This is a genomic window from Chroogloeocystis siderophila 5.2 s.c.1 (assembly GCF_001904655.1).
Taxonomy (GTDB): Bacteria; Cyanobacteriota; Cyanobacteriia; order Cyanobacteriales; family Chroococcidiopsidaceae; genus Chroogloeocystis; species Chroogloeocystis siderophila.
Window position 1 is genome coordinate 57672 of record NZ_MRCC01000016.1, and the last position, 57671, is coordinate 115342.

Consider the following 57671-nt stretch of genomic DNA (forward strand, 5'->3'; position numbering starts at 1 on the left):
ATTGAGTAAGCGTGCGATCGCTTGCGTCAGTTTATCAGCACCGCCTTGGTGTCCGCTGCACAAACTAATAACAAACTTACCAGTTTCATCGACAACAACAACTGCTGGATCGCAAGATTTATGTTGAAGTAAAGGTGCTATAAGCCGCACCACCGCGCCCGTTGCTAAACCAAAGATTAAACCTCGGTGTGTTTTCCAAAGTTCAGCGACATGAGTTTTGAGCGAATCCGTGTAAACCTTTGCTCCTCCAATATCACCAATTGATTCTGGAACCCAGAGAGTGATACCATTTTGATATATTTTTTGCAGCGTTTTGGCTGATATCGGGGTTGTGGCAATTGCTGCGATTGGTTGAACTTCTGATAAATTCATCAATTTCAATGAAAAAGCCTGACGAATTAAGTCAGGCTACTAATATGGAAGCAGCTATGAATACATTGCTGCTTATTGCTGAGTTTGAAGTGCAGAATTTTCTGCTGGCGCAGTAGCACCAAAGTGAGAACTAATAACAATGGGTTGTAGTGTGGTTGTCCGTGCAATTGAGGTGTTAGCCAAAGTGAATAACGGATTTGACAAAATTCCTGCTAAGGATGTAGCTACCAAGGTTAGCACTAAGCCGACTTGCAGCGGTCGCATTCCAGGTAAATTCCATTGTACTTCGGGATAGTTTTTCACCGCGTCAGACATTTCTTGCGGTTCTTTAACAACCATCATGCGTACGACACGAATATAGTAGTAAATTGAAACTACCGTGGTGACTAAACCGAGTAACACCAATCCATATTGTCCGGCTTGCCAACCTGCCCAGAATAAGTAAATCTTACCGAAGAATCCTGCCAGAGGTGGAATACCGCCTAAAGATAGCAAGCAGATACTTAAACACAGCGTTAGCAAAGGATCTTTTTGATAAAGTCCCGAATATTCGCTAATTTGGTCGGTTCCTGTCCGTAGTGTAAATAGAATCAAACAGGTAAACGCTCCCAAGTTCATAAATAGGTAAACCAATAGGTAAAATACCATACTGGCGTATCCTGCTTCGGTTCCCGCAATTAAACCAATCATCACGAATCCAGCTTGTCCAATCGAGGAATAAGCTAGCATCCGTTTCATACTAGTTTGTGCCAGCGCGACGACGTTACCTAGCACCATACTGAGGACAGCCAGCGCGGTAAAGACAAATTGCCACTCGTCAATCAGTAACGGGAAGGCGCTATTCATCAGACGAATTGCTAAAGCAAATCCTGCGGCTTTGGAACCTACGGATAAAAACGCTACAACAGGTGACGGTGAACCTTCGTAAACGTCGGGTGTCCACTGGTGAAAGGGCGCAGCCGAAATTTTAAAAGCAACACCTGCAATCACAAAGACTAAAGAAATCACCAAGCCGAGGGATTGGCTCAAGTTAGCATCTGCAATTGCGGAAGCGATCGCACTGAGTTGAGTTTCGCCTCCTGATAAACCATACAGTAAGGAGACTCCATACAGAAAAACACCTGTACTTGAAGCACCAATCAGCAAATATTTCAACGCGGCTTCGTTCGAGCGGGGATCGCGCTTGGTGTATCCTGTCATCAAGTACGAAGAGATACTGAGAGTCTCGAGAGAGATGAAAATTGTGACTAATTCAGAAGCCCCAGACAAGAACATCCCACCCAGCGTTGCTGTCAGCATAATTCCGATGAATTCTGCTAAAGCTGTGCCAGATTGTTCAATATAGCGAATCGACATCAAAATCGTTACCGCAGTCGATAGCGCGATGATACCGCGAAAGACGATACTGAGGTCATCGCTATTAAAAGCACCGAGAAATGAAATTGGGGCGGGGTTATCCCATTGAAGATATAACGCGACGATGGCGGCAAGTAAACCTGCGATCGCTGTATATGGAATCCAGCGCGATGCACTACGTCCGACAATCAAATCGCCTATGACAATCACCATCAGGGTAGTTAGCACTATCCCTTCGGGCAAAATTGTTCCAGCATTTAACTGGTCTACAAGATTAGCAAAATCCATGAGTGATATGAGTTTTAGCTATGAGACAATCGCTGTGTTAACTTTATTGTCTATCATATAGTTCCGCTGCGCGTGTGCTTTTTGATTTTTTCGGCAATTACGGCGGCGTAATACCATTTAACTTTGAAGTTACTACAAAAAAAATAGGCAGCAGAGGGGCAGAGAAGAATGATTTGTAGTTTTTATCTAGTGAAATAGTGTAACTTGTTAACTTTGCTGTGACTATGAGTGGTGGTTACTTAAGGCACAAGACGCTGTCTTTCTACAACCTTGAGCGCATTGAACGTATTGTGAACTTTCTAAAATTTAAGTTGTCGATGTTTGGCAGACAAACTACATTGGCGCAGCCTGCCCACAGGGGAGTACACAAATTACACGAAGAAAGAGTTAGCGAGGAATTGTGTATGGAGTAATATAGATGTTATTAATATTAATTTAAATTACCTTGTACCGGTGAAAGTAGAAGTGCTGGCAGTTGCTTTAATATCAGAGAATCAGCAATTGGTACACCAATAACACTCCCCTACATTTGATAGTCAACGAAGTAAACTCGACCTTCTTTCCATGCTCTTGAAGCGTGAAAAAGAGGATTTTTAACTTATTTTTGCTTGAGTTTTTCTAGGAGAACATTATAAGTATAATTGTCTTCCCATTGCTCAAGCCAAGTATGGACAATGATAATATCTGCATAGATTTGGGATAATGTTTCAATTGTGACTGTGGCTCGTAATCCTGATTTTGGTTCTACATTATTAAGTAATACAGGTTGAAATCCAACGGCTTTCAAGAGGCGAACTGTGTTTCCACTGTATCCAATCTCAATGTAGTCCATCGATTGACTACAAATGACATTCAACACTCGCGGATGGGTGGTTCCTAGAGGAGCTAATTGGGTGCGAACTTCAGCAAGCTATTGTTGATACGAATCAATGACTTGTTGTACATTGTCTTCTTGAGCGAGTGCTTTAGCGATAATTTGAATAATATCTTGCCATCCCTTTGTATCAGTTTTTATTAGCACCGTGGGAGCAATGGAAGACAATAACTTAGTAGATGGACACAACTAAACAAGGTTAAACTGAAGACCTAGAAGTTTGCTTTCGACTCTTCTTGGATTTGAATCCGAAGCGTTTCACTCGACATCCCGTTATCTCTCCTCTAGATTGCACGCTTGCAATCACTGCCATTGCTAAATCATATTCATCCTCAAACATCCGTCCTCGAATCTGATGCGCTTTAATCTGATGCCACTCCCCCTCAATCGGATTCAACTCTGAACTGTAGCGGGGCAGATAGAAGAGGTATAGCCCCTTTTGCTGCCAGACTGCAATCCGTTGCTGTACTGCCAGACTGGTGTGAATCCGAGCATTATCCTGGGCAATCACGGTGATTTTGCCCGTTCGCTGAAACAACCGTTGCGCTTGTTTGGCTTGCTCATCGATGAAGCGAATGTAGGTGGCACTCGTGATACTTCCCACACTTAAACCATAGGTGAACCGGCAATCCGGTTCCCACACGCCAATGATGTTGACCCGTCTGCCATGTCTTGCAGTCTGCTCCTGCCGCTTTTGCGTGCCCACCAAACACCAGCTATAGCTGACGGGACTCCAGCAATCGAAGCCGGATTCATCCAGGTATTTCAACTTCAAATGTCCTTCCCGTGCCGCTTGCTGCAACAATTCCAAGTCTGCTTGTTTGTGTTGTTTCTCTATTGGGTTGTGCAAGCCTCGATGGCTCTGTCGGGTGCGCTTCCAACGGTAGCCCTTTTTTTGAGAATCCGTCGCAGTTGCCGTGGACTCAAGGTGACTTGCCGCTCCTTTTGCAATTGATGCACTACCTGCTGGGCGTTGTGGGTTTGAGTGTCCTGCTGCAACCATTGCTCTACGTGCGCCATATCGGCTGCCTGCCACTGGGGACGACGCCCCGGACGCTGAGCATCCCACAATCCGCCTAAGCCTTGGTCTCGCCAGCGATAAATGGTTTCCCGCACCGTCTCCACCCGCCAGTCAAAATACTCAGCGATCTGTTCGGTCGTCCATCCTCGCTGACTCAGGCGTAGCACCTCAGCTCGGTCTTTCGTGCGTTGGGGCACGGTAGTGGCGGTTCTCAGTTCCAGCAACGTGCGGTCTTCTTCGGTGCTCAAAACCACTTGAAGTCGAGGACGAGTCATTGGCAAAGAGGGACTAAAATTAGGCTTCCTCCTTATCTTGACATAACAGCATTTACTTTTGTCTCTCTACTTTGTTTTCTTGAAAGCTTACACCCAAAATCAAAGCTTAAGTTTGCGATTATTTAACTGCACTCGTCGTGCTAATTCAATTAATGAAGGTGGTGTGTCAGTTTCCAAAAATGGTTTAAGCAAGCAAGGTAAATGTATTTCCTGACCTTTACTCAGTAATCGCAGCAAGTGCGGTTGTAGGCGAACTCTGACATTTATATCTTGTCCTGCAATGTGTGTCTCACTTTCTCGCGTACAGGATAGTAAAATAAATAGCTTTCGCCAGACTGTTCGCAAGCATCTTCATTTGGTGGTCACTCCTTACTCATATAAATTTTTGTCATTTTAGTTAAGTATATTCTCAAATTTATTGAGAAGTTATCTCATATTTTTTCTAGCTGAAAATGTGAAAAGACATTACGGTTGTAAAAAGCGATTCATAAATATTTAATCTGTCGGTAAATCGTTAGGATCAATACCCTGCGATCGCAAAAAAGTAATCAGTCGTTCTTTTTGCTGACGTTCAATTTCAGCGCGTTGGCTTTCTTGTTCAGCGCGTTGATGTTCACTGTCTATCAGTTCTACTGCCCACGGTAACAAATTCCCTATTTTGTCCCACCACCGCAACCAATATCCTGTGCGGGCTTCTTTTGTTCCTTGCCAAGTTCCGAGAAATAAATTCATGGCATCAATCCAATGACGACCATTTTGATCGGGTTGCTTGAGTTCATAGCGTCCGTTTTCGAGTTGATAAAACTCTAATAATCCATCATTGGGGTCAAAAATTACATAAATCGGAACTTGTAATATTTGCTCGTAAAAAAACCACTTTCCTGGTGGATAAGTGCGCTTGACTGAATATTTTTGTCCGTCAGTGTTGGATAAAAATTCCATCACAACTTGGGGAACATCGCCTTCGCGATTGGGGGTGTAGCTTTTGCGATCGCATAGCGCTTGATTGACACGCGGAACATATACCCAATCGGGTGCTTTGATCACGAATTGCCGATTCACAGTCGCGCACAGACCGAAATTCGACGCAATCAACATCTGCGGCTGAATGAAACCACTGATTTCTAAACTTTTACGCAACGCACCTGCAAGCAGGGGTTGACCTGCATTTTCCACTGGCTCGTCTTCGAGTTGAAAGTCATCGGGCAGCGCTGCCCACGATATCACCAGTTGTGGCGCTTTGGTTTGCTCTAGTTGGGTTGCCATAAAGTCTGCCTAGTATGGATTTGACTTTGTTTTATCTTGATTATTAGAAGTGAAGGAGTTGCTGTGTGTTCTTGGCATTTGCAGTGCGATCGCTAAAATACTTGGCAACACTGAAGCAAGCTGCAAACACACATCAAACTTGATGAGGAGCATGACACAAGCTGTTTATGTGATGTTACAAATGAGAATAATATGCTTTTTCAACTTCCTCGCATCATGTTCAGTCAAGCTGAAACACATTGCTTACGTATTACATTCAGCTTAGTTACTTGAGTAACTTTTGTCGGATGTAGATTTGTTAGTTATAACCTAGAGATCTAGGGGTATCACTATTGAAGAGTGCAATTTAGATGTAAACCTAAATTAAGAGTCGTCCAACTCCTGCTTTCGTTCTTCAATCATGCCTCTTGACAAATGAGGTAATTTCCTTAAAGTTGTCTGTTTAGCCTAGCTGCTATTTTTATCTCCAAGAACCCATGTCAACCCTGGTCATTGTCGAATCTCCCACAAAAGCCCGTACCATTCGTAACTACTTGCCAAACGGTTATCGCGTGGAAGCGTCTATGGGTCATATCCGTGACCTTCCGCAATCGGCTAGCGATATTCCGGCGGCGGTGAAAGGCGAAAAATGGGCGCAACTGGGTGTTAATGTGGATGCTGACTTTGAACCGTTGTATATCGTCCCGAAGGACAAAAAGAAGGTCGTTACTCAACTGAAAGAAGCACTGAAAAGTGCAGACGAATTGGTCCTCGCGACAGACGAAGACCGCGAGGGTGAAAGCATAAGTTGGCATTTATTGCAACTACTTAAGCCCAAAGTACCGATTAAGCGGATGGTATTTCATGAAATTACACAAGATGCGATCCGCAAGGCGTTAAAGAATTGTCGCGATGTTGACGAGCAACTTGTCCGCGCCCAAGAAACAAGAAGAATTTTAGATCGGCTTGTGGGTTATACGTTATCACCGCTGCTGTGGAAGAAAATTGCTTGGGGCTTATCAGCAGGGCGGGTACAATCGGTAGCAGTGCGGTTGTTGGTGGAAAAAGAGCGTCAGCGTCGGGCGTTTCGTCAAGCGACGTATTGGGATCTAAAAGCAGAATTAGAGGCAGAAAGTGACGGGATCGCATCAAAAAACGCTTTTGAGTCGCGCTTGGTCACATTGGGAGGAACCAAAGTCGCCAATGGTAGCGATTTTGACGAAGAAACTGGCAAACTAATTGCTGGGCGCAAAGTTGTTTTGCTCAATGAAGCCGAAGCAAAAGCTTTAAAAGACCGCCTTAAAGGAAAACCTTGGCAAGTTACCGATTTAGAAGAACGTCCGGTGACGCGCAAGCCTGCACCACCGTTTACAACTTCAACCTTGCAACAAGAAGCTAACCGAAAATTAAGGCTCTCAGCACGCGATACAATGCGCACAGCGCAAAGTTTGTACGAGCAAGGGTATATTACCTATATGCGTACCGACTCGGTGCATTTATCGGATCAGGCGATCGCATCTGCACGAACTTGTGTTGAACAACTCTACGGAAAGCAATACCTCAGTCCCTCACCCCGACAATACACGACTAAGAGTAAAGGTGCTCAAGAAGCCCACGAGGCAATTCGTCCGGCGGGAAGTACGTTTAGAACACCGCAAGAAACAGGTTTAAGTGGACGCGAACTGTCACTGTATGATTTGATTTGGAAGCGTACAGTTGCGAGCCAAATGGCAGATGCGAAGCAAACGCAAATTGTGATGCATTTGCAAGTCGAAGATGCGGGATTTCGGTCGAGTGGTAAGCGAATTGATTTTCCAGGATACTTACGCGCGTATGTCGAAGGTTCTGACGATCCTGAAGCGGCGTTAGAAGATCAGGAAGTGATTTTGCCTAATTTGAAAGTAGGCGATCGCCCAAATTGTAAGAAACTTGAAGCAATCAAACACGAAACGCAGCCACCTGCACGCTATACCGAAGCCTCTTTAGTCAAAACGCTAGAAAGTGAGGGAATCGGTCGTCCGAGTACCTATGCAAGTATTATTGGCACAATTATTGACCGTGGTTATGCTCAACTTGTCAGCAATGCACTCGTTCCTACTTTTACTGCTTTCGCCGTCACAGGATTACTAGAAAAATATTTCCCTGATTTGGTCAACACTAGCTTTACATCCAAAATGGAGCAAACCTTAGATGATATTGCCACAGGTGAAGCGGAGTGGCTGCCTTACTTGCGAGAGTTTTATTTGGGTGATTCAGGTTTAGAAACGCTTGTTAAGGAACGTGAAAATCAAATCGATCCAACCACTGCGCGCACTGTCGAACTCAAAGACTTAGCCGCTAAAGTTCGCATCGGTAAATTTGGTCCCTACATTGAAGTAGAAAACGGCTATGGAGTTGTCACAGCTTCAATTCCCAATAACATTAACCCCGCAGATTTAGATCCCGAACAAGTCGAGGTATTACTTCGGCAAAAAACCGAAGGTCCCGATCAATTAGGTCGCCATCCTGAAACCGGAGAACCGATTTATGTACTCATTGGTAGTCGCGGTCCTTATATTCAACTTGGAGAAGCTACCGAAGAAAATCCTAAACCGAAAAGAGCATCTTTACCAAAGGGAGTAACAATCGAAAACCTCACCCTCGATCAGGCTGTCGGGCTTTTATCTTTACCTCGGTTATTGGGAACTCATCCCGCAACGGGTGGTAAGATCCAAGCTTCAATTGGTCCTTTTGGTCCATACGTCGCGCATGACCAAGGAAAAGAAGGAAAAGATTATCGTTCGCTCAAAGCTGGGGATGATGTGTTTACGGTGACTTTAGAGCGCGCTTTAGAGTTGCTATCGGAACCGAAAAAAGGACGCAGTGGCGGTCGTAGCAAAACCAAAGCACCATTAAAAGAACTTGGTACGCACCCTGACGATGGAGAACCCGTGAATATCTATGACGGTCCTTATGGTTCGTATATTAAACATGGTAAAACTAATGTTGGTCTACCCGAAGGCAAATCGGTAGACGATATGACGCTCGCTACCGCACTCGAATTATTAGCAACGAAGACCAAAAATTCTAAATCAACTCGTCGCAAGTCTTCCACAAGCACTAATGGTAAAGCAACTACAAAGTCAACCACTGCGAAGAAAACAACTCGCAGTAGTTCGAGTAGCCGCACAAGAGCAACATCTAGCTCAAAGACGAAGTAGACACAGCGATCACGTACCTTTAATCATCACACTTGTCCGCTACCAATCACGATCACATCTGCGGTTTCCATCTATATTCCCCAGAGTCACGAGTATTAGCTTGTTGTTTGGTGGTGGGTAAGTGTTAAGGTGTTTACAACACCTGTTCCGTTGGCATTATCAGAATTTCGCTCACGTTTACCCGTGCAGGTTGCGTTACAGCGTAAACAATGGCATTCGCAATATCTTCACTTTCTAAGGGCGTTACCGATTGATACATTCCTTCAACTTGCTGCTTAGATTCTTGGTCTGTAATGTGATCGGTTAATTCGGTAGCAACAGCGCCAGGTTCAATGACAGTTACGCGAATTTTATTTTGGTACACTTCTTTACGCAGTGCCTCGCTAAACGCAACAACACCGAACTTGACTGCGTTGTAAACTGCAAAATTGGCAAAAGTCTGCCGACCTGCTACTGAGGCAATATTAATAATATGTCCGCAGCCTTGTGCTTTCATAATTGGCAAAGCTGCATGAGTAGCATACATTAGACCTAAAAGATCGATATCGACCATCCGCCGCCAGTCAGAGGTATCTGCACCATCAACTAGTCCTGTCAGCATGACACCTGCGTTATTAATTAAGATGTCTACACTACCAAAATTAGCATTGGCTTTTTGCACCATCTCGGTTATTTGGGCTTGGTCGGTGATATCAGTTTGAATTGCGATCGCTTCTTTTCCACTATCTTTAATTTGACTGACTAATTTCTCTAAGCGGTCGAGACGACGTGCGGCTAAAACGACTTTCGCACCCTCAGCAGCTAATGCTAATGCAGACGCTTCACCAATACCAGAAGACGCACCTGTAATTAACGCAACTTTTCCATCTAATTTATTTGCCATTGTTTTTCCATGAATATATGTGCTGGGCAATCAAAAACTAGAAAATCGTTGTCAGATAACTTGACAAAATTGAAAAAATCTAGTGTCAGAGGCGAATTATTTTTTTATAGGTGCAAGCCATGCAGCAATATTGCGAACATAAGTTTTGATATCTGCCAAGGCGCGTGGTTCTGTTTTCATTCCTTCTCCTGGTGGTTCTTCAACAAAGCTGGGACAGCCCATATCTACATCCCAGTTGTAATCACAAAAGTGGTGAAAAGTTGACTCGGTGATAGCGCGTCCAAGACTACCATTATCGTCCTGGATAGGCTCAAATACTACCGCAAGGTTGAAAGTGCGACCTGTGACTTTACTTCTACCTGTAGCAATGACTCTGGCATTTTCTGCATCAGAAGCGAGTCCAACACCACCTTCATGAGGATGTGCAGGGAAAAACTCAACAACCCCAGATGGTGAGTTGGGGTTGTGTAGCAGTTCGTGAGTTGGTTCAATTGGTGTAATTTTTTGATAATCGCCGTTGCTACCAGAATGATAGTTTGGCCATGAAATATATGTGGTGTAAGGATCGTCGTTACAGCGTCGCGATTCATCTGGATCTTGGTTTTGCGTATGAAAATAGTTTGCAGTGCCAACACCATCAAGATTGCAAATTGACGAACCTAAATCTTGGTGATCTCGTGCGATTAAAAGCCCTTTACCTTGTCTGCGAAATTCTGCGATCGCCTGACATTCTGTTTCAGTAAGTCCACCCCCGATATCAACTGCAAACAACCACAGTTCATCAAAATTGGAGTTATCGATATTACTCAGAATCGGATCGTCAGAATTTGATTCGCGGTTACGTACAGTGACTTCATAAAGTGGATTTCCAGTTTCATCTGTTAATGATGCCAGGTAGTCGCGCAATAACGAAAAGCGATCAATTGTCCAGTCATCCTCACTAGGAGGAATCGTGGTCTGCATTAAAATGCGAATTGGTGTCATAAGCCATTACTGAAAGTTATTACAGAATGTAAGTCTTCTAGGTTAAAAAAAAGTGATCGCTTCGGGCGCTGGGCTATGCGCAATTGCATACTTTACTTTTTGCTTGAGGTTACACCAGCAACATTGTTGAGTGAAATTTGGTAAAGACTCGTATAAGTTGTGATGTACAGTGTTTTGTAATCTCTACCTCCCCAAGCAATATTTGTCGTACCTTCGGGGACAGAAATCTTATCTAGTAGTTTACCTTGCGGTGAAAAAATCCAAATACCTTCGGGTCCTGTCGAATAAACATTCCCTTGCGAGTCTACTTTCATTCCATCAGCTAATCGTTCTTTCCCTGGAACGTTTAAATCTGCAAATATGCGACCATTAGTTAGAGTACCGTCTGTTTTGACATCAAATACGCGAATATTCCCTTCTTGAGAATCATTGATGTACAAACGTTTCTCATCAGGTGAGAAAGCAAGTCCGTTTGGTAGCTTTACATCCTTGACAAGAAGCATTAATTGACCATCTTCTGTCAAACGATAAACACCGGAAAAACCGAGTTCTTCGGGTTGTTCTTTGACTGCATAAGGTTTCCGAATACCAAAGGGCGGATCGGTAAAATAAATGCTGTTATCGGATTTGACAACAATATCATTAGGACTATTTAGCTTTCTCTGTGTGTAGTGAGTTGCTAAAGTAACAACTTTGCCATCTTCTTCGGTACGTGTCACACTGCGATCGTGTTGTGCCGTAACAAGTCTACCCTCACGGTCTAAAGTATTACCATTGGGATATCCTGCAGGTCGGCGGAAAACTTCTACTTTGCCATCAGAAGACAGTTTGTAAATTGTATTAGCTGGGGTATCACTAAATAACAGAAAACCATCTGGATGCCAAAGTGGTCCCTCAAGAAACTTGTAGCCGCCAGCGAGTTTTTCTACTTGAGCATTACCACTTTTAATCGCACCTAATTCATTTTCATTGCCACTACTAGGTTTGACGTTGAATAAAAGTAACAAGCCACAGACAACGAGCAAAGATTGAAATTTCATATTGACTCTCTGGTAAGTGAAAATTTAACCAAGAGATGTCACCCGATGTAGAAATTGAATTAGAGGCGATCACACCTCTATGTTACTGGTAATTGAGTACAGTGATCGCACCTTAGAAAAACTTAGGGAAGCACTAGCCACTAGTCACTAATTACCTGTACTCCTAATTCCTAGTTGGCGATTCTTCAGGAACAATATCCACAACTAGTTTTTGAGAATGGCGAAGAATTGTCAGTTGCGATCGCACTCCAACTTGATCGTGAGTTAATAGTTTATGCAAGTCATCGATATTTGCAATTGGTTGCTGATTGATGCCCACGATGACATCACCTTCTTGTAAACCTGCTTTTTGGGCTGGGCTATTTTCTTCGGTGGAAATTACCAAAACACCGCTTTCTAAGGATAATTCATGAAATAGCACGACCCGACGCGGTAGCGGTACATTTTGCCCACCGATACCAATGTAACCGCGCCGGACTTTACCATCGCGAATGAGAGATCCGATAATCATCTTGGCAGTATTAATTGGTACAGCAAAGCAAATACCTTGTGCGGATATAATCACAGCAGTGTTGATGCCAATAACTTCACCGTGCGATGTTACAAGTGGTCCGCCAGAGTTACCAGGGTTCAAAGCGGCATCAGTTTGAATGATATTATCTATCAAGCGACCAGAACGCGAACGAAACGAACGCCCTAAAGCACTGACGACACCTGTTGTCACCGTAGTTTGGAAACCGTAGGGATTGCCAATTGCGATCGCCAATTGTCCTGCACGTAACGATTGCGAATCTCCTAATTTGGCAGCTACAAGATTAGGTGCATCAATTCTAATCACTGCTAAATCGGTATCAGGATCGTCACCAATCAACTCGGCGATAAAATTGCGACCATCTGCGAGTGTCACCTCGATTTTGGTTGCATTGTGGACAACATGGCTATTCGTGAGAATATAACCATCCCGCGTAAAAACGAAGCCCGAACCGTTACCACGTACTTCTTGCATGAAGGTTTGGTTATTCCTGCGCCGCGATTGCAATTGTCGATGCACATCAATATTGACAACTGCGGGGCTAACTTTTTCAACTACACTAATGACAGCTTGCGAATAGGCATCAAGTAACTGTTCATCTGCACCGGACACTTTCTTCAAGTCGGCGTAGCCGCCCAACAAAGTGTCCTCTGTAGGATTTGTTGTTGGCGAGGTTTGCATCCCCTCATTCTCGAAATCGTTGGCGACCAGTTGCAGATTTTTCATAGCGGCTGCTCCTGTACATTTGTAGAGGGGGTATTGTTGTCATTTTATAGATTGTGTCAATTGCTCACTCTTTTTGACAAGAAGGCACTCAAAAGTGCTATACATACTTTATGGTAAGTCATCAGGAAAACAGCGTTTGTGATGCTAATTGTCCCTCACGGCAAGTTTTAGATCTTATTGCCGATAAGTGGACTGCAATTATTATTTACCGTCTTGCTAAAGGAACGAAGCGATACAGCGAGTTACAAAGAGAAATCGGTGGCATTTCGCAAAAAATGCTAACGCAGACATTACGCAATTTAGAACGCGATGGGATTGTCAGTCGCAAAGTCTATCCTGTTGTCCCACCAATGGTGGAATATTCTTTAACTGCTTTAGGGACAACGCTAACTGAACCCTTATCTACGCTGTGTCGTTGGGCAGAAAATTACCTTCCTGAAGTCGAAGCAGCACGAAGTCGATATGATGGTGGTGATCGCTAGTATTTCATTAAAACAAGATTTGAGAATGAGCGATCGCTTCGAGCTTCTATAAGCGTCATAAAGAGGTCAAGCATCCTATCGAATTTTTGTGAATTCACTCACTCAACTTACCTAAATCTATTAATTGCTCAACTTGCTCCTGCGTTAATGGAGACGGAAGAATTTGCCCGCTGATAATTTAATTACAGATATCTACTTGTATCTACTTGCTGCTAGCACAACAAAAGCCGACTTGTAGATGTCGAGATCAAGTTAGCGTAACTTTGCTTAGGGATAATATTTTGGATTTGGTGGGTACGATCGCATTTTCTATTACAAAGTTAAAATAGAACTTCTCATTTGTTTGAGCGCAAGATGAGATTGCTAGCGCAACCTATCAGCATTATTGACTATTGCCAAGTTATCCATTCTCTCTAGCAGCGGTTGGAGCGATATTGACTTCACTATGAGATAATTTATGAAAAGTGAGTTGAATTTGTACCAGACCACAGTCACACACTTAGTGGATGGGAAAGATGAAATTTAATGTAACGCTTGATCGTGATGAAGATGGTGCATGGATCGTAGAGTGCCCCAGTATTCCAGGTTGTGTTAGTCAAGGACAGACTAAGGAAGAAGCACTAGAGAACATTAAAGATGCAATAGCTGCCTGCTTACAAGTTCGTGCAGAGCGAGGCTTACCTCTTACCATAGAGACTCATCAAGTAGAGGTTGTGGCTTAGTTATGGCATCCACTCTTCCTGTACTTAGCGGACGTGAAGTTGTTCGTGTGTTTGAGTCGTTTAGTTGCACGTCAAAGTGGAAGCCATATTATCTTGGTCAAGGAAGGAGAGTTAGCCACATTATCTGTTCCCGATCATCGTGAAGTAGCAAAAGGGACGCTGCGGAGTTTGATTCCTACTGCAGGGCTTACAATCAGCGAGTTTGTTTCTGCAATTTGATACATGGACTGCGACCTAACTTCACCGTTAGACCGCCAATTCGGTGGAGACACAACCAAGAGCCTACTTGTAGATGTCAAAATTGAGTTAGCATGACTTGACTTGCAGGATAATATAGCAAACCTAATTTATTTGCGAACACCTCCCTTGATTCTTCTCTCTGGGTTCTCTGCGTCTCTGTGGTTCGTTAAAATAAATAATTTTCACAAATCAGACAGGATTGCTATATTTGGAACGTGATGGATGCGATCGCGTTTTTACTATCGCCAAGTCAAAAGAGAACTTCCCATTAGTTTGAGCGCAAGATGGAATTGCCACAACCCATCAGTACTATTGACTATCGCCAAGTCAATGCAGCAAATGCACTGCTACCCCAACCATCGATTCTCTCAAGCGGCGGTTGGAGCGATATTCACTTAGAAGTTTATCAGCAGCCAAAATTTGAGATTGCGGAGCATCAACACACGATGCACGTTATTGCTTGCGGACTTTACTCTCCATCTATAGAAGACTCATCAGGAGAGCGATGGTTGGATGGAAAGCGAAGCAAAGAAACACGAAATACTGGAGACATTGCGATTATTCCTGCTAATATTTCCCACCGCTGTAATTGGAACACATCAGTTGAGTTTATGGTTTTAGCTCTTGAGCCTGTACTTCTCCAACGCATCGGTCAAGATTGGGTAAACCCTGACGGTATTGAATTGATACCGCAGTTTATGAGTAAGCAAGACGCACTGCTGCAAAGCATCTTCTTAACTTTAAAAGATGAATTAGAATCTGGCAGAATTGGCGGACAGTTGCTAGTTGATAGTTTGAAAACAGTGTTGGCAATTCACCTTTTACGAAACTATTGCGCGACATCTCCTAAACTTTCTAGATACTCAGATGGATTATCGCCAGCAAAGCTAGTTCTCATAAAAGACTACATCAACGAACATCTACATCAGGATTTAACACTAACAGAAATTGCGGCGATCGCGCAAATCAGTCCATATCACTTTTTGCGATTGTTTAAGCAAAGTATGGGTGTTACACCTCATCAATACATCTTGCAGCGCCGAATCGATCGAGCAAAATATCTGTTGCAACACAGCAAGTTGAGTATTGCAGAGATTGCTTTTTGCGTTGGCTTTTGCGATCAAAGTCATCTGACTCGGTGTTTTAAGCGTATGCTTGGCACGACACCAAAACAATTTTTACAAGTCTAATCGCAAGAATATCCCAAAACTCCGCAGCATTTTTCTAGAGTCTCGACTTGCTAGTTTTTTAAGCTGTCAGTAGTAGGGTTTTCTGGAAAAAATGATGCAAATTGAACAATCAGAGGTGATGATTCAGACACCCGATGGACAGATGTCTGCTTTCTTATGTACACCTGTTGAGCTTGAGCGCGTACCCGCTGTTCTGCTGTTGATGGAAGCTTTTGGCTTAACTGCGCATATCCACGATGTTGCAACCCGTATTGCAAAAGAAGGATACATAGTTCTTGTGCCAGATTTATACTATCGCGAACTCAACAACAAGTTTGGTTACGATGAGGTAGAGCAGGCTATGGCGATGATGTGGCGGCTTGATTTTGGTAAGCCTATGGAAGCGGATCTTCAAGCAGCATTAGGTTACTTAAAAACGCGATCGCACGCGAACCCAGATAGAATTGGTGTCACTGGTTTTTGTTTGGGTGGTGGGTTGACTTTTTTAACGGCTTGCAAGTTTTCGGCTGAAATTGCCGCAGCAGCGCCTTTTTACGGTATGGTTTTAGATGAGTGGATTATGGCAGTAGAAAACGTTACAGTGCCTGTTTATTTGTTTTTCGGGGGTAGAGATCCTTTTATTTCGCGCGATCGCATTCACCAAATCGAAACACGATTTCAAGAACTTGGTAAAGAGTACACGTTGAAAGTTTATCCTGATGCCGAGCATGGGTTTTTCTGCAACGAACGTTCTTCGTACAATCGCTTAGCAGCGGAAGACGCTTGGCGCGAACTGATGCAGTTCTTTCGCAAACATTTGTGGCGAGCATAAATCATAGATGCCCTGAAGTCGCGGCTATTTAAGCAAAGTATACTCGCGCACACTATGAGTAAGTTTACAAAGGTGGACAGGGTTTATCTAGTAGCAAATATATTCGCGCTTGTATTTATCCAGAGGTTTTAGGTATTTTAAAATGTGTAGGTGGGTAATTACCCACCCTAAATTTATCTATGACAATGTACCTGCGGGAATTCCTAAAATGTCTTCAATTTTAGGCATTTCTTCTAAAGGAATTACGCGCCCTTCATCTTCAAAACCAGTGATTTGATCGAAGTTGAGATAGCGATACAAATCATCAGCAAACGGATGAATTTTATGCGCAACAATATCCATGTATTCCTCAACTGTAGGAATGCGTCCTAACAAGGCACAAACTGCGGCTAATTCCGCAGAACCGAGATAGACACGCGCATCTTTTCCCATACGGTTATTGAAGTTGCGTGTAGAGGTAGAAAAGACTGTTGTTTTATCTGCAACTCGTGCTTGGTTCCCCATGCACAAACTACAACCAGGCATTTCAGTTCGCGCCCCAGCTGCCCCAAAGATACCGTAAACGCCTTCTTCTTTAAGTTGATTTTCGTCCATGCGCGTTGGCGGACAAATCCACAAGCGAGTTTGTACCGAACCTGCGCCTTCTAAGACTTTAGCGGTAGCGCGGTAATGACCAATATTCGTCATACACGAACCGACAAAGACTTCTTGTACAGGATCGTTAGCGACTTCAGATAATAATTTGACATTATCAGGGTCGTTGGGCGCAGCGACAATTGGTTCTTTGATTTCGTTCAAATCAATTTCGATAATCTCTGCATATTCTGCATCGCCATCTGCTTCCATTAATACTGGATTTGCTAGCCATTGTTCCATCTTGGCAACGCGGCGCATGATCGTCCGCGCATCTTGATAACCCCGCGCCACCATATTTTTCATCAGCGCGACGTTGGAACGCAAATACTCGGAAATTGTCTCAACACTCAACTTAATTGTACAACCTGCACACGATCGCTCTGCTGTTGCATCGGTTAATTCAAAAGCTTGTTCGACTTTTAAATCGGGTAAGCCTTCGATTTCCATAATCCGCCCAGAAAAGACGTTTTTCTTGTTCTGTTTAGCAACGGTGAGTAAACCTTTTTGAATCGCAACGTAAGGAATCGCGTTGACAACATCGCGTAAGGTGACACCTGGTTGCAACTTGCCTTTAAACCGAACTAAAACCGATTCTGGCATATTTAACGGCATGACACCCAACGCCGCCGCAAATGCGACTAATCCTGAACCGGCGGGGAAGGAAATTCCTAAAGGAAAGCGCGTATGCGAATCGCCACCGGTTCCCACCGTGTCGGGTAACAGCATCCGATTTAACCATGAGTGAATAATGCCATCGCCAGGGCGTAAAGCAACGCCACCCCGCGAGGCGAAGAAATCAGGAAGTTCGTGATGCGTTTTAATATCGACAGGTTTCGGATAAGCGGCGGTATGACAGAAACTCTGCATCACTAAATCTGCGCTAAAGCCGAGACACGCAAGTTCTTTGAGTTCGTCGCGAGTCATCGGTCCTGTGGTATCTTGAGAACCAACTGTCGTCATAATCGGTTCGCATGATGTTCCAGGACGAACACCAGGTAAGCCACAAGCTTTGCCTACCATTTTTTGCGCGAGGGTGTAACCTTTGCCTGTATCTATCGGTTGCTGCGGACGAATGAAGATAGAACTCGGTTCTAATCCCATCGCGATGCGCGTTTTGTCGGTGAGGGTGCGCCCAATCAGTAAAGGAATGCGCCCGCCGGCGCGAACTTCATCGGTTATTGTATCAGGTTGTAATTTAAAGGTAGAAATGACGTCTCCGGCTTCGTTGGTAATTTCACCTTTGTAGGGATAGATGGTGACTACCATGCCCGTTTCCATCTTAGTCACATCGCACTGAATCGGTAACGCCCCTGCGTCTTCAGCAGTGTTGAAGAAAATCGGCGCGATCGCACTTCCTAAAACATATCCCCCTGCACGTTTGTTCGGCACGTACGGAATATCTTGTCCAATGTGCCACAATACTGAGTTAATCGCAGATTTACGCGAGGAACCTGTCCCCACAACATCACCAACATACGCTAAAGGATGTCCCTTGTGCTTTAATTCGGCAATTGTGTCTAATGCCCCAGGAACGCGTGACTCTAGCATTGCTAGCGCGTGTAGCGGAATATCGGGACGTGTCGTCGCGTGTGTTGCTGGAGAAAGATCGTCGGTGTTTGTTTCGCCTGGAACTTTAAAGACGGTAACGGTAATCGCTTCAGGTAAGGGTGATCGCGCTGTAAACCATTCCGCATCCGCCCACGATTGCATAACTTTTTGCGCGTAAGAATTCGTTTTTGCTAATTCTTCAACATCATGAAAGGCGTCGTAGACTAGTAAAGTTTTACTCAAAGCCGTTGTCGCTACTGTGGCTAATTCATCTTCTGCGGATAGTAATTCAACAAGCGATCGCACGTTGTATCCGCCCATCATTGTGCCTAACAGTTCGATTGCATAAGTGGGAGAAATTAACGGGCTTATTGTTTCGCCTTTGGCGATCGCCGTGAGAAATCCAGCTTTGACATAGGCGGCGGGATCAACACCAGGCGGAACGCGATCGCGTAATAGATGCAGTAAAGTTTCTTCTTCTCCTGCGGGTGGTGCTTTTAATAATTCACATACATCTGCTGTTTGCTGTGCGTCCAAAGGTAAGGGGGGAATTCCCATTGCTTGTCTTTGGGCGACGTGTTGCCGATATTCTTCCAGCATTCTCATCTCCATTAAATCAGCCATTTTATCTTTTTAGTGCAAGGTTAACGCCGCATGACTACAATTACAGTTGACAATGATACGGTCTGTGAGATTGTAGAGGTCAGATGGGCAAGGCATTGCCTTGCCCATAGGTGTCAAAGAAATAAAAGAAATATTGGTAGACAGCAGATGTGATAGATAAGCCTGATACATCGTTTGATACATAAGTTTTGCTGCTTCCCCTAGTCCCCGACCTCAGATCCCTGACTCCCCAAGATACAATTACTTGTTAGTGATTAATCACAATCCAAGACTGCATTTAACTCGGCAGTTTAGTAAAACGGTTTTTAGTTTATGCCTCAAACTTATACGGTTCAAATTCAGCATCAAGGTCAAACTCATACGATTGAAGTTCCCGAAGACAAAATTATTTTACGTGCTGCGAGTGCTGCTGGCTTAGATTTACCTAGTTCCTGCAATGCTGGTGTTTGTACAACTTGTGCAGCTTTGCTGCTTGAAGGTACTGTAGAACAGAGTGATGGCATGGGTCTTAGTCCTGAACTCCAGCAAAAAGGTTACGCCTTACTATGTGTTTCCTACCCGCGATCCAATTTGAAGATCGAAACCGAGAAGGAAGATGAAGTCTACGACTTACAGTTTGGTCAATTTCAACGTAGCTAAAGTTACCTTGTCGTCTTTGCATAAGAGTTAACAAGCGGTATGAAAACACACTTTATTACCACTGAAATTAAGTTTCAGGATTCTCCTGCAATGCTTCCCAAGGTTATTGAGGCTGAACTACAGCTATCTGGGAAACCACTACGCTGGGCAATTACAGCGCTAGATCTCCAACAACAAACAGCGACTGTTGAAGCTGTTGTTACACTTGGAGAGGTCAGGGATCAGAGGTCAGAGAAAAGAATTTAAACTCAATTTAAGGGTTTAGAGTGTATGAATTGAACTATCTTCGTGTCCCATTTCACATCCCTGACCCCTGACTTCAGACCTTTGATCTCTCTAAATTCAAGTGAACCAGCTTCCTTACACCGTTATCTTAATTGTACCAACTGGTATCGGAGCCGCAATTGGCGGATATGCCGGAGACGCAATGCCAGTTGCTAGGGCGATCGCATCTGTCGCGGATCGCCTGATTACTCACCCGAATGTTCTCAATGGCGCGCAGTTGTATTGGTCTTTACCTAATGTTTTCTACGTAGAAGGCTATGGACTCGATCAATTTGCTTCTGGAAGCTGGGGTTTACGTCCTGTTCATCAAAACCGAATCGGTCTCATTTTAGACCAGGGTATTGAACCAGACTTGCAATTACGGCAACTGCAAGCAGCTGATGCTACCCGCGCTACGTTAGGATTGAACTTGCGTGACTATGTTATCACTGATGCAGCTATAGGCGTACAATTACGTACATCGAATTCTGGTGTGAGTTGGGGAACGATTCAAAATCCTGGAACTTTACTACGAGCGGCAGAGACTTTAATTAATAAAGTGAGAGTAGATGCGATCGCGGTTGTTGCGCGTTTTCCCGATGATATGGATAGTCCTGCATTACAGCAATATCGTCACGGTCAAGGCGTTGACCCGCTTGCAGGTGCTGAAGCTGTCATCAGTCATTTAGTTGTCCGCGAATTTCAAGTTCCTTGCGCACACGCACCAGCTTTGTTACCGTTACCGCTCGATCCTGACATATCACCACGTTCTGCTGCGGAGGAAATTGGGTATACATTCTTACCTAGTGTCCTTGTGGGTTTAAGTCGCGCCCCGCAGTTTGTGACTAATCAGCAGCAATCATCACCACACGATATCTGGGCAAATCAAGTTGATGCTGTTGTCATTCCGGCAACGGCTTGCGGAGGCGCCACAGTTTTAAGTTTTAGTCAAGAAAGCGTACAAATTATTACAGTACAAGAAAATCACACGAAACTTTATGTTCCGCCAGAACCATTGGGTATTAAAGTAGTACAGGTAAACTCTTACTTAGAAGCAATTGGTGTATTAGCCACGCATAAGGCAGGAATTACACCCACGGCGCTTAACCCTCATATTTCATCCCTCAATCGCCTGAATCCTAACTGACAGTGACCGACCAAGATTTTGAACCCAACATTCAGCCGTTGTCGCGTACCCAGATTTTAATTGGCATGGGTGTTACTGCATTGTTGTTACTAGTTATTGCCAAGCTATGGTTGCAATTTGGTAATTTTGCCTTATTGCCTGTTCACCTGACATCAATGGCGATCGCTGGAGGATTAAGTGTCGCGTTGATCATTGCGATCGCCAGTTGGGTTGTCTACCGCATTTGGTCAGCATATCGTCGTAGTGCTGATTTTTACCTGGAATTGGTTCTCAAACCTTTGCACTGGGCAGATTTAATTTGGATCGGGCTACTTCCAGGACTTAGCGAAGAATTATTGTTTCGCGGTGTCATGTTGCCTGCATTCGGCTTCAATATCACCGCTGTGATTGTGTCGAGTATCTGTTTTGGCGTTCTCCACATGAGTTCTACTCAGCAATGGCCTTATGTCGTTTGGGCAACGGCTGTAGGATTCTTATTAGGTTGTAGTGCCTTATACACAGGCAATCTACTTGTGCCCATTGTGGCACACATCCTAACTAACTTAGTTTCTAGTTACTTTTGGAAGTGGGAACACTCGCGGTAGATGCGATTATACATCTAGTAATTGCTGGAGTTGCTCAACGAGCAACTCAGTTGCAATGGGTCCTGTAATGCGACTCCAGAGATGATAGTCCACAAAATACACTTGATTTGCTTGATAAACCGGAAGCGATCGCAATACAGGGGTTTGTTCCCAAAGCTTCTGGATCTGTGAAACTGTACTATCTGCACTTGCCATCACAATGATAATTTCTGCATCTAGCTGCGGTAAAATTTCTAGGGAAATGGGTATTGCACCGTAGCGCACAGGTAGTGTGGGAAGCACTAACTCAAATCCGAGATCTTCAAGGAGATTACCTGCAAAGGTCTGTTCGGTAAATACTTCAATACTGTCTAATCCAGAGATTGATAAGAGTAATATCTTTGTTGCTACAGTCTTCAATTTTACTCTGGCGTTGGCAATTCTTTGATTGTGGTCTTGAATAACCTGTTGTGCTTGTTGTTCGCGATTCATAACTTGACTAAGCGTTAATAAATCGTCTTGCCAGTGGCGATTGCTTTGTGCCAAAGGTAGTGTTGGGGCAATCTGGGAAAAATTGCGATACAGCGCTTGTTCGCCGCTGTAGCCGACAAGGATTAAATCGGGTTTCAGTCGTAGTACAGTTTCTTGTGAAGGTGATTGCTGAGTACCAACATGAATTGGATGACTGGTGATGCGATCGCCTAGATATTTAACATCAACCATTGTGCCAAATTGGGGAGTACCGATTAAAGCTCTGGCATCTTCAGCATAGCCTACGGGTTGAATGGCAAGCGAAAGTAATAAGTCCAGCGATCGCGGATCGAGGGCGATGATGCGCTGGGGAGTTTCGCAAATTTGGGTTTGACCAAATTCGTGCTGTATATCTTGACAAACGGATGTTTTAGTGGTGTGAACAAGAGGAGTAGAAGTGCGATCGCAGGCGGATGTAAAACAGCACAACAGTAGAATGCTTAGGAAAAACTTGTACATTTGTTGGAGATATTGAAGCTTTACCAAGTCACGCGATAGCCTACTCGCAGGGTGCGTCCTCTGGCGGCGATATTGTCTGGTTCGTAGAAGCCACAGGTAGATATTGTTCGTTTAAGAGGTTTTCAATGCCAATACTAAGGGTTCCTGGTCCAAGTTGAATGCTACCGATGTAATCTAACGTGACGTAGCCAGAGATGGGGACTTCTTCGGTTCCAGCGTTAAAGGCGCGGGTGCGATCGCCGATCAAGAGTAACTGTAATCGATTACTCCAACCTGGTAAAGTTTCGTGTTCAACGTATGCGGTGAGTTTTAACGGTGAGATACGTTCGCTGGTAATTGCTAAAAATTCGTCATCTTCTTCAAATTCACCTTCTTGCCAAGTTACTGTACTGCCAAGTTGCCAATTTCCTCCTGGTTGCCAATCTACTGTAGCTTCAACACCATAAATGCGTTCTGGTGCGCGGACAATTTCTGCAAGTACCGCACCAGGTATTAATCGCGTTCCCAATTCTGAATTGTTGTAGAAACCAGCTAGCGATACTTGTACATTCGTCCATTCGCCGCGAACTCCAATCTCGTAATTATTCACTTTCTGCGGTTGTGTCACATTGACATCATCTTCAATCGAAGTTAACTCATCCGGTAAACCTTGTAGCAAACGCCCGAAATCAGGTGCAGAAAAACCTTGTGCAAAATTAGCAAACAAACTTACTGTGTCGGTAACGCGATATAAACTACCAAGATTCAAAGCTAGATCGTCAAAACTGAGATCGCCGCCTGCGATATTGCGATAAGGGATAAAAGCAGTTTGAAAATTATCCACACTAAAGTTAAATTGCTCATACCTAGCACCACCACTGACTAACCAACGGTCATTCACGTCCCATTGCAGTTGTGCAAATAATCCTAAGTTACTAAAATTGTATGGAATTGATATTCTACCTACGCGACGAAACACCCGTCCTTGAGTAATATCAAACTCAGCCTCATCACCAAAACTATAATTAAGTTGGATATTTTCGTTCGCGTAGTCTGCACCCCACAGTATACTTGCCGTTTGTGATAGGGGTGTTTGCATCTGAAGTCGTACGCCCCACTGTTCTTTGTCAAACTGCTGTTGCTGAATCAAATCGCCAAAATCTCGAAAGTCAAATGCATCTGAGCTACGCAAGTTCGAGCGGTAGTATAATTGCCCTTGTAACTGGCTACCGAAAAAAGCATCATTGGTATAGTTGAAACTTGCTACTGTGTTACGATTACCGCGCCCAGGAACGCCAATAAATTCGACATCTGGAACGATAATGCCCCGTGCTTTTTGAATTCCTGGAATATCAAGAATGCTTTCATCAGGTCTAACTGTGCTATTCTCACTTTCGTTGTAGTGATTGAGTGAAACTTGCAAACGCTGTTGAGAATTTAAGTTGACTCCTACTTTACCAAATACATTAAAAATTTCTGTATCTGCGATGCTTTCAAAGGGAATGCGATCGCCTTCTGCATCAAAAAAGCCACCAACATCGTTACGCGAGATGTTGAACGCGAAGTCAACAATTCTTTCATTTCCTGAAAAGCCGTATTCTAAATAGTTACCGAAACTGTCTCCGGTTAAAAATGAGTTTCCTCCGTTCGCAGCCGCATCAATGCCGATTTCAGCAGTTGAAGTAAATTGCTCTACGCTAGCTTGACGAGTAATAATATTGATAACTCCACCTGTTACACCATCTCCATAAATCGCGGTTGGTCCTCGTAAAACCTCAATTCTTTCGATCGCATCGGGCGAAATACTGCGATAATCTCTTGCTTGTACCGTTGAAAGATTCGATTTAATTGGAACGCCATCAATTAATATTTGCACCCGCCGACCGCGTAATTGTTGCGAAAATGTATTACCATCAGGAGAAACATCGCCTAAACCTGGTACTGTTTGTGCCAAAATATCTTGTAAATCTCTGCGTAACGCGGTTTGTTGCTCAATTTGGTCGCGATTAATAATTGTTACTGACCGTGGTACATTTTGCACAGCTTCGGCGGTACGTGTTGCAGTAACAATGATCTCGATTGGTTCATCTGCGGTATCAATATTAGAAGTAACGCTGAGTGTAAGTGCTTGGGCTACGCTACTTACTTTTGCCACGGGTGCAGTTGTCTCGCCAGAAATCGTAACTCGAATCTGGTTATTTTCTAGATTTGTGACTGAAACTGATGTGATACCTGTCGTCGGGTTAGTCGCTTGAAATTGTTCGGCATCGGGAAGAACTAAAATAGCGTTAGGAATATCTGCAATTAAAGTATTATCAATAACTGAGATTGTGGGAAGTGATATTTCACCTGTTGGAGTTTGCAAAACTATCTCCAAGCCTTCAGAAGTCGCACTAACCTCAACGTTTGTAACTTGTGTAACCGCTGGTTGCAATTGTGCTAACCACTGAGTAGCTGTATTCGCAGTTTGCTGTACTGTTGGTAATTCTTGCGCACGAACCGACTGCGTGCCAATGACCGATACAATACTGACTATTGTTAAAAATAGAAAATGCGATCGCTCCATCACTCCCTTCCCACAAATTGACTGAACTTGATATAAGTTGAAAAACTTTCTTAATTAGTCCAAATCAAAATATTAAAGGGAATTGCGAAGTGATGCGACTCAAAGCCGGAATGATTAGATCCCAAAACGGAATTCTTTAAACTCGACGGTGTGATAAGTAATGACTCGGAGTGACGCCAAACTTTTTACGAAACGCCGCCGCGAAATGTCCGCGATTAGCGTAACCAACCATCGCTGCGACCCCTGTAATGGTCATTGCTTGTTCTTCTAAAAGTTTACGCGCGTATTCCATGCGGCGATCGTGTAAATAACCAAAAACACTTGTACCAAAAACTTGACGAAATCCACGTTTTAAGGTGCAGTCGTTTAAACCAACTTGCCGTGCTAACGAGAGTAATGAAGGTGGATTGCATAGATTTTGGCTAATAATGTCTTTTGCTTGCTGAATTTGGTCAATTTCGCTACGGCTTAAGCGCGGGTAAGTTTTACGGTTAACTTCACTCAGTTGCGCAATCTTCATTGCAATCAGTTCTAAACATTTTGCCCCAAGATACATTTGCTTTGTTGCACCTTGATAGGGACAGTTAAGAATCTGCTCAAGCACCAACTTCATCTCTGGCGTGATGCTACCGATATGGTTGTATGGCTGTTCATTACCCGTGATTAGCTGTTGTATGGCTAAAGGTAAGGATGATTCAGAGGTACAAAAGTATTGTAGGAGTTCAGGCGAATCGAGATGAATGTCAACTTGCAAAATTCTTCCTGCGGATTTTTGAGCGATCGCATTTTTTACAGTACCCCACTCGACAAAATTTTGTCTGCTACTGCGAGTGCGATCGCGACACTGGTGATTACCCAACATCTGAAACCCAAATTCGATACAGCCTGGATCTTCATGGAGTGTGATCGCAAGATCATCACGAAATTCGTAATCATGAATCAACAAATCAATTCCATTGAGAAAAATCCATCTTTGATGACCATTACCCAATTGCTGAGGGCATTTTTCTATGGTTTCAAAATCTGATTCTAGACCGTGACTGTTGCGCCACAATTCATCATACTCCCTGTTTGAAAGGGTAATTGTCACGCGTTGCTCCTTTTATATCCTCAACAAATAAACTTAGTTTCAGCTAAATGAAACTTATTCTTATTTATCAAGGAAAAAGAGTCAAGTTTTTGCTCAAGCGAATACAGTATCAAAGCCGCAAAGAAGCGATGTTAGTTTGCAGGTAAATTATTCGGCTCAATTAGTTGAAAGTTGTCGGGCAACGCTTCCCAAGATATCACCAGTTGTATCGCTTTGGTTTGCTCTAGTTGGGTTGCCATAATGACTAACTTTTATGGATCTTGTTTTATATTATCTTGATACAACCGATATTTTTTATGGTTAATGCTAGTGGCGATCGCCTAACTCAACCTACAGCTAGTTACTTCCACTCATCAATCAAATAGTTGTACAAGTCATCCAACACTCGATTAGCTGCTACCGTTGTCCACTGCGAAATCCAGGCTTCGCCATCAACTTCATAAACTCGGCGTTGCTGAACAACTTTGAGTTGCGACCACAAAGGATGATTGGTAAATTCAGTTAGTTTGGATGCTGAAGAATCTGCCATCAAAAACATCACATCACCGTCCATTTGCGGAATCAGTTCTAAAGATAAATTTTCATTGACTGTTTGCTTATTTTGTGCATCAGGACGTGATAAACCAACATCATTGATAATCTGTCCGCTGAAAGATTGCTTTAAGTAGATTCGAGCCGTATCCGCCCAAAAGCTAACTACTGATACTTGCGTTGTTGATAGGCGATTCCCCAATTGTTTCTGTAAATCAGCAATTCGCTGCTGATACGCAGCCATAATTTTATCAGCTTCCTGCGTTTTCCCTAACGCTTCAGCATAAACTTTAAACCACCGTTTCCAATCCAAAGTATCGCCACTTTCGACTAAAACCGTAGGCGCAATTTGTGATAGTTGCGTGTAAGAAACCTCATTCCAATCCAAGCCTAAAATCAGATCGGGTTTGAGGCGTAAGATACTCTCTAAGTTAGGCTGAGTGCGCGTACCGATATTCGCGATTTGGGTTGTTTGTGGGAGTAGCGAGTCAATACCCGTTTCGATAAATGTTGCCCCGATTGGCTTGATGCCCAATGCGATAACATTATCTACCAAGCTGAGGGCAATGACTCGTTGTGGATTGAGTGGAACGCAAGTTTCGCCCATTGCGTGCTGTATAATGCGGCAATCGCTTGGTGACTCATTGTTCAGGTTACTCTTACCTTGGCAAGCTACAATCCAAACAATCAATAGAATTGCTAGAAAAAATGATTGCAGTGATTTATTTATATTTTTAGAAATCTGCACAATGCGACAATACTGATTAAAAATTACCCATTACCAATTACCAGTTACCAATCATCCGAAAGCAACTTAATATTAGAAAGTGATCCGATAACTAGCACTGATTGTTCTGCCTTGTCCTTTATAGTTAAGGGGATCGTAGATAGGAGCAAAATATTGCGAAAACACCGGAAAATAGTCGGCATTGAATAAATTCTGAACACCAATCAATAATTCACCTCCGAATAGACTAATACTACTAAAGTAATCAACAGTGACATAACTCTCAATCGCTGCGCCTTCAACGTCATCTTCAAACGCACGACTTCGGTTTCCTGAATAAAGCAACTGTAAGCGATTGCGCCAGCCTGGTAGAGTTTCATGTTCTACATACGTGGTAAGCTTGAGGGGAGCAATCACGGTGCTGTTTAAGGCTAAAAACTCACCATTTTCATCTTCGTCGTTTTCTCCTTCTTGCCAAGACGCACTTCCACCCAAACGCCAGTTTTGATCAGCTTGCCAATCGATTGTTGCTTCTACACCATAAACTCGTTGCGGAGCGCGAACAATGCGGTATGCTCCTCCTTGTAAGCCTGGAAGTGGTACAAGGTCTAATCCTAGACTTGAGTAATTGTAGAATCCTGCCAGCGATACTTGTAGCGAATTCCACACGCCGCGAATTCCGAGTTCGTAGTTATCTACCTTCTGCGGTGAAGTGATATCGAGATCTGCTTCTAAACTTGTAAAACCTTCGGGTGGACGGCGGAGAATGCGACCAACATCTGGAAGAGAGAAACCTTGCGCAAAGCTAGCAAAAACGCTAAGTTCATCTGTAAAATTATATACTGCCCCCGCATTAAACACAACATCATCGGTGTTGAGGGTTCCACCTTCGACATCTCTACCGTCATCAAACGTGGTATAGTCTTCGGTATTGATCGTCAAATTTACATAACGTGCGCCGCTATTGAGCGTAAGGCGATCGCCAATTTGCCATTGTAATTGTGCAAAGATTCCCAAGTCATCGAGTGTATAAGGCGGCATAAATAATGCCTCGTCAACTTTGCGGTAAATCAATCCACCACTCGCATCAAGTTCTTCTGGGTCAAAAATTTCAAAGTTCTGCGAGATATCCTCACGGATGTAATCCACACCCCAAAGTAAACTTGCTGTCCGTTCAGAATTAAACGGCGTTTCAATTTGTACTCGCCCGCCCCACTGTTCGGTTTTTCCTCTAGAATTGCTAATGATGGTGCCACCAAAAGGTCGTTCATCATAGGGAATACCACCACCATTTTTAAACAGACGATAGAATAACTGACTTTGGACTCGACTACCTAGAAGATTTTCGTGTGAATAGCTGAGTGTTGTGTTTGTCGTAGTGAAGAAATATCCCGCATCTGAACCGATGACGGTTGTTCCTGGTGCCAGTCTGCGTAAACGTGCCGTTTGGATTCCTGGAATGTCTGCAATGCTCTCATCCGAGATGAAATCGGAATCTTGGCTTAAATTGTAGTGATTAAATGTGAGTTGTAGGCGTTGTTGTTCGTCTAAGTTGACTCCGAGTTTGACCAATCCATCAAAAGTATTGGTATCATCCAAGCCGAAATTATTACCGACGCGATCGCCTTGGGCATCAAAAAAGCCTCCTGTCCAAGTTGAGGAGAGGCTACCTAACCAGTCAACTGCACCTTCTGTACCCGAAATTGAGTATTGCAGATTATAACCAAAACTATCACCTACTAAAAACGAGTTTCCCCCACCAGCCGCTGCGGTTGTCCCTAGTTCTACTGTCGAAGTCAACCGATCTTCAGTTGGTCTACGAGTGATAATATTGATCAATCCTCCGGTTGCTTGTGCGCCATAAATTGCATTTGGACCACGAATGATTTCAATGCGTTCAATCGCTTCGGGGTCAATTGAGGCAAGCGGTGCAGTAAATGTCCGATTGTTGTTCGTATTTTGCGGAATACCGTCAATTACAATCGACGCATCACGCCCGCGTAAAGTGAAGTTACTCGGACGACCTGTTGGCTGCGTTGCACCAGGAACTAATCGCGTTAAAATATCTGCTAAATCTCGACTAAAACGCGCTTTTTCTTGAATTTGGTCGCGTTCAATTACTGTGACGCTACGCGGTACATTCTGTAATTCTTCTTCGGTTCGCGTCGCTGTGACAACAATCTCAATCGGTTCCTCGGCTATTGTGCCATCTAACTCAGATGCGGTTGTGCTGAGAATTAATGCTTGTTCTGCTGTGCTTATCTCAGCTATGGGCGGTGCTGCTAAGCCTGTAATTGTTACTTGAATGCGGTTTGGCGCGATGTTTCTCACCGTAACTTCTGTAATTCCCTCTATAGGATTGGTAGCTTGAAATTCATTAGCGTCTGGTAGTGTCAATAAAGCATTGGGAATTTCTGCAATTAGGGTATTGTCAACAGTTTGCGTTGTGGGAACCGATAACGAACCTGCGGGAGTTTCTAGAACAACTTCAACGCCTGTATTGGTGGAGTAAACTTGTACAGATGTAACTTGAATAATTGCTTGTGCTAGCTTTGGAGTGCGATCGCGCTGAAGTGCTGATACACGATGCGAATTCTTTGTTTCTTCTAGTTCTACTTCTGCCCTAACTGCTTGAGTGACTAATATTGGAATAACACTTATACCTAACACAAGAAGTAAATATTGCTGCCGCATCATGCCTCACATACAAACAATCACACTGCCAATTGCTGTAACATCCTTCCTTGCGCTAAGTACAAGACATACAGCTTACTCAACTGCTAATAATTAGCAATTAGAAATAAACTTTACACAAGTAGTAAATACTTTTGAAAGCCGAGAATCTCTTTCAAACGGAATACTTTCGCTTCCAAACGGAATTTTTGTTAACCTGATTTTCTATGTTTGCACTCCAAACATAAAGAGTGTAAGCACCAAACACGTCCAGGTAGTAGGAAGCTATTCATCTGATAATTGATACTCGATCACTACGGCGATCGCTATGGTAATTTCTTCGATGGTTATCTCAGACAAACATCCTAGCTTACGGATGAATCTTTGGGTGTCTACTCCGCGTAATTGCAAAGCATCCACTGTAGAAACTTTTGATAAGCCATTATGACTATCCGGCTCAATTTTAACGTGCCAAAGATTTGATGCAAAATAAGATTTCCAGTCTGTAATAGGTGCAATAAGTTTAATCGGTAGTTTACCAATAGCATCAGAACTTATCACGACCGCCGGACGAATCTTTTTAATCTCCGCGCCTAACGTAGGGTCAAAATTAACTAGCCATATTTCACCACGTTTGGGAAGAACATTAGAAGTCAACGATGTCACCCACTTCTAGTTCTTGCCATTCAGTATCTTCTTGATAATGCTTATACATTTCTTCTGCTTGTCTTTGCAGTATCAGACAACGTTCCTTCAACGATAAGCGCATAAAAGCACGACGTTGAGCTAATGAGGATGTAGAAATGTCGTTTGATTGCTGTTCAATTTTTGCGGTTGCTGGTTGTGAACTTTCCATATATGCAATCAACTTCAATTAGTTTTACGGATATTTCGACCGTGATTATAGCTACTATTGTACATTACCCTGTTCAGTATGCGATCGCCGATACGCGCAAGGATTTTTACCATACTTTTTACGAAATGCAGCACTGAACGATGTTGTACTCGCGTAGCCAACTGCTTTAGCCGCCTCTGTAACGTTAGCGTCTCCTGCGACTAATAATTGATAAGCTTGCTCCATCCTAATTTGATGCAAGTAACCAAACACAGTTGTATGAAACACTTGTCGGAAACCCCGCTTGAGAGTACACTCGTTCAACTCGACTTGTTTTGCTAATTCTGAAAGTGAAGGTGGATTGTCGAGATTGTCAACAATGATCTTTCTAGCATGATAAATCCTGTCGATATCATCCGACTTCAAGAGAATTCTATCACTTGTGCTGCTTAATTCGGTTTCTGCTAATTGTTCGATTTTGAGCGCAATCAATTCTAAACATTTACTTTCTAGATAAATTTGTTCGGTTGTTCCTGTGTAAGGACAGTACAAAATTTGTTCCGCAGCAAGCCGCATTGCCGGTGTCACCGTACTAATTTCTTCATAACAAATCAAAGGATCTCCTTCAAGAAGCTGTTGCAATTCTTTGGGAAATCGATTGAGGTCTCCTGTTACGAAATTCTTTAGTTGATGTCTGTACGGTTCTAACCCAAGATCGACTTTTAAAATTTGCTCAGAGGCTAATGTTTCGCTTGCCCAAATTTCTGATTCTAAGGTTGTTCCCCAAGTAACAAAGTTTTGTCCTGCACGCTTACCGCTACGGTTTCCTAATAGTTGAAATCCAAATTCTAGCCAAGAATCACCAGGCAGAAAATCAAAGATCACGTTGAGATCTTCATGTACTTGATAATTAAAAATACTCAGTTCGATTCCCCGCAGGTCGAGGGTGCGGATGTAACCACAACCAAGTTGTTGCGGACAAACCTTGATATTGTGTTCCTGACGAGCTTGCCACAGTTGCTCGTATTCGTCGCTCAAGAGTGTAAGTGTCACAATTTTTCCACTAGGTGCGATCGCATTATCTTATTAGTTGAGATTAATTCTCAGCTTTCTGCGATTCAGAGTCAAGAGGAAAACTTTGACAACCGCGTTGCGATCGCAAATGATGAATTAAGACTCGGTTGAATCCAACCAGTCACGCAAGTCCTCAAAGGCAGTAAAATCTAACAAAGCTTCACCCAACGCTTCTAGCTGCTCCAAAGAAAGAGCTTGAATCTGCTCCCTAACCTCTTGTGGTATCTCTCCCACCCATCTTTGTAGTTGTCGAAGAACAAGAGTTTGTCCTTGTTCCTGTTTTCCTCGTTCGTAACCAAATGCGCTCGCCTGTGGTAATGTAACTCATAGTTTGCTCCTGCTCAAACTGTTTAAAATCCTGCCAAAACTCTGCTTCCAAGCCTTTTGGTAAAATCATAACCCAATCAATAAATCGATATAGGTTACGAATATCAGTTTCTGGCAACCCTAATTCATACAAGCGGCGAATCAAGCCGAATTTCCAGGTTTTACGCTCTCCCGGCTTTTTTGTTGTTTGCTGCGTTTTTAAATGCGCCATCACTACTGTAGCGAAAGGGTTATCACTATTTTCCAAGTCTTGCCACTGCTGACTTTGATAATCTAAAAGTTTGACAATACCAAATTTAAAATCGAGACTACAATCTGGATAGCTATAACCGTATTGATTTGGTCGCCAATTTGAGTCAGAATCACACAAAATTGCTAAACTAATTGCTCCTTGCGCAAATCTATCAAAAATTCGCAGGTTGTAAGAAAACATTCGAGCAGCAAAATTTTCTTCAGGTTTGGCTTGAATTTCAACGTGAACTATTAACCAAAGTTCTTGTCCCTGAAGTTGCCAAACTTTGACTAATTTATCGGCATATCGTCTACCAAGTTCAGCTTCTCTAGCAATTTATTGAAATTCTTTATCGAGAAATTCGTGAGGACGTTGCCAATCGATTAATGCTGCGGTTTGGGGAAAGAAGAATTGCATTGCTTGCGGAAAGTATGCTTCTAAAACTTCTTTCCACGGGCTATCATTATCGGCTCTTGACAATTCCTCACTCATTCATATCAAAGTTTTTTTATTCGTAATTAGTGCTAAATTACCACGAAGAGCATAGGCGTAGCCCGTCATAGACATTGCTCTAGAGTGTGTAGAACTGTCTATGGTTTTTGACTCTGGGGGAGGAAGGTAATAAAACCAATGGCATGGCTATAGTTACCACATTGGCAATGCAAAGTAGCTCTTGAGATTATTTTTATATTCATTAAAAATAGAACTCTAGTAGTCGCGATCGCATCTTTAACTGGGTTGCAGCAATTGTTGCATTTGATTGCTAAACACTTCGGCGGCGATTGGTCCGCGAATGCGCGTGATTTGATAATCTATGAAGTAGACTTTTTGATTCTGAAACACTGGAAGCGATCGCAAAATTCGATTTTGACTCCACTGACGTTTAGCATTGTCTATCGTATTTTCTCCTGAAGGCAACACTAAAATTGCATCGGTATCAATTTGCGGTAAGACTTCTACCGAAAAGATACCGCTACTACGTTCTTCTTCAGGATTGACAACTTGAAAACCTAAATCTGCGAGTAAGCCGCAGACAAAATCGTTGCGATCAAATAAGAACGAACTAGAAATCTCGTTGGCAAAGCCCAAAACAAGGATTCTCTGCTGTGCGATTGCAGGTGCTAATTGTGCTTTGATTTGTGCAAGTCGTTGGTTGTGATTGAGAACAGTTTGCTGTGCTTGAGAACCGCGTCCTAAAGCTTGACCGATTTGCAAAATGACTCGTTGCCAGCGATCGCCTTGTACTTCATATAGTAGCGTTGGAGCGATTTTAGAATATAGTTTGTAGTTGATTTCAAGGTAATTTTCGCCTAAAATCAAGTCAGGTTTGAGTTGCAGCAGTGTTTCTATAGATGGGTTATTGCGATCGCCTAAATTAACAGGTTGAGTTGTGACGCGCTTGCCTAAATAGGGAATTTGTTCGCTGGGGCGAGTGAAGATGCGATCGCGTAACAGATCGACTTCCGCATATGCGGCGGGTTGTATCCCTAGTGATAATAAAATATCGAGTAGTGGCGGACTCAGCGCCGCAATTGTTTCGGGTTGACCGCAGATTTCAGTTTTACCTACATCATGCTTGACAATTTGGCAGTTTGCTGCTATGTAAGTATTAGAAGAATTAATTTGTTGAATTGTGCCACAAGCCGTCACTAGTAAGCAAGCAAGAATACTCAATGCAATCAGTTTTAGTCGGCTGTAATGTGCGATCGCTCCTAACACATTCAAACCTCTACTAAATTTTTAACAATGCGATGTGGTAGTTTTTCAACTTCACCGTCACAATCTCCGCTGATGTAAAGCGCCCGACTTTCATCTTCTACGACATCAGCTTGATAGCATTGTATTGAATCATCAGGCTTAACAACAGTGAATTCAACTCTACTAAAGACAGCATCTGCACTTTCTTCAATAATACGATAGGCAATTTTGCAATTAAACCAATCCCAACCGTGTTGTAACATCAATTCGCGTTCCATGACTTGGGATGCGATCGGGTACTCAGAACCTGCAAGGATTCCCCAACCGCGATAGACATTTTTCAACGCATGAATATCGCCCTGACGCGTCAAAATTGACAGAAAAGTTTCTGGTGTGAGTCTTCCGTAACAACGTCCATCGGGAAAATCAAGGATTGTAGGCGCGAAGCGATGTCCGCCAAAATGACTTGATTGCCAAACGCGGACATTTTCTAAACCCAAATCGCGTACAATTGCCAAAGCTTGCCGATAAAACGGATAGCCATACTTTCCACAGCAGCGATCGTGACTGCCATGCGTACAAACTAAAATATCGCGTATTGGTGTCGCATCAGTACCCAGATTGGAATCGGCTAAATATTTAGGTAAATTCTGCACCGCTGCATCAATATCTGAAAATTGCGCCTCTTGTTTGCAATAGCCATTTGCAAGTTCCGATTGGCGAAACATTATTAAACGTGTGTGGTGTTGTAGCACCTCACCATGAATCAATAACACCCTCGCCGACGGTTCAACTTGATCAAGTTCATCCGCAAAAGAACTCAAATTTGCAGGCGCAGCTTTCGATTCAAACTCGTTATTACTCCAAGGCGGCGGACATTCAATCAGGACAAAAATTTCATGCGAACCTGCCCAACCAATAGGATCTTCGCCCGCTTGACGCGACGCATCAGCACAAAATTTCATAGCCAATACCACATCGCAATTGCATCCTTATCCTAGATACGTCTATACCTTTAAAACTGCCAAGAAACGGTTCCCTGTACCTCAAACGGTGCGCCAGGAACAACAGCGGCTCGATTTTGCGAACCGGCAAAATACTCGGTATCAAACAGATTTTTAAAGTTGAGTGCAGCGCGAAAATCGTCACTATCGTAGTAGATGGCTGCGTCAACGCGAGTATAGTCTGGCAAGAAAAAGCTATTATCAAGATCGCCAGGACGTTGATCGACAAAGAAAACACCTGCGCCAAAACCCATTCCTCGCAAGCTACCCGATTGAATTGTGTACGTAGTCCACAAACTCGCACTATTTTGCGGAATTGGATTTAAACGATTGCCCACTTCATACGTATTATCTTCGGTAATTTGAGCATTGAGATAAGCGTATGATGCAATAATGTTCCAGCCTGGTAAAATTTCACCCGTGACATCAAGTTCAATACCGCGACTTTTTTGTTCGCCAACTTGAATTGAAAAATCGGTATTGACGGGGTTAGCGGTCAAAACATTACTTTTAGTAATATCAAAGGCTGACAGAGTTGCCGAGAGTCGTTCTGCGATTAAATCGAATTTTACCCCAATTTCGTATTGCGTTCCGCGTTCGGGTTCAAACGCTTCGTTATCAATACTCCGCCCTGCGGCTGGTACAAATGATCGCGAGTAGCTTGCATAAAGCGCAACATCTGTAGTTGGTTGATAAACAATTCCAACACGTGGCGAGAAGGCACTATCATTGCCATCTTCACTAAAATCGCCAAACCGCTGTTCGGAAGTGACATGATCAAATCTACCACCAACGAGCAATTTTAAGTTATCGAGTAAGCTAATTTGGTTTTGTAGATATACTGCAAAAACGTTTTGCTTTTGGCGATCGCCCTCGAAATAAAACTGATATCCTCCGGTATAGGTAATTGCGTCGTAGTTTGGCTCAAAAATATCGAGCAATCCTCCGGTTAAGGCTTGTGGTTCGGGATCGACTTGCGAGCTATACTCCGCAGTCGCATTTCTGTACTTTAATCCAAACAGTAGGGTATGCGCAATTGAACCTGTATTAAATTCCCAAATCAAATCATTCTGAAATGTGAACGTTTCAAAATATTGATCGCCAAAGTAAGCTTCGAGTTCGACGGTGCGGTTATCGGGAAGTAAAGCAACAACGTTTGAGGTGCCTTCGCGGTCTGATTCAAAGCTTGTTGTGTAACGCAACGCGCTGCGTAACGATAAGTTATCCGCAAATTGGTGGTCTAAAAACAACGTTACCCGTGTTTCTTCGATGTTCGTTATTGAATTTTCAGGATCAAACAAAGCACGATTCAATGGTAAGTCAGCAGGGCGATCGCTACCTTCCAAAACAATTAACCCGCGATCAAACGTGCGTCGGTCTTGAATGTAAGATGCTTCGAGTCTGAGTGCGGTACTGGGGCTAATTTGCCAAGCTAATGTTGGTGCGATAAAGTAACGGCGCGAATTGCTCAAATCGCGAAATGTATCATCACTTTCGTAAGCAACATTCAATCGATAAGCAAGTGATCCATCACCACTCAATGGACCTGAAAAATCAAGTGTTGGGCGATAAAAGTTAAAACTACCTGCGGTAAACCCGATTTCATAGTAAGGAGTATCCAGCGGTTGTTTTGTGACTAAATTAATAATTCCACCTGGTTCGCCCTGTCCAAATAACACCGAAGCGGGTCCCTTGAGAACTTCAACTCGTTCTAAATCAGCTGTTTCGGGCGCGGTACGATTATTAAAAGAACAGCAAGCGCCTGTATCTTCGCGAAAACCGTTGCGGTACTGCGTCGCTATAAATCCGCGTACTTGAAACTCTTGCGCTCGGTTGCCATAGGAACTAGCAAAGTTGACGTTTGCGACGTTACGCAGCGCTTCATCAAGGCGAAAAGCTCCTTGATCTTCAAAAACTTGACGCGGAACTACTTGAATATTGGCAGGAACGTCGCGTAAAGGGGTATCGGTTCGCGTTGCGGTGGTGGCGTTGGGAGCGCGATAACCAGTGATGCGATCGCCTGTTACTAGAATTTCAATTTCTTCGTTTAAATCTGCTGTGCTACCAGGTGTTACAGTGAGTATCAATTCTTGCGCAGATGCACTAACTTGTGCTGTCGGTGGAGTATTGACTCCTTCAATTGCCACGCGGATTTGATTATTCGGCAAATTTGTTACCGATAGCGATGCAATTTCTGCTGTTGGGTTGACAAATTGAGCATTTTGTGCGTCCTGTAGATTCAACACCGCATTCGGAATATCTGCAATCAAAGTATTACCAACAACCGACGTCGTAGGTTGCGATAATTGTCCTGCGGTTTCCAGAACTATTTCTAAACCCGCATCCGTCTCAAAAATACTCACACCAGTAACTTGTACAGGAACATTTTGCGCGATGTCAGAATTTTGTGATTTCCTTGTTGCAATCCATTCTGCAAGCGTTTTACTCTGTATCTCCTCTTGTGCTGCTACAGGCGAGGTCGCGATCGCCCACACTGTCCCTAGTAGCATCAACCCAATCAATCGTTGCCTCATGTCACTCACGCCCACGCTCAATGTCACTTGCCTTATGACGCTCATTGCCAAGTATTTGCAAGAAAGCTAAAGCAAACTATAGAGTGAATTGGGCGATCGCGTCTGCTACACGACGGAATTTTTTAGGCACAAAACGGAACATTGGTTTCACCAAACAGGTAAAAATAACCCCAACATCAACGTTGGTAAATGGTCATTGGTCATTGGCAAGAATATATCTTCCCCAGTTACCGATTACCTGTTACCGAACATACCGGCTTCTTCATACCCAACTCGCTACAGATGCAACTCAAAACCAGGTAAAACATCTTCTCCAGAAAGCTGTGCAGGCGTTTGAATCACTTCCACAGCTTGGGCAGGGCGGTAAATCTCTACTTGTTGGTCTTGCGGATTAATCAGCCAACCCAAACGCAAACCATTGTCGATGTATTCTTGCATTTTGGCTTGAATCGGTTGTAAGCGATCGGTTTCTGAACGCAACTCAATCGCAAAATCAGGGACGAGTGGCGGAAATTTCTTGCGCTGTTCAGGTGTTAAAGCTTCCCAACGTGCGAGTTGTACCCAAGCTGCATCAGGAGAACGTTTAGCACCATTAGGCAGAATGAAGATTGTTGATGAACTGAACACTTTGCCTAATTTTGTTTGACGATTCCAATTATTCAAATCTGTAATCAAGTCTGCTTCTTGATTTCCACTTTCTCCTCCAACTGGCGGCACAATAATCAATTCTCCTTTGGCACTCATTTCCAAGCTCAAATCGCGATTGGCAAGACACAGTTGATAGAATTGCTCATCGCTTAAATGTGCAATTGGTTCTAGATTTAGGACAACACTATTCATTGAACCTTTCCATACTGCTTCTCATATCATTATCTGCGATGAGGCGATCGCACCCGCTATACAACAAAATTCTTAGTCACAAGCCGGAACATCACGCCGCAAAGAACTAGGATTAATGCCAAACTCGCGCCGAAATGCAGCAGCAAAATAACCTGGGTGTGAATAGCCAACCGTACACGCTACTTCGGCAATACTCATCTTATTTTCTAATAACAATTGCCGTGCTTGAATCATACGGTGTTTGCGGAGGTAGCCAAATGCAGTTGTGCCAAAAACTTGCCGAAATCCACGCTTGAATGTACAGTCATTCATCCCTACCAAGCGCGCTAAATCAATCAAGGAGGGTGGATTTTCAAAATTATTTATCAATACATCTCTAGCGTGATGAAGGCGCTCAACATCAGAAGATTTCAATTTAACAAGTTGGTTGCGATCGCGGTGCTTCAACATATAGGCTGACTGTATGGCAATCAGTTCTAGTGCTTTGGATTGTAAATAAATTTGCTCAATTTCTCCTTGATACGGATAATTGAGAATTTGCTGTAATACTAAGTGAACCTCTGGTGTGAGAATACCTAAATCAGTATAAAATTCTTTATCTGGATTTTCGAATTGCTGTCTTAACTCTACCGGAAGCAGTTCCATTTGTATTGAACTGAGTGTATTGCTATCTCTGGGCGCGGTTAAATGCAGATCGATTTTGAGAATTTGTCCTGGTAGCCATTCTCCTGTTACTGTCTGAGAATTGGTTTGCTCAAACTGTAAAAAACTACCAGGATAGCTGAAACGACTCGTTTGCTGATGCGGCTTACCAGACAGGTTGAAGCCGAATTCAAGTTCAACTGCTGAGTAAGTGTAAATAATCTCTTCTACCAAAGGTTCTTCAAGTTGATAGTTGCGAACGAGTAAATGCATCCCGTGACCAAGATCAATTGATCGCTTATAAGCTGAACTAACCGATTGAGAACACTTCACACTCAATTCGTAGCTGCTGGGATAGGATGTTTTTGTATCTCGATCTGAGAGAATGAGCGGCATGATGCGATCGCCTTTATGAAGTGTTGTAGCTCTTAATAAGATATATTCTCATTAATTAGCTTCCCTAACAACACAATCGTGATTTTTAAGTATATAGAACAACAGTGATCGCCTAAACCAATGACAGGTTTGTCTGTAGAGCAAGTACAGCAGCTTAGCACAGATCAGTAGTGATATTGCGTCACCGCCGCTTACTCATACAGCGACTTTATACTGGAATCACAATGTTTTCCCATCCTTCGGCAGCAGCCGGATATTGTGGATTCATTGCTTCTAAAGTATCGGCGATCGCCCTCGCAATTACCAAATTACGATACCACTTTTTATTCGATGGCACGACGTACCAAGGCGCATAAGCCGTTGAACAGTTATTAATTGCATCTTCGTAAGCCTGTTGATAATCGTCCCACAACTTCCGCTCGTTGACATCGTTAATCGAAAACTTCCAGCGCTTATCGGGATCTGCCAAGCGGCTTTCTAATCTCCGGCGTTGCTCGTCTTTGGAAATATGCAAGAAGAACTTAATAACAACAATATTATCTAACGTCAGCATTTGCTCAAACTCATTAATAACGCGATAGCGCTGGCGCCAGACTTCTTCGGAAACTAAATCTTTTACGCGCACTATTAGCACATCTTCGTAGTGCGATCGATTAAAAATTGTAATCATCCCCCGACGTGGCGCGCGGCGATGATAGCGCCACAAAAAATCATGACTTAGTTCTTCGTCGGTAGGCTTTTTAAACGACCAAACTTGACAACCTTGCGGATTAATTCCGCGAAAAACGTGCTTGATTGTACCATCCTTTCCACCAGTATCCATTGCTTGTAACACAATCAACACACTACGTTCGTTTTCGGCGTACAAGCGTTCTTGTAAAACTGCTAGTCGCCTTCTTTGGATTTCTAGTTCCTTTTCAACGTCTTTCTTTTTTTTGTAATGTTCGCAAGCATCGGGGTTGATATCAGCAAGTCTAATCAGTTCATCTGGGCTGACTCGATATCGAGGATAATCCGGTTGTGGTGGTGGTTCACTAACAACAAGTGTTTCTGGTGAAACGACATCAGCAACGCTATTTGCTTTTTGTTCCGCAGCTTGAGTGGTTTTTTGCTCCTCAGCTTCAGTCACATCTGCCGAAGTAAAATTATCTGTGCGATCGCTATCTTGATTCATAAGCTTTCGTAGCCTGATTGTAATCTAAACTACTTTTCTTGATGTTAGTTCAGATACAGACACCGCTGTTTCTACCACAAGATAGACGATATCGTTAACACAAGACGCGCAACTGTATCAAGCCACGCTTAACTCATTGCTGATATTTCTTAAATTATGCTTTGGAGCCAACTAAAACTTAAAATATTGCAATTTGTAGTCCTATGTTGCGCAGTTTTGATTAGTTGCACGCCCATTGCAGCAACTTCATCAGTCAATAGCAACTCGACTTATCAGTATCGCACCATACATAGCCCTGATGGTATTGGCAAATTTTATCAAGGGCGTGAAATTGCTAAAGTCATGGGACATACCGAAGCACTATGGCTAGAACGTCCAAGTAGAGAAAGAGAAGAACAGCCACAGAAGGTATTAGATGCACTGGTTCTGCAACCCTCAGATGTTGTCGCCGATGTCGGTGCAGGTACAGGTTACTTTAGCTTTCGGATGGCGCAAAGGCTACCTAATGGAAAAGTGTTAGCAGTCGATATTCAACCTGAAATGTTAGATATTATTGAGTTTCTGAAAAAAGAAACAGAAATTACTAATATTGAAACAATCTTAGGCACTCTTACTAATCCTAACCTACCAGAAAACAGCATTGATTTAGCGCTAATGGTAGATGCTTACCATGAATTTTCTCATCCATATGAAGTTATGCAAGGTATTACAAAAGCGCTCAAACTTGGGGGAAGAGTTGTCTTAGTCGAATACCGCAAAGAAAATCCTTTTATCCCAATTAAGGGATTACACAAAATGACCCAAAATCAAGTAAAAAAAGAAATGGCAATGGTAGGACTGCAATGGCAAAATACTGATGAATCTCTACCAAATCAACACATTATAACTTTTGCTAAAACCGTATCTCAAGAGCTTATTAACAAAAATAAATCGAGCAATTAGGTAATAAGTAAGAGGATAAAAATAAACACAACCTAAGAGCTGGTAATTGATAACTGTTTATTGGAAAGAGTCTCTATTACCCATTACCAATTAACGCCAGTTGTACGCCACTTCTCTCAACGGGGTAAACCCCCGCACGAGAGTGGGTCCTCAATGGAGGACACCTCCGCACGATACTGCCTCCCCGTTACCTGTTACCTGACAAACGTTACGTGTGATAGTTAATTATGCCCACCTACTTAGATAATATTAAACTACACCAATTACCAGTTACCAAGTTACGATGAAAGCTAGATGGATAATACTTGCTGTTTCAGTAGCCATTTTTTTTGGTGGAAATCTACTAACTTCCCTGCGCGATCCGTGGTTTCAAAACTTAACTCGCCCTGGATGGTTAACGTTTGAATCATTAATTCCCCTCATTTGGGCAGTTGTTTGGATTTGTGGCACAATCTCAGCAATTTTAGTTTGGGAAAAATCTCGTCGTCATAGCCGCGATCGCCCGTGGTTCTTCATGGGCTTGTATATTGCGATCGCACTTTTGACAACTCTCTACAGTCCTGTTGTTGTCGAACTACGCAGCCTCGTTGGCGGACTGATTTTTGGCGGATTAGCAACAATATTAGCTTATGTTGTCGCAATTTCTGTCCGTAAGATATCAACAACAGCCTCTTGGTTACTTCTACCATATATGCTTTGGGGACCAATCGGCACGTATCTTACTTGGGTACTAATTCAGCTTAATCCTGGTGTAGGAAAAGTCTAGTTGCTATTTAATTTGTTAGCATTTATGAAAAATAAGTTAATGAATGTAACAATAGATATAGAATTTTAATGTGTAGGTAATTCTATGAAAGACAAAAACTATTCCTTCAAAGGCAGTCCTAACGCTGGATTAGTCCTGTCAATCCTGGCAATCGTTGGTGCGATCGCTGTATTCTTAGTCGGATTTAGTGGCTAGATGAATTTACAAGGGGTCAGAGGTCGGAGGTTAGAGAATTTCCATACATAGCTTGTGGGGTGAAAGTATTGAAATCGCGGCAATAATTCAACTGGCGCGGGATAAAACCTGTTGTAGTGCTTCGCACATAACTTGTCTTTGTTCTGTATCATAGCCCCAGCGATTGAGAAAGTCTTGATAGCGCCCCTCTCCAGTTTTGGCAGTAGCTAATAAATCCTGAGCGTGTTCATCGACAGCAGCAAGATTAACTAATTGAATTAACTTTTGCGTACGCTGTTGAACTTGTAACGAACCTTGTGCCATTCCTTTAGCGTGATTGCGGCGGTGATAGACAGCTTGGGCTGCTGACATTGCGACATTTTTCACTAATAAGTCTGCGACAGTTTCAGGATGCGATCGCAAAGCTTCGACAACCACATTTGTGAGGCAATCAACGACTGGCGAATCAGACGTTAAATAAGTCACAAAAAAGCCTCTAGCACCATTTGGCGTTCTCACCAAATCAGAGACAACTGCTTTGACTTCAGATTCTTGCAATTGTCCAGAGTCAGCTTGTTCTAGCAAGAACTGCGTCAAATCAATCGCTTGTTTAAAAGAAATCTCCGTTGGAACTTCTAAAGCCTTATTCATCTTTCACACTACAAGAATTCATTACCACCTTAATCCTACTAATCAACTTTCTGCACCGCCTCAATCGCCGCTTCAAGCGCGATCGCTACGTGTGTCCAATGCGTCCCCCCTTGACAAAAAACAACATATGGTTCTCGTAACGGACCATCCGCCGAAAATTCCGACGTACTGCCATCAATAAACGTCCCACCCGCCATCACCAACTGACTATCATAACCATGCATCGCTGCGGGAACCGGATCGAGATAAGAACCAACAGGGGAATTTTGCTGAATTGCCCGACAAAACGCGATCAACTTTTGCGGCGAACCTAACTTAATCGCTTGAATTACATCGCGGCGAGGTGCAAATGGCGCAGGATTTACCGGATACCCTAATTGATCGAAGACATACGCCGTTAAGTGATTTCCTTTCATCGCTTCTCCCACCATTTGCGGCGCAAGAAACAACCCTTGATACAACAGACGATTTTGATCGAATGTCGCCCCCCCAGCGCTGCCAATTCCTGGCGCAGTTAAGCGACAAGCCGCCGCTTCTACCCATTCGGCTTTTCCCGCAACATAACCACCAGCAGTGACAATTGTCCCCCCAGGATTTTTAATCAACGAACCCGCGATTAAATCCGCACCAACCGCCGTTGGTTCGCGATCTTCAATAAATTCACCGTAGCAGTTATCGACAAAGCAAACCGTGTCGGGGTTTTGCTGTTTCACAATGCGGACAATTTTTTCAATTTCGGCAATTCCTAAACTCGCACGCCAAGAATAACCACACGATCGCTGAATTAACACCAAACGGGTATCATTTTTAATGGCGTTTGCTAACGCACCCCAATCGACAGTTCCCTCGTCGGTTAGAGATAATTCGCGGTAACGAATGCCAAACTCAATAAGGGAACCTTGACCAGGAGAACGCAATCCAATGACTTCTTCTAACGTGTCATACGGGGAACCCACAACGGCTAACATTTCGTCACCAGGACGGAGGACACCATATAACGCACACGCGATTGCATGAGTTCCTGAAACAAATTGCACCCGCACTGCTGCGGCTTCGGCTTGCACGACTTCTGCAAAAACGCGGTCTAAAATATCACGCCCCAAGTCGTCGTGACCATAACCACTTACCGAAGCAAAATGGTGCGTCCCAACACGCTGATTACGAAATGCACTCAACACGCGTTGTAAATTTTGCTTGACGGCAGCGTCAATTCCAGAAAAAATCGGAGATAGTGCCTGTTCGGCTGCTTGTAGCTGTTCAGCGCTATTCATTAACACCTCATACTTCATTTTCTTGGCGGTGTTTATTACCGAGATTGAGCAGATCTATACGAGATAATTGCATGACCATTGCCACCTCTACTAAACCTCCTCTAAATTGGGCGTTTATTCTCTTTATCGCCTTTGTTCACATCGGTGCTGCGTTTGCCCTACTGCCTAGCAATTTTAGTTGGAGTGCTGTAGGTTTAGCTTTGTTACTCCACTGGATCACCGGCGGGTTAGGGATTACATTAGGATTTCATCGCTTAGTTACCCACCGCAGTTTTCAAACTCCTAAGTGGTTAGAGTACTTTTTTGTCTTCTGCGGTACTCTAGCCTGCCAAGGAGGGGTGCTTGACTGGGTAGGACTACATCGCTTACATCACTTATACTCGGATCAAACACCAGATCCCCATGATTCCAATCAAGGCTTCTGGTGGAGTCACATAGGTTGGATGTTATTCCACGCACCGATTCAATCTGAAGTTCCCCGTTATATCAAAGACATCGCGGACGACCCAGTATACAAATTCTTCGACAAGTATTTTATTCCTATCCAATTTGCCTTAGGACTTCTACTTTACTTTATCGGCGGTTGGTCTTTCGTCGTTTGGGGAATTTTTGTCCGCCTTGTTCTAGTTTGGCACTGCACCTGGTTTGTAAATAGTGCTAGCCATATTTTTGGGTACAGTACCTACAAATCAAACGATAATTCAAAAAATTGCTGGTGGGTCGCTTTAGTCACCTATGGCGAAGGTTGGCACAACAACCATCATGCGTTTCAGTACTCTGCGCGTCACGGTTTGCAATGGTGGGAAATTGATCTTACATGGATGACGATTCAATTACTGCAAACCTTGGGGCTAGCAACTAAAGTCAAGCTAGCACCAAAAGAATCCTTGAACTAGGGATCAGAGGTCAGAGGTCGGAGATCAGATTTAAGCAAGATGAATTAGTTGGGAAGATTATTTAGCAACGGTACAAAGCTAAAGTACGTCACCTATCAAAATTAAATTTCATCATAAATTGTGTTAACTGGTTTTCTCTGACTTCTGACCCCCGATCTCTGGTTGATCCCCGCCCTGTTAATTTTCATTTCTCATTGAAGATCGCCGATCCCTTAACGATAAATTAAGAACTACAGGGATTTGGAGACTTTTTCTATGGCAACTCGCAATCGAGTATGGCAACAGATGACAGAACATTCAGCTAGTTGGGGTTCTCTATTACTACTCATCTGTGGATTAGGAGTCACAATATTTATGATGGTGATGTACTCGCAACAACCACTACCTTAAGAAGATTGATTAAAATTTTCCGTTTCCTTGAACAATGTGTTTGACGGTTGTTAGCGTTTCTAAGCTAATAAAACCTCGCCGTTGTCCTTTTTGATTGGACATACCCAAAAATACAGCATCGCCTTGCGCTGGATTCCGCGAAAAGCGTGGAGAAGCATTGATATATGTTGAGGCACTATTTACTCCTAAAGCAAAGTGGCGGCTTTCCTGGTAAGATTCGGTGACAATGCAGTCAGCGTGACCGCTACTGTGCCGATTAATCCACGCGATCGCCTCCTCTAAGTGATCGACAACTTTAAACGCCACAGTTCGATCCAAGTAAGGATTTGCCCAGTCCGATTCCACAGCTAGCTGTAACTCTGGAAATGCTGCGACTAATTCCGCATCACCTTTAATGTTGAAACCCTTTTCTTGCAAGTTATGCCAAAGACTCACTAAATACGAAGGCTTACTTGCACGATGAATGAGAACTTTCTCGATCGCATTAACAGGGTCAGGTTCGCTTTGATGACTATCTAAAATAATTGTCCGCGCCATATCTAGAGTTCCTGACGCTGACCAGTAAAGATAACAGTTACCCATTGCTGAACGCAATACTGGGGCAGTTGCGACTTTAGCAACTTGTTGTACTAGACTAGGACGCCCATAGGGAATCACGAGATTCAAATACTGGTCTTGCGTCACTAAATCGCGGACGATCCCACCGCGATCTACCGGTAATAAATCTAAACATCCATGCGGTAAACCTATTTCTTCTAGTGCTAGCTGTAAAGCCTTCACAATTGCTGCATTAGAATTACTTGCTTCGCTACCGCCTTTTAAGATTAAGCTATTGCCTGTTTTGATACACAATCCCGCAGCGATCGCTGCTAACTCAGGAAATGCCTCATAAATTAACGCAATAACCCCCAGCGGCATAAGTTGGCAATACGTTTGTGAATCTGGTAATTGATAATCAGCATTGCGCACGCGCCGAATCGGGTCGGATAATTCTGCAAGACGTTCTAAAATTTCTACTGCGGCTTGCAAACGCTTCGGTGTTAGTTTTAGCCAATCCAAAATTAAATCGGGGACTGCCATTTCGCGGCTAGCTTCTAAATCCAGCGTATTTGCTTCCAAAATGTCATCAAATGAATGCTGTAGCGCTTTTGCCATCGCCAGTACAGCGCTACTTCGTTCGGTTCCCTTGGTAGTACCCAAGGTTAAGGAAGCTTGATAAGCGCGGTTTGCAACGGCGATCGCATCAGGGGCTATATCAAAAGCATCAATCATCTAATTAACGTCTATAAGTAAGCCATACCATTAACGCTGGTAATACAGCTAATAGTACTGCGACCATTGCCCATACGAGAATATTTGTGTTTGTATTATCCGACCTCAGTGCTAAAGGAAGCCAGACAACCAATAAGACTAGAATAATGCCCAATGCTATCGGTAAATACGTCTGCCCAAATCGTGGTTGGGCAACAACCCAACGACCGCCCATCCAGCGCCACGCACGTTTATACGGGTAGGTCGTCGAAAGTTGTTCTAATAAGTAACCTTTATCTTCCACAACAAATAGTTGCTGACAGCGATCGCACCCAAATGCCTCTGTCAGCGTAATCGGGACTAAACGCCCGCGCCTGCGACACGGACACGGATAGTCTGAACTGAGATCAATTTTTTTTCCCTTTTGAGATTGCACAACGACTAGTAGAAGCAAAAAGTAGCTATTCCACGAGTGTATCTAAATCCGATCCAAGATGACCAACTATCCGTGCCCGCTTTTTGATTTCTTTTATTATTTTTTACTTTACTTCCCCATGGTCATACTTCACGGCGAACTCTACAATCTATCCTATGAGTTTTTGCCTGCGCCTTACAATAAATTTTTAAAAGCAAGTAACGCGATTCAAACGCGCAACATTCACCTAGATAAGGTGGCGTACCTGCAAAACTTACGTAAGTCTATGCTTGTAGCAGTTTACATTAGTTAAATTTTCTGGCGATCGCTGCATTGTAGAATATTGGTCAACGAGTAAAAAGCTTACTTCTATGCACAAACGCATTTGATTGATGCCTTTCAACCTTTCATCGATCATTTCCCCGTTTTCCGCGTGCCAGTATTACTTTCAGATCTTGAGAAGCAGGTGCTACGCAGTCACAGCTTCTGTATCTGGCTGTAAGGCTTTGAAGACCAACGTCAGAATTCAAAAAAAACAAAATTGTCTTAAGAGAGCAAGATAGAATGCATTGCTCTCCTATAATCATCTAAAGGTAAGAGATTTTTATGAGTTTTTGTATAAAAATTTCTACATCAACAGCCTCGCGGCTAACAGAGTATGTAATTAGATGATTTTAGTTATAATACCTGCTCCTTGCCAATTGAAGGTGCGAGGGCAGATCAAAAAATTACTTGGTTGTATTAGTACAGAGCCTATAAAGATAGAAAATAGCGCTGTAAAGCTGCGTGGTTATTGCCTGTGTCATCACGATTTGTACCACATTGAAGTTTTCTATCTAGAAAGAATTCAGATGGGGAAATCAAAGGTTAGCGGAATTCATGGAATTAACTCACCCGTATTCCACAACTCCACTATAGTGCCAGAGTATGACGGGCTACTCGATGAAGCCCGTGTCGCGTTTCATGAATGGCTGACTCGAACCTCAGCCTTCAACACATGCAAAGCTATTTACTGGATACTTTGGCTAATGACGCGAGGAATAAACCCTTTGGCAGTCTTAATTCGTCATGTCAGAGTTCTGCAAAAGAGTGAAATCATATTTAATAGAAAAACTATGTTACAGCTTGATGCGATCGCTAAACCTCTCAATACAAATATCTAGGGTAGTATGATTTGATCTTTTACTTAAGCGGGTAACGCGATTCGAACGCGCGACATTCACCTTGGCAAGGTGACGCTCTACCACTGAGCTATACCCGCAAAACTTGTGCAATTCTTATCTTCGCAAGTTAACCACAATTTGTCAACCCCCATTGTGAGCGATCAGCTAATTGCTAATCGCTAAGCAAATACTTCTAACCCATTGCTTCGGGAGCAACAGAGACATCTGGCGCTTGCGCACTTCTGAGGGCTACAGGTAGCTGCGAATCTCGATACGATTCGACTTCGAGTCGCGAGTGCAGTTGACGCATCAAGTTACCCATTTCTAGGGCATTCATTGCGTAATCCCAGCCTTTATTACTTTTGATGCCTGCTCTTTCCAACGCTTGCTGCATCGTATCCGCCGTCAAAATGCCAAAAACGACAGGAACTCCCGTTTGAAAGCCAGCGGCGGCGATTCCTTTAGCCACTTCACCAGCAACGTAATCAAAATGTGGAGTTTGCCCGCGAATCACCGCCCCCAAACAAATGATTGCATCATAGCGCCGCGATTGTGCGAGTTGGTGCGCGACGACTGGAACTTCAAAACTTCCAGGAACCCAAACATAATCTACTTGATTGCCATGCGGATTAACGTCAACACCATGACGTTTTAAGCAATCCTGGCATCCCTCCAGTAACTTAGTCGTAATTAAATCGTTGAATCGCCCAATGACTATTGCCAAGCGTAATGGCTCAGTTTGCGCAAAAGTACCCTCAAAAACTGCCATAACTATAATTAAATCTCATACTTTTATGTCTTAATGAAATCTGCTGCTTTGTCTTCTTGCAACGCTACTTTGACAATATAGGGGCAATATAGTCATTGCCCCCACAGAGTACTAGTGTATCTTGATATTGCTAGTAATTTGCTGTGCAGTCTTAAACAACGAGAAAGTTTAGCGCACCGACTAAAAAGACTAGAGCAATCCAAGCAATCGAACCTACCCAAAGTAGCCTTTTGGATTCATTCCAGTATTGCGGCGTAGCGTAAGCAACTGGAACGCCAATTAGCATAGCAAATGACATAATAACCAAAGCAACTAAAGCAATTTGAAATAAAATTGTGAGCATTGGTGCTTCTCCCAAAACAGCAACAAGGTGAACAAAATTGTTGAGCGTAAAGCTGACTATACTTTTGATTATTCCTTATTTGTACGCTATCAGAAAGGCGATCGCTTTAGGTAACATCAAAGCAACTGCCAAGCATGACAATAAGATCATAGCCCTGCTGCTTGAATTCATAGCAATGTGGTCAATGTGCTGTAATGCTTCTTTCCCTGACCTCCGACCTCTGACCCCTGCTATATAAAATATGGACTTAATTTTGTGTCATACAACAGCAGATTTTGACGCACTGGGTGCAGCTGTTGGCGTTGCGCGGTTGCTTCCTGGGGCAAAAATCGTGTTAACAGGTGGTAGCCATCCGGCGGTGCGTGATTTTTTAGCGCTACATCGCGACGAGTATCCGTTAATTGAACGCCGTGCGGTTCATCCTGAACAAATTCGTTCATTAGTCGTAGTCGATACACAAAAGCGCGATCGCTTAGGTAAAGCAGCCGAGTGGTTAGATTTACCGCAACTAGAAGCGATTCGCGTATACGATCATCACGTAGATGTTGCAACGGATATTCCCGCGACACAAATTCAAATTGCACCTGTCGGCGCAGCGACAACTTTAGTCGTCGAAGAATTACAACAACACAACATCAGTGTCAACTCAATTGAAGCCACGGTGATGGCATTAGGGATTCATGTTGATACCGGATCGCTGACTTTTACCCAAGCAACTGCCCGCGATGCGATCGCCTTATCATGGCTAATGAACCAAGGGGCAAATTTACGCGTCATTCGCGACTATATCGATCCTGGATTATCACCGGAGTTACAAGAATTACTGACAACAGCTTTAGCCGACCTGCAAACCGAAGTTATCAGCGGCTACAACATAGCTTGGGTACTATTAGAAACCACAGGTTATGTCATGGGTTTATCCAGCCTTGCTTCGCAGCTGATGGAAATTACCGAAAGCGATGCACTCATTTTAGCTGCACAGCATATAGACGACGAACGCTTGACGATTATCGGGCGATCGCGAATTCCTGGAACGAACCTCAATGAAGTTTTTCAAGAATTTGGTGGTGGCGGACATTCGCAAGCCGCATCAATTTCGCTACGCAGTGTCGATGTCAAACAAACTTTGACAGCAATTTTAAACAAGCTAAAAAAACAAACTCCCCAGCCACCGATCGCCCGCAATTTAATGTCTTCACCTGTACGCACAATTCGCCCTGAAACGACGATTGGTGAAGCACAGCGGATTCTTTTACGCTACGGGCATTCAGGCTTATGCGTTGCTGATTATAACGGTCAACTTGTTGGTATTGTTTCTCGCCGCGATCTTGATATTGCGCTGCATCATGGCTTTAGTCATGCACCTGTTAAGGGATACATGAAAACGAATGTTAAAACAATTCTTCCAACAACAACACTACCCGAAATTGAGTCACTCATGGTGACTTACGACATTGGACGGCTACCCGTTTTAGATAACGGTGAACTAGTGGGAATTGTGACGCGTACTGATGTGCTGCGCGAAATTCATCAAGCAGAAACCAGCAGGGAACAAACGGCTAGGGATAGCATTTTACCCAACTACCGACAAGGCGCGTATCAACTTTTGCGCGATCGCTTAGCCCCACAACTCTGGGAATTACTCATCAAAGCCGCAACCCACGCTTCGCAACGCGGCTGGCATTTATATCTTGTTGGTGGTGCAGTACGCGACTTACTACTAACCTACTTTCGGCATGACAAGTACGGTTCAGACAAAAGCACCTTCAATCATAATTCTTCACTTCTCACTGATATTGACTTAGTTGTAGATGGTCCTGTTGCCAACAATGGTATCGGTGCAGGTGTCCAACTTGCCCAAGAATTACAGCAAATTTATCCCAATGTCCGCTTAGAAGTTCACGGCGCGTTTCAAACCGCAGCACTTTTATGGCACAAAGACCCAGTTTTTGATTCTTTATGGGTAGATATTGCCACAGCCAGAACCGAGTTTTATCCTTACCCCGCAGCTAATCCGGAAATTGAAGCGAGTTCGATTCGTCAAGACTTGTATCGCCGAGACTTTACAATCAACGCTTTAGCAATTCGGCTAACATCGCCCCGCGCCGGAGAGTTATTAGATTTCTTTGGCGGGTTTCTCGATCTTCAAGCCAAGCAAATTCGTGTTCTCCACGCTAACAGTTTTATTGAAGATCCCACGCGGATTTATCGGGCAGTGCGGTTTGCTGTACGGCTAGATTTTACGATTGAACCCGAAACGGAAAGCTATATCCGCTACTGTATCGCTAGTGGTATTTACAACCGCGTGCAAGGAGATACGCCTGCATTGTCTACGCGTCTTAAAGGCGAACTGAAATATATCTTAGAAGCACCTTATTGGAAGCGGGCGTTGAAGCTTCTTTCTGATTTAGGCGCACTCAAGTGTATCCACCCAACTTTAGAACCTGATCGCGAATTGTGGCGACAACTGCGTTTGCTAGAACGCTGTTTACAACAAAAACTTGACTGGCAACAAAATCTACATCATTGGCTACTGCGACTCGAAGCGATCGCGGCTCACTTATCACCCGAATACCGCGCGCAGGTCGCGACAAATTTACAACTTCCTGATGATAGTATCAAACGCCTTGCATCATTAAGTGAGGCACAAACCAAAATTGAGGAATTGTTACTTTCCTATCAGCAACCCAGTCAAGTGGTACAGTTACTTCGTCGTTACGATACACCAACGCTGATTTTAATCGCTATCCGCACCAATCGTCGTGTGAGACGGTTAATTTGGCAGTATTTTAACTCTTGGAGGCTAATTGAGCCACCATTGAACGGCAATGACCTAAAAGCTTTGGGTTACAAACCTGGACCGCTGTACCGCATCATTTTAGACGAGTTACTAGCCGCAACGCTCGATGGTAAGATTAACCACAGTACGAATTCTGAAGAACTCCGCAAGTGGGCGATCGCCTTTGTCAAGAACCGCTACCCACAATAAAAAATCAGCTAAGATTATCGCTTATTAATCATTGTTTAAGACGATCTATTCCTCACACTCCGCAGCAGTAGAGCAGACAAGCAAGTTATAATTTTTGCGGATGCATGTAAAAAAATATTTATGAGTAATCCTTTTGTCCAAGCTTTTTTTGTCGGTAGAGCCGTTGCTGAAATTTTCAACGAGCAGCTAGAAAATACCTTAACAGACGCGCTCAGCGAACTAGGTAAACTCGATGCCGAACTCAGAGAACAAATGCGCCAGTTTTCGGATGAAGTCATGGAACGGGCTAATCGGGAAATGGAAATGACCACCAGAGGTAGAACGACAACGACAATTGTCACCCCAGATACCCAACCTGTAGATACACAGGCAATGATTGACGACCTCCGTGCCGAAATTGCCTTATTACGTACAGAAATACAGCGTTATCGCAGTAATTCTGGCACAAGCAACTAAAACCTGAAAAGTTGTAGCTCTCGCAGGGTAGAGGCGAAAATACGCTTATCTCAGTCATAATTTGACTAAAAATTCCCTGTAAACGTTTGAAGAATTTCTAGCAAACAAACTTAGGAACATTGAGTGTCTGTTCTTCCTGCTGACTCCGTGAAAACCCTACGGTATACCAATAATCTGGAGACGGGCTATAGAGAGAAGTCCTACCGTTGGAATCGGGAAAATTACTCAAGCAAACGCCGTTTTGTTGACATCTGGCTGTTTGTGATTCGATTGCTGGCTGGTTTTTGGTACAACAATAAATCATGGAGTTATTCAGGTGGAGTTACTGATGCCAAGCGCAGTGCGCGACGCAAACGCCAGGCTATTTGGATTCGCAATAAGCTGCTAGACTTGGGACCAACTTTTATTAAGGTAGGACAGCTATTTTCGACGCGTGCAGATTTGTTTCCGAGTGAATACGTCGAAGAACTTGCTAAGCTGCAAGACAAAGTACCCGCCTTTAGTTACGCGCAAGTAGAAACAATTATTGAGCAAGAACTCGGCAAAAAACTTCCTGAACTCTTCACAAGTTTTGAACCGATTCCGATCGCCGCCGCGAGCTTAGGTCAAGTTCATAAAGCACAACTGCACTCAGGCGAAATCGTTGTCGTTAAGGTACAGCGTCCAGGATTACGCAAGCTTTTTGAAATTGATTTAAAAATTCTCCGAGGAATTACGCAATACTTCCAAAATCATCCTAAATGGGGGCGCGGTCGCGATTGGATTGGAATTTATGAAGAGTGCTGCCGCATTTTGTGGGAGGAAATTGAGTACATCAATGAAGGGCGGAATGCGGATACTTTTCGACGCAATTTTCGCGCTTACGATTGGGTAAAAGTTCCCAGAGTTTATTGGCGCTACACGTCTTCTAGAGTACTGACTCTAGAATACGTACCTGGAATTAAGATTAGTCACTATGAAGCGCTAGAAGCCGCAGGAATCGACAGAAAATTGGTAGCGCGTCAAGGTGCTGAAGCATACTTACAACAGCTACTCAATGATGGTTTCTTTCATGCCGATCCCCATCCAGGTAATATTGCGGTCAGTCCAGAGGGATCGCTAATCTTCTACGATTTCGGCATGATGGGGCAGATCAAAACGGGCGTGCGCGAACAACTGATGAAGACGCTGTTTGGTATTGCCCAAAAAGATGCGCAACAAGTTATCGATTCTTTAGTTGCATTAGGAGCATTGGTACCCACTGATGACATGGGACCTGTACGACGCTCGGTGCAGTATATGCTCGATCACTTTATGGACAAGCCATTTGAGAATCAATCGGTGGCGGCAATTAGTGACGATCTATACGAAATTGCTTACGACCAGCCCTTTCGCTTTCCGGCAACTTTTACGTTCGTGATGCGGGCATTTTCAACATTAGAGGGTGTCGGTAAGGGCTTAGATCCAGAATTTAATTTTATGGAAGTTGCTAGACCTTTTGCGATGGATCTTATGACTAACGGCAATGGTATTGAAGGCAATAGCTTTCTGAACGAATTAGGTCGCCAAGCAGCCCAGGTAGGTAGTACTGCCTTCGGACTGCCAAGACGTCTAGAGGATACACTAGAAAAGCTAGAACGGGGTGATATTCGCGTGCGCGTACGTTCAATCGAAACCGAGCGGCTATTACGTCGGCAAAGTAACCTGCAATTAGGAACAAACTACACGATAATTATCAGTGCTTTTACCCTGTCCGCTACGCTATTATTAGTCAATCATTATATATGGCTGGCAATTATTGCTGCGGCGATCGCCGCAGTAGTAGGGGTAGCGCTTGTTCGACTGCTCATCCGCATTGACCGATACGACCGAATGTATTGATATTTTTTTCTCAGGCAACTATGAAACTGCGCTTCACGGGTCTTAGTAACCCAGGGTTGGTACGCTTCTCGAATCAGGATGCTTACTACATTGATCCGGAAGGGCGGTTTTTTATTGTCGCTGATGGGATGGGCGGTCATACAGGCGGCGAAGAAGCGAGTCGTATTGCAACACAAGTTATTCGCAATTATCTATTGCAACATTGGCAGAGCGATCACGCAACGAAAGTCTTATTAGAAAATGCTTTTAAGCAGGCTAATCTCGCGATTGTTCGAGAACAACAATTACAGCCGCAATGCGGCGATATGGGAACAACCGCCGTCGCTGTCGTTTTTCGCGACCAACAGCCCGCGATCGCGCACGTTGGTGATTCGCGCCTGTATCTGTTTCGTGGTGCAGCACTACAACAAATCACCGCGGACCATACTTGGGTGAATATGGCTTTACACCAAGGTGATATTACGCAAGAAGAAGCCCGCGCGCATCCCTGGAGACATATTCTGTTGCGCTGTTTGGGTCGCGAGGAGCTAGATCAAATTGACCTGCAAATGCTCAACGTTCAAAGTGGCGATCGCTTGCTGCTATGTTCAGATGGATTGACAGAAGAACTCGCTGACGAAGCAATTGCTTTTCATCTTCAATCAAACCCTGCGATCGAGAAAGCAACAGCTGCCTTATTGAAAGCTGCCTTAGCAAGCGGTGGGCATGATAATATCACCGTAGCGATCGTTGAACTTGAGTAAAGGTTTTCGTTCGGTATCCATACTCCTGAAGATCGCAGTCTTTTGGTAAATAGCAGTTTTCTCCTGAAATTCAAAATATTTTTAAGTATATATACTTAACAGTTGTTCAATTTGAGCATTTTTACTTTTTGTAACTTGATAAAACTAACTTGAGCCTTCCTGGAATTCACCGAGGTTAAGGCTATTTCTTTTGATTAGAATAACTATTCATCGGGGAGTATGCGCAACTTGTCAACTATTTGTTATATTTTGTAAAAATAGACCTAAATGTAGAGAGTACAACAATTGCTCCTACTTTAAGAGTCACTAGTACCCTCAAGTATCTTGTTTGGAGTTAGCTATGGATCAGCCGATCGAACTTTCTTTGGAACAACAGTTCAGTATCCGCTCCTTTGAAACACAAGTACAGAACATGAGCCACGAGCAAGCCAAAGACTTCTTGGTTAAGCTCTATCAACAGATGGTGATGCGTGAAGCAACGTACAAGCAGCTGCTGAAGCATCACTGGGGATTAGAAGGAGGTAGCTGGGCTTAAGTCACACAACCCAATGTCGCAGTAGGCGACCTCCATCTCTTGCTCGGTTCCAGCAGGGAAAAGAACTGGGGGTGTTGGGGCGTCAACTCCGAACAAACAAGAACGTCAGAAATTCAACCAACTGCTATCTAAGCTTCACAAAGCCACGCAGATATTTCCCAGAGATATACAACGTTAAAACTAACTCGTTGAGTTGAGTACGTAAAATTTCTACGCAGCATGAGAAACTATATTTATTAACTATAAGCCTTCAATTTTCACTTCAAATCGGCTTTAAGCAGACTTCGCTACCTAAAAAAGGAACCACAAAGAAAAACGCTTGCAGGTAGAGTCGCATTATTTACAACTAGCGTTGAAATATCTACAACACAAAGGCGTAAGAGTTTCAGAAAGTTTTTGTGTGAAGACTCATGAGGTTAATTAATAGCTATGCAACGAAAAAGTTTTTGTAGTGTGGCAGGAGTCAGAGATCAGGGTTAAAAGCAAGCTATAGTAATAAAATTGACCTTTTACCATGTCCTAAGCATCTCTTCAATTGTTATAGTGCATAAACAACGATTTAGCTATTGTGGACTGCTGCTAACTTCATAATTACTTGTGACTTAATTTTTTCTAACTCTTTTTTTAGAAGACCGCGACTAAGCTGTGGAGAGGCGGTAGAAACCGCGCTTTGACTCATAGCAACCCACTGTTGTAATAATTGGCGTTGTGCAGGTGCAATCTCAGTTTGCAGACAAGCAAACGCACGCTGCGGAGATTCACGCGTAAACAATAGGATTTTATAGTATCCAGTTTCGAGTAAGAGTTTTGCTAACTCCATACCTTGAGAAGATTTTAAGTCTAAGTAGTAGGGTAGCCATTTGGGCGTATGTTCCTGGCTGTGTAAGACAGTAAGCCATAAAATCATTGGATGCGGAGCATTTAGAAATAAAAATTGGTTGTAACGCGTACCTTGTAGCCGTTTTTCGATCTCTTGTTTTGGTAGCATGACCCATAAAGTGGCTGTTAGTTGATTGTGTACGCGGATCGGATGCGGAAAAACAATATCTGCGATTGGTTTATTTTTTGGCCAAGAAGGTATTT

The 57671-nt window shown here is 43.5% G+C and carries 53 protein-coding genes, 1 tRNA gene and 2 pseudogenes (2 of these 56 cut by a window edge); 20 read left to right on the top strand and 36 right to left on the bottom strand.

All coding sequences use genetic code 11. The features are described from left to right. From cobJ to NIES1031_RS18135, 6 genes and pseudogenes are all read right to left on the bottom strand, one after another. On the bottom strand, positions 1-372 hold the beginning of the coding sequence (gene cobJ / locus NIES1031_RS18110) for a precorrin-3B C(17)-methyltransferase (RefSeq protein WP_073550899.1). Its footprint begins 1458 nt before the window's first position; 372 of the gene's 1830 nt are visible here — the first part of the coding sequence; it begins with the start codon at positions 370-372; the stop codon falls past the left edge of the window. Between the two features lie 72 nt (positions 373-444). Next, positions 445-2016: an NAD(P)H-quinone oxidoreductase subunit N gene (locus NIES1031_RS18115; protein ID WP_073550900.1), complete on the bottom strand. Its 1572-nt coding sequence runs from the start codon at positions 2014-2016 to the stop codon at positions 445-447. A gap of 598 nt (positions 2017-2614) precedes the next feature. After that, complete coding sequence (locus NIES1031_RS24475; RefSeq protein ID WP_073550901.1) at positions 2615-2848, bottom strand: hypothetical protein; 234 nt, start codon at positions 2846-2848, stop codon at positions 2615-2617. A gap of 78 nt (positions 2849-2926) precedes the next feature. Continuing rightward, the gene (locus NIES1031_RS26095; protein WP_269086024.1) at positions 2927-3058 is read right to left on the bottom strand and encodes a hypothetical protein; all 132 of its coding nucleotides are present in this window, start codon (positions 3056-3058) and stop codon (positions 2927-2929) included. Positions 3059-3089: 31 nt separating this feature from the next. Then, positions 3090-4186: pseudogene (locus NIES1031_RS23460) on the bottom strand (IS630 family transposase). Between the two features lie 495 nt (positions 4187-4681). Beyond that, positions 4682-5452, bottom strand: a complete 771-nt coding sequence (locus NIES1031_RS18135) for a Uma2 family endonuclease (RefSeq protein WP_073550903.1) — start codon at positions 5450-5452, stop codon at positions 4682-4684. Between the two features lie 476 nt (positions 5453-5928). Here NIES1031_RS18135 and topA point away from each other — a divergent pair, with 476 nt between their 5' ends. After that, positions 5929-8631 carry a type I DNA topoisomerase gene (gene topA, locus NIES1031_RS18140; RefSeq protein WP_073550904.1) on the top strand — a complete coding sequence of 901 codons (2703 nt, stop codon included), beginning with the start codon at positions 5929-5931 and terminating at the stop codon, positions 8629-8631. 133 nt (positions 8632-8764) lie between these two features. Here topA and NIES1031_RS18145 read toward each other — a convergent pair whose 3' ends face one another. From NIES1031_RS18145 to NIES1031_RS18160, 4 genes are all read right to left on the bottom strand, one after another. Beyond that, the gene (locus tag NIES1031_RS18145) at positions 8765-9514 is read right to left on the bottom strand and encodes an SDR family NAD(P)-dependent oxidoreductase (RefSeq protein WP_073550905.1); all 750 of its coding nucleotides are present in this window, start codon (positions 9512-9514) and stop codon (positions 8765-8767) included. A 96-nt stretch (positions 9515-9610) separates the two neighbouring features. After that, positions 9611-10498 carry a hypothetical protein gene (locus NIES1031_RS18150; protein WP_073550906.1) on the bottom strand — a complete coding sequence of 296 codons (888 nt, stop codon included), beginning with the start codon at positions 10496-10498 and terminating at the stop codon, positions 9611-9613. A gap of 92 nt (positions 10499-10590) precedes the next feature. Then, entirely contained in the window at positions 10591-11538 is a 948-nt protein-coding gene (locus NIES1031_RS18155) for an SMP-30/gluconolactonase/LRE family protein (protein WP_073550907.1), read from the bottom strand. A gap of 163 nt (positions 11539-11701) precedes the next feature. Further along, complete coding sequence (locus NIES1031_RS18160) at positions 11702-12796, bottom strand: S1C family serine protease (protein ID WP_178378176.1); 1095 nt, start codon at positions 12794-12796, stop codon at positions 11702-11704. A gap of 110 nt (positions 12797-12906) precedes the next feature. Here NIES1031_RS18160 and NIES1031_RS18165 point away from each other — a divergent pair, with 110 nt between their 5' ends. From NIES1031_RS18165 to NIES1031_RS18185, 5 genes and pseudogenes are all read left to right on the top strand, one after another. Further along, positions 12907-13278: a winged helix-turn-helix transcriptional regulator gene (locus NIES1031_RS18165; RefSeq protein ID WP_073550908.1), complete on the top strand. Its 372-nt coding sequence runs from the start codon at positions 12907-12909 to the stop codon at positions 13276-13278. 515 nt (positions 13279-13793) lie between these two features. Continuing rightward, positions 13794-14000: a type II toxin-antitoxin system HicB family antitoxin gene (locus NIES1031_RS18170; RefSeq protein WP_073550950.1), complete on the top strand. Its 207-nt coding sequence runs from the start codon at positions 13794-13796 to the stop codon at positions 13998-14000. Between the two features lie 2 nt (positions 14001-14002). Beyond that, positions 14003-14219: pseudogene (locus NIES1031_RS18175) on the top strand (type II toxin-antitoxin system HicA family toxin). A 305-nt stretch (positions 14220-14524) separates the two neighbouring features. Next, the gene (locus NIES1031_RS18180; RefSeq protein ID WP_073550909.1) at positions 14525-15430 is read left to right on the top strand and encodes a helix-turn-helix domain-containing protein; all 906 of its coding nucleotides are present in this window, start codon (positions 14525-14527) and stop codon (positions 15428-15430) included. A 91-nt stretch (positions 15431-15521) separates the two neighbouring features. Further along, positions 15522-16241, top strand: a complete 720-nt coding sequence (locus NIES1031_RS18185; RefSeq protein WP_236738896.1) for a dienelactone hydrolase family protein — start codon at positions 15522-15524, stop codon at positions 16239-16241. Between the two features lie 177 nt (positions 16242-16418). Here NIES1031_RS18185 and acnB read toward each other — a convergent pair whose 3' ends face one another. Continuing rightward, on the bottom strand, positions 16419-19025 hold the full coding sequence (gene acnB, locus NIES1031_RS18190; RefSeq protein ID WP_073550911.1) for a bifunctional aconitate hydratase 2/2-methylisocitrate dehydratase: 2607 nt from the start codon (positions 19023-19025) through the stop codon (positions 16419-16421). A gap of 336 nt (positions 19026-19361) precedes the next feature. Between acnB and NIES1031_RS18195 the strand changes: the two genes are divergently transcribed. The 4 genes from NIES1031_RS18195 to NIES1031_RS18210 all read left to right on the top strand — a co-directional run bounded on the left by NIES1031_RS18195 (position 19362) and on the right by NIES1031_RS18210 (position 21683). Beyond that, positions 19362-19688: a 2Fe-2S iron-sulfur cluster-binding protein gene (locus NIES1031_RS18195; protein ID WP_015186572.1), complete on the top strand. Its 327-nt coding sequence runs from the start codon at positions 19362-19364 to the stop codon at positions 19686-19688. A 39-nt stretch (positions 19689-19727) separates the two neighbouring features. Further along, positions 19728-19934 carry a hypothetical protein gene (locus NIES1031_RS18200; protein WP_073550912.1) on the top strand — a complete coding sequence of 69 codons (207 nt, stop codon included), beginning with the start codon at positions 19728-19730 and terminating at the stop codon, positions 19932-19934. Positions 19935-20034: 100 nt separating this feature from the next. Beyond that, on the top strand, positions 20035-21099 hold the full coding sequence (locus NIES1031_RS18205; protein WP_073550913.1) for a DUF3326 domain-containing protein: 1065 nt from the start codon (positions 20035-20037) through the stop codon (positions 21097-21099). A 65-nt stretch (positions 21100-21164) separates the two neighbouring features. Next, positions 21165-21683 (top strand): CPBP family intramembrane glutamic endopeptidase, encoded by a 519-nt coding sequence (locus NIES1031_RS18210; RefSeq protein WP_407919509.1) that lies wholly within the window; start codon positions 21165-21167, stop codon positions 21681-21683. A 6-nt stretch (positions 21684-21689) separates the two neighbouring features. On the opposite strand, the gene NIES1031_RS18215 is transcribed toward NIES1031_RS18210, so the two are convergent. From NIES1031_RS18215 to NIES1031_RS18285, 17 genes are all read right to left on the bottom strand, one after another. Beyond that, a complete protein-coding gene (locus tag NIES1031_RS18215; RefSeq protein WP_073550915.1) occupies positions 21690-22652 on the bottom strand; it encodes an ABC transporter substrate-binding protein in 963 nt (320 codons plus the stop codon). A 40-nt stretch (positions 22653-22692) separates the two neighbouring features. Beyond that, entirely contained in the window at positions 22693-25197 is a 2505-nt protein-coding gene (locus tag NIES1031_RS18220; protein ID WP_143167806.1) for a TonB-dependent receptor domain-containing protein, read from the bottom strand. A 136-nt stretch (positions 25198-25333) separates the two neighbouring features. Then, positions 25334-26287, bottom strand: a complete 954-nt coding sequence (locus NIES1031_RS18225) for a helix-turn-helix transcriptional regulator (protein ID WP_073550916.1) — start codon at positions 26285-26287, stop codon at positions 25334-25336. 340 nt (positions 26288-26627) lie between these two features. Next, a complete protein-coding gene (locus NIES1031_RS18230) occupies positions 26628-27425 on the bottom strand; it encodes an ABC transporter substrate-binding protein (RefSeq protein ID WP_143167807.1) in 798 nt (265 codons plus the stop codon). Between the two features lie 213 nt (positions 27426-27638). Further along, positions 27639-30242 (bottom strand): TonB-dependent receptor domain-containing protein, encoded by a 2604-nt coding sequence (locus tag NIES1031_RS18235; protein WP_236738897.1) that lies wholly within the window; start codon positions 30240-30242, stop codon positions 27639-27641. A gap of 261 nt (positions 30243-30503) precedes the next feature. After that, complete coding sequence (locus NIES1031_RS18240) at positions 30504-30884, bottom strand: type II toxin-antitoxin system PemK/MazF family toxin (protein ID WP_407919506.1); 381 nt, start codon at positions 30882-30884, stop codon at positions 30504-30506. Further along, positions 30865-31074, bottom strand: a complete 210-nt coding sequence (locus NIES1031_RS18245; protein ID WP_073550919.1) for a hypothetical protein — start codon at positions 31072-31074, stop codon at positions 30865-30867. Before NIES1031_RS18245 ends, NIES1031_RS18240 begins: the two co-directional genes overlap by 20 nt. Before the next feature lie 54 nt (positions 31075-31128). Then, entirely contained in the window at positions 31129-32106 is a 978-nt protein-coding gene (locus NIES1031_RS18250) for a helix-turn-helix domain-containing protein (RefSeq protein ID WP_073550920.1), read from the bottom strand. A gap of 117 nt (positions 32107-32223) precedes the next feature. Beyond that, a complete protein-coding gene (locus tag NIES1031_RS25085) occupies positions 32224-32361 on the bottom strand; it encodes a DUF4351 domain-containing protein (protein ID WP_236738898.1) in 138 nt (45 codons plus the stop codon). Beyond that, positions 32336-32887: a hypothetical protein gene (locus NIES1031_RS25090; RefSeq protein ID WP_218596850.1), complete on the bottom strand. Its 552-nt coding sequence runs from the start codon at positions 32885-32887 to the stop codon at positions 32336-32338. The genes NIES1031_RS25085 and NIES1031_RS25090 overlap by 26 nt, the downstream gene beginning before the upstream one ends. Positions 32888-33022: 135 nt before the next feature. Further along, positions 33023-33178 (bottom strand): hypothetical protein, encoded by a 156-nt coding sequence (locus NIES1031_RS25095; protein WP_218596851.1) that lies wholly within the window; start codon positions 33176-33178, stop codon positions 33023-33025. A gap of 237 nt (positions 33179-33415) precedes the next feature. Continuing rightward, the gene (locus tag NIES1031_RS18260) at positions 33416-34405 is read right to left on the bottom strand and encodes an ABC transporter substrate-binding protein (RefSeq protein WP_143167810.1); all 990 of its coding nucleotides are present in this window, start codon (positions 34403-34405) and stop codon (positions 33416-33418) included. Between the two features lie 2 nt (positions 34406-34407). Further along, a complete protein-coding gene (locus NIES1031_RS18265; protein WP_073550921.1) occupies positions 34408-35349 on the bottom strand; it encodes a ferredoxin family protein in 942 nt (313 codons plus the stop codon). A gap of 50 nt (positions 35350-35399) precedes the next feature. Then, entirely contained in the window at positions 35400-37922 is a 2523-nt protein-coding gene (locus tag NIES1031_RS18270; RefSeq protein ID WP_084544391.1) for a TonB-dependent siderophore receptor, read from the bottom strand. A gap of 276 nt (positions 37923-38198) precedes the next feature. Continuing rightward, positions 38199-38762, bottom strand: a complete 564-nt coding sequence (locus NIES1031_RS18275; RefSeq protein ID WP_073550923.1) for a Uma2 family endonuclease — start codon at positions 38760-38762, stop codon at positions 38199-38201. 72 nt (positions 38763-38834) lie between these two features. Then, a complete protein-coding gene (locus NIES1031_RS18280; protein WP_073550924.1) occupies positions 38835-39800 on the bottom strand; it encodes a helix-turn-helix transcriptional regulator in 966 nt (321 codons plus the stop codon). 208 nt (positions 39801-40008) lie between these two features. Then, positions 40009-40974 carry a polyphosphate kinase 2 family protein gene (locus NIES1031_RS18285; protein ID WP_073550925.1) on the bottom strand — a complete coding sequence of 322 codons (966 nt, stop codon included), beginning with the start codon at positions 40972-40974 and terminating at the stop codon, positions 40009-40011. 156 nt (positions 40975-41130) lie between these two features. On the opposite strand from NIES1031_RS18285, the gene NIES1031_RS18290 reads away from it, so the two are divergent. Further along, positions 41131-41916 carry a class I SAM-dependent methyltransferase gene (locus NIES1031_RS18290; protein ID WP_073550926.1) on the top strand — a complete coding sequence of 262 codons (786 nt, stop codon included), beginning with the start codon at positions 41131-41133 and terminating at the stop codon, positions 41914-41916. A 283-nt stretch (positions 41917-42199) separates the two neighbouring features. Further along, a complete protein-coding gene (locus NIES1031_RS18295) occupies positions 42200-42682 on the top strand; it encodes a TspO/MBR family protein (protein WP_073550927.1) in 483 nt (160 codons plus the stop codon). A 282-nt stretch (positions 42683-42964) separates the two neighbouring features. Here NIES1031_RS18295 and NIES1031_RS18300 read toward each other — a convergent pair whose 3' ends face one another. Beyond that, entirely contained in the window at positions 42965-43507 is a 543-nt protein-coding gene (locus tag NIES1031_RS18300; RefSeq protein WP_073550928.1) for a hypothetical protein, read from the bottom strand. Between the two features lie 38 nt (positions 43508-43545). Then, entirely contained in the window at positions 43546-44778 is a 1233-nt protein-coding gene (locus NIES1031_RS18305) for a methionine gamma-lyase family protein (protein ID WP_073550953.1), read from the bottom strand. Between the two features lie 71 nt (positions 44779-44849). On the opposite strand from NIES1031_RS18305, the gene NIES1031_RS18310 reads away from it, so the two are divergent. Together NIES1031_RS18310 and NIES1031_RS26100 are read left to right on the top strand one after the other, a co-directional pair. Beyond that, positions 44850-45674: an acyl-CoA desaturase gene (locus NIES1031_RS18310; RefSeq protein WP_073550929.1), complete on the top strand. Its 825-nt coding sequence runs from the start codon at positions 44850-44852 to the stop codon at positions 45672-45674. Between the two features lie 255 nt (positions 45675-45929). Further along, on the top strand, positions 45930-46064 hold the full coding sequence (locus NIES1031_RS26100; protein WP_269086025.1) for a hypothetical protein: 135 nt from the start codon (positions 45930-45932) through the stop codon (positions 46062-46064). Between the two features lie 9 nt (positions 46065-46073). On the opposite strand, the gene NIES1031_RS18315 is transcribed toward NIES1031_RS26100, so the two are convergent. Continuing rightward, positions 46074-47336, bottom strand: a complete 1263-nt coding sequence (locus NIES1031_RS18315; RefSeq protein WP_073550930.1) for a glutamate-5-semialdehyde dehydrogenase — start codon at positions 47334-47336, stop codon at positions 46074-46076. Positions 47337-47340: 4 nt separating this feature from the next. Beyond that, positions 47341-47751, bottom strand: coding sequence for a hypothetical protein (locus tag NIES1031_RS18320; protein WP_073550931.1), 411 nt, complete (start codon positions 47749-47751; stop codon positions 47341-47343). 830 nt (positions 47752-48581) lie between these two features. On the opposite strand from NIES1031_RS18320, the gene NIES1031_RS25100 reads away from it, so the two are divergent. Then, a complete protein-coding gene (locus tag NIES1031_RS25100) occupies positions 48582-48893 on the top strand; it encodes a hypothetical protein (RefSeq protein WP_218596852.1) in 312 nt (103 codons plus the stop codon). Positions 48894-48919: 26 nt separating this feature from the next. Here NIES1031_RS25100 and NIES1031_RS18330 read toward each other — a convergent pair. From NIES1031_RS18330 to psbZ, 3 genes are all read right to left on the bottom strand, one after another. Beyond that, a tRNA-Gly gene (locus NIES1031_RS18330) sits at positions 48920-48991 on the bottom strand. A 95-nt stretch (positions 48992-49086) separates the two neighbouring features. Further along, positions 49087-49662 (bottom strand): 6,7-dimethyl-8-ribityllumazine synthase, encoded by a 576-nt coding sequence (ribH, locus tag NIES1031_RS18335; protein WP_015186537.1) that lies wholly within the window; start codon positions 49660-49662, stop codon positions 49087-49089. Between the two features lie 151 nt (positions 49663-49813). Next, positions 49814-50005: a photosystem II reaction center protein PsbZ gene (psbZ, locus tag NIES1031_RS18340; protein ID WP_073550933.1), complete on the bottom strand. Its 192-nt coding sequence runs from the start codon at positions 50003-50005 to the stop codon at positions 49814-49816. A gap of 241 nt (positions 50006-50246) precedes the next feature. On the opposite strand from psbZ, the gene NIES1031_RS18345 reads away from it, so the two are divergent. From NIES1031_RS18345 to NIES1031_RS18365, 5 genes are all read left to right on the top strand, one after another. Then, a complete protein-coding gene (locus NIES1031_RS18345; RefSeq protein WP_073550934.1) occupies positions 50247-52994 on the top strand; it encodes a CBS domain-containing protein in 2748 nt (915 codons plus the stop codon). 120 nt (positions 52995-53114) lie between these two features. Further along, positions 53115-53450, top strand: a complete 336-nt coding sequence (locus NIES1031_RS18350; RefSeq protein WP_015186534.1) for a DUF6825 family protein — start codon at positions 53115-53117, stop codon at positions 53448-53450. 147 nt (positions 53451-53597) lie between these two features. Continuing rightward, the gene (locus NIES1031_RS18355) at positions 53598-55310 is read left to right on the top strand and encodes an ABC1 kinase family protein (protein ID WP_236738900.1); all 1713 of its coding nucleotides are present in this window, start codon (positions 53598-53600) and stop codon (positions 55308-55310) included. A 20-nt stretch (positions 55311-55330) separates the two neighbouring features. Next, positions 55331-56053, top strand: coding sequence for a Stp1/IreP family PP2C-type Ser/Thr phosphatase (locus NIES1031_RS18360; protein WP_073550935.1), 723 nt, complete (start codon positions 55331-55333; stop codon positions 56051-56053). 340 nt (positions 56054-56393) lie between these two features. Further along, entirely contained in the window at positions 56394-56588 is a 195-nt protein-coding gene (locus tag NIES1031_RS18365) for an NblA/ycf18 family protein (protein ID WP_015186531.1), read from the top strand. Positions 56589-57147: 559 nt separating this feature from the next. Here the strand turns inward: NIES1031_RS18365 and NIES1031_RS18370 are convergent. After that, positions 57148-57671 carry the final stretch of a serine/threonine-protein kinase gene (locus NIES1031_RS18370; protein WP_073550936.1) on the bottom strand. Its footprint extends 991 nt past the window's final position, so only the last 524 of its 1515 coding nucleotides appear in the window; its start codon lies beyond the right edge, outside the window — the gene reads right to left on this strand; it ends in the stop codon at positions 57148-57150.

Coding starts and splice junctions, on each gene's coding strand:
- NIES1031_RS18185 (WP_236738896.1), top strand. CDS start 15,522: ATGATGCAAATTGAACAATCAGAGGTGATGATTCAGACACCCGATGGA.
- NIES1031_RS18345 (WP_073550934.1), top strand. CDS start 50,247: ATGGACTTAATTTTGTGTCATACAACAGCAGATTTTGACGCACTGGGT.
- NIES1031_RS18275 (WP_073550923.1), bottom strand. CDS start 38,762: ATGAATAGTGTTGTCCTAAATCTAGAACCAATTGCACATTTAAGCGAT.
- NIES1031_RS26100 (WP_269086025.1), top strand. CDS start 45,930: ATGGCAACTCGCAATCGAGTATGGCAACAGATGACAGAACATTCAGCT.
- NIES1031_RS18230 (WP_143167807.1), bottom strand. CDS start 27,425: ATGGGCGAAACTTGCGTTCCACTCAATCCACAACGAGTCATTGCCCTC.
- NIES1031_RS18165 (WP_073550908.1), top strand. CDS start 12,907: ATGGTAAGTCATCAGGAAAACAGCGTTTGTGATGCTAATTGTCCCTCA.
- NIES1031_RS18155 (WP_073550907.1), bottom strand. CDS start 11,538: ATGAAATTTCAATCTTTGCTCGTTGTCTGTGGCTTGTTACTTTTATTC.
- NIES1031_RS24475 (WP_073550901.1), bottom strand. CDS start 2,848: ATGGACTACATTGAGATTGGATACAGTGGAAACACAGTTCGCCTCTTG.
- NIES1031_RS18170 (WP_073550950.1), top strand. CDS start 13,794: ATGAAATTTAATGTAACGCTTGATCGTGATGAAGATGGTGCATGGATC.
- NIES1031_RS18235 (WP_236738897.1), bottom strand. CDS start 30,242: ATGATGCGGCAGCAATATTTACTTCTTGTGTTAGGTATAAGTGTTATT.
- ribH (WP_015186537.1), bottom strand. CDS start 49,662: ATGGCAGTTTTTGAGGGTACTTTTGCGCAAACTGAGCCATTACGCTTG.
- NIES1031_RS18350 (WP_015186534.1), top strand. CDS start 53,115: ATGAGTAATCCTTTTGTCCAAGCTTTTTTTGTCGGTAGAGCCGTTGCT.
- NIES1031_RS18300 (WP_073550928.1), bottom strand. CDS start 43,507: ATGAATAAGGCTTTAGAAGTTCCAACGGAGATTTCTTTTAAACAAGCG.
- NIES1031_RS18315 (WP_073550930.1), bottom strand. CDS start 47,336: ATGATTGATGCTTTTGATATAGCCCCTGATGCGATCGCCGTTGCAAAC.
- NIES1031_RS18215 (WP_073550915.1), bottom strand. CDS start 22,652: ATGTACAAGTTTTTCCTAAGCATTCTACTGTTGTGCTGTTTTACATCC.
- NIES1031_RS18135 (WP_073550903.1), bottom strand. CDS start 5,452: ATGGCAACCCAACTAGAGCAAACCAAAGCGCCACAACTGGTGATATCG.
- NIES1031_RS18200 (WP_073550912.1), top strand. CDS start 19,728: ATGAAAACACACTTTATTACCACTGAAATTAAGTTTCAGGATTCTCCT.
- NIES1031_RS18145 (WP_073550905.1), bottom strand. CDS start 9,514: ATGGCAAATAAATTAGATGGAAAAGTTGCGTTAATTACAGGTGCGTCT.
- NIES1031_RS18210 (WP_407919509.1), top strand. CDS start 21,165: ATGGGTGTTACTGCATTGTTGTTACTAGTTATTGCCAAGCTATGGTTG.
- NIES1031_RS18290 (WP_073550926.1), top strand. CDS start 41,131: ATGCTTTGGAGCCAACTAAAACTTAAAATATTGCAATTTGTAGTCCTA.
- NIES1031_RS18270 (WP_084544391.1), bottom strand. CDS start 37,922: ATGAGGCAACGATTGATTGGGTTGATGCTACTAGGGACAGTGTGGGCG.
- NIES1031_RS25090 (WP_218596850.1), bottom strand. CDS start 32,887: ATGTTTTCTTACAACCTGCGAATTTTTGATAGATTTGCGCAAGGAGCA.
- NIES1031_RS18150 (WP_073550906.1), bottom strand. CDS start 10,498: ATGACACCAATTCGCATTTTAATGCAGACCACGATTCCTCCTAGTGAG.
- NIES1031_RS18295 (WP_073550927.1), top strand. CDS start 42,200: ATGAAAGCTAGATGGATAATACTTGCTGTTTCAGTAGCCATTTTTTTT.
- topA (WP_073550904.1), top strand. CDS start 5,929: ATGTCAACCCTGGTCATTGTCGAATCTCCCACAAAAGCCCGTACCATT.
- NIES1031_RS18220 (WP_143167806.1), bottom strand. CDS start 25,197: ATGGAGCGATCGCATTTTCTATTTTTAACAATAGTCAGTATTGTATCG.
- psbZ (WP_073550933.1), bottom strand. CDS start 50,005: ATGCTCACAATTTTATTTCAAATTGCTTTAGTTGCTTTGGTTATTATG.
- NIES1031_RS18305 (WP_073550953.1), bottom strand. CDS start 44,778: ATGAATAGCGCTGAACAGCTACAAGCAGCCGAACAGGCACTATCTCCG.
- NIES1031_RS18180 (WP_073550909.1), top strand. CDS start 14,525: ATGGAATTGCCACAACCCATCAGTACTATTGACTATCGCCAAGTCAAT.
- NIES1031_RS18365 (WP_015186531.1), top strand. CDS start 56,394: ATGGATCAGCCGATCGAACTTTCTTTGGAACAACAGTTCAGTATCCGC.
- NIES1031_RS18285 (WP_073550925.1), bottom strand. CDS start 40,974: ATGAATCAAGATAGCGATCGCACAGATAATTTTACTTCGGCAGATGTG.
- NIES1031_RS18160 (WP_178378176.1), bottom strand. CDS start 12,796: ATGAAAAATCTGCAACTGGTCGCCAACGATTTCGAGAATGAGGGGATG.
- acnB (WP_073550911.1), bottom strand. CDS start 19,025: ATGCTGGAAGAATATCGGCAACACGTCGCCCAAAGACAAGCAATGGGA.
- NIES1031_RS18195 (WP_015186572.1), top strand. CDS start 19,362: ATGCCTCAAACTTATACGGTTCAAATTCAGCATCAAGGTCAAACTCAT.
- NIES1031_RS25100 (WP_218596852.1), top strand. CDS start 48,582: ATGGGGAAATCAAAGGTTAGCGGAATTCATGGAATTAACTCACCCGTA.
- NIES1031_RS18115 (WP_073550900.1), bottom strand. CDS start 2,016: ATGGATTTTGCTAATCTTGTAGACCAGTTAAATGCTGGAACAATTTTG.
- NIES1031_RS18245 (WP_073550919.1), bottom strand. CDS start 31,074: ATGGAAAGTTCACAACCAGCAACCGCAAAAATTGAACAGCAATCAAAC.
- NIES1031_RS18360 (WP_073550935.1), top strand. CDS start 55,331: ATGAAACTGCGCTTCACGGGTCTTAGTAACCCAGGGTTGGTACGCTTC.
- NIES1031_RS18310 (WP_073550929.1), top strand. CDS start 44,850: ATGACCATTGCCACCTCTACTAAACCTCCTCTAAATTGGGCGTTTATT.
- NIES1031_RS25095 (WP_218596851.1), bottom strand. CDS start 33,178: ATGAGTGAGGAATTGTCAAGAGCCGATAATGATAGCCCGTGGAAAGAA.
- NIES1031_RS18280 (WP_073550924.1), bottom strand. CDS start 39,800: ATGCCGCTCATTCTCTCAGATCGAGATACAAAAACATCCTATCCCAGC.
- NIES1031_RS18265 (WP_073550921.1), bottom strand. CDS start 35,349: ATGAAATTTTGTGCTGATGCGTCGCGTCAAGCGGGCGAAGATCCTATT.